General features: G+C 35.3%; 57 protein-coding genes and 1 pseudogene (1 of these 58 running past the window's edge). 7 read left to right on the top strand and 51 right to left on the bottom strand.

Annotated features, from left to right (window positions below; translation table 11 throughout):
* The 17 genes from C240_RS05125 to C240_RS05045 form a co-directional block, all read right to left on the bottom strand.
* Positions 1 to 723 carry the 5' portion of a F0F1 ATP synthase subunit gamma gene (locus C240_RS05125; RefSeq protein WP_271491884.1) on the bottom strand. 198 nt of this gene lie to the left of the window's left edge, so 723 of the gene's 921 nt are visible here — the first part of the coding sequence; its start codon is at positions 721 to 723; the stop codon falls past the left edge of the window.
* A gap of 15 nt (positions 724 to 738) precedes the next feature.
* Positions 739 to 2,295, bottom strand: coding sequence for a F0F1 ATP synthase subunit alpha (atpA, locus tag C240_RS05120; protein WP_271491882.1), 1,557 nt, complete (start codon positions 2,293 to 2,295; stop codon positions 739 to 741).
* Between the two features lie 28 nt (positions 2,296 to 2,323).
* Entirely contained in the window at positions 2,324 to 2,866 is a 543-nt protein-coding gene (gene atpH / locus C240_RS05115; protein ID WP_271491880.1) for an ATP synthase F1 subunit delta, read from the bottom strand.
* On the bottom strand, positions 2,853 to 3,383 hold the full coding sequence (gene atpF / locus C240_RS05110) for a F0F1 ATP synthase subunit B (RefSeq protein ID WP_271491878.1): 531 nt from the start codon (positions 3,381 to 3,383) through the stop codon (positions 2,853 to 2,855). Before atpF ends, atpH begins: the two co-directional genes overlap by 14 nt.
* Positions 3,384 to 3,709: 326 nt before the next feature.
* Positions 3,710 to 3,931: a F0F1 ATP synthase subunit C gene (gene atpE, locus C240_RS05105; protein WP_086331600.1), complete on the bottom strand. Its 222-nt coding sequence runs from the start codon at positions 3,929 to 3,931 to the stop codon at positions 3,710 to 3,712.
* Positions 3,932 to 3,974: 43 nt separating this feature from the next.
* Positions 3,975 to 4,691 carry a F0F1 ATP synthase subunit A gene (atpB, locus tag C240_RS05100; protein ID WP_271491873.1) on the bottom strand — a complete coding sequence of 239 codons (717 nt, stop codon included), beginning with the start codon at positions 4,689 to 4,691 and terminating at the stop codon, positions 3,975 to 3,977.
* 338 nt (positions 4,692 to 5,029) lie between these two features.
* Positions 5,030 to 5,494 (bottom strand): SsrA-binding protein SmpB, encoded by a 465-nt coding sequence (gene smpB / locus C240_RS05095; RefSeq protein ID WP_271491870.1) that lies wholly within the window; start codon positions 5,492 to 5,494, stop codon positions 5,030 to 5,032.
* Positions 5,495 to 5,515: 21 nt separating this feature from the next.
* Complete coding sequence (gene rnr, locus C240_RS05090; protein WP_271491867.1) at positions 5,516 to 7,861, bottom strand: ribonuclease R; 2,346 nt, start codon at positions 7,859 to 7,861, stop codon at positions 5,516 to 5,518.
* The gene (locus C240_RS05085) at positions 7,858 to 8,622 is read right to left on the bottom strand and encodes an alpha/beta hydrolase (protein ID WP_271491865.1); all 765 of its coding nucleotides are present in this window, start codon (positions 8,620 to 8,622) and stop codon (positions 7,858 to 7,860) included. The genes rnr and C240_RS05085 overlap by 4 nt, the downstream gene beginning before the upstream one ends.
* Before the next feature lie 140 nt (positions 8,623 to 8,762).
* A complete protein-coding gene (gene secG, locus C240_RS05080; RefSeq protein ID WP_271491863.1) occupies positions 8,763 to 8,999 on the bottom strand; it encodes a preprotein translocase subunit SecG in 237 nt (78 codons plus the stop codon).
* A gap of 147 nt (positions 9,000 to 9,146) precedes the next feature.
* Positions 9,147 to 9,422, bottom strand: a complete 276-nt coding sequence (locus C240_RS05075) for a GNAT family N-acetyltransferase (protein WP_271491861.1) — start codon at positions 9,420 to 9,422, stop codon at positions 9,147 to 9,149.
* Between the two features lie 9 nt (positions 9,423 to 9,431).
* Entirely contained in the window at positions 9,432 to 9,698 is a 267-nt protein-coding gene (locus C240_RS05070) for a (4Fe-4S)-binding protein (RefSeq protein ID WP_271491859.1), read from the bottom strand.
* Positions 9,699 to 10,231: 533 nt separating this feature from the next.
* Complete coding sequence (locus tag C240_RS05065; RefSeq protein ID WP_271491857.1) at positions 10,232 to 12,691, bottom strand: cation-translocating P-type ATPase; 2,460 nt, start codon at positions 12,689 to 12,691, stop codon at positions 10,232 to 10,234.
* Positions 12,692 to 13,168: 477 nt separating this feature from the next.
* Positions 13,169 to 13,996, bottom strand: a complete 828-nt coding sequence (gene nadE, locus C240_RS05060; protein WP_271491855.1) for an ammonia-dependent NAD(+) synthetase — start codon at positions 13,994 to 13,996, stop codon at positions 13,169 to 13,171.
* Positions 13,997 to 14,013: 17 nt separating this feature from the next.
* Complete coding sequence (locus tag C240_RS05055; protein WP_271491853.1) at positions 14,014 to 15,486, bottom strand: nicotinate phosphoribosyltransferase; 1,473 nt, start codon at positions 15,484 to 15,486, stop codon at positions 14,014 to 14,016.
* An 86-nt stretch (positions 15,487 to 15,572) separates the two neighbouring features.
* Entirely contained in the window at positions 15,573 to 15,983 is a 411-nt protein-coding gene (locus tag C240_RS05050) for a GtrA family protein (protein ID WP_271491851.1), read from the bottom strand.
* 196 nt (positions 15,984 to 16,179) lie between these two features.
* Complete coding sequence (locus C240_RS05045) at positions 16,180 to 16,530, bottom strand: DUF1827 family protein (protein ID WP_271491849.1); 351 nt, start codon at positions 16,528 to 16,530, stop codon at positions 16,180 to 16,182.
* Between the two features lie 173 nt (positions 16,531 to 16,703).
* Here C240_RS05045 and C240_RS05040 point away from each other — a divergent pair, with 173 nt between their 5' ends.
* Positions 16,704 to 17,465, top strand: coding sequence for a MerR family transcriptional regulator (locus C240_RS05040; RefSeq protein WP_271491847.1), 762 nt, complete (start codon positions 16,704 to 16,706; stop codon positions 17,463 to 17,465).
* Between the two features lie 56 nt (positions 17,466 to 17,521).
* Here C240_RS05040 and ccpA read toward each other — a convergent pair whose 3' ends face one another.
* A complete protein-coding gene (ccpA, locus tag C240_RS05035) occupies positions 17,522 to 18,523 on the bottom strand; it encodes a catabolite control protein A (RefSeq protein ID WP_271491845.1) in 1,002 nt (333 codons plus the stop codon).
* Positions 18,524 to 18,738: 215 nt separating this feature from the next.
* Between ccpA and C240_RS05030 the strand changes: the two genes are divergently transcribed.
* Positions 18,739 to 19,839 (top strand): aminopeptidase P family protein, encoded by a 1,101-nt coding sequence (locus C240_RS05030; protein ID WP_271491843.1) that lies wholly within the window; start codon positions 18,739 to 18,741, stop codon positions 19,837 to 19,839.
* 59 nt (positions 19,840 to 19,898) lie between these two features.
* On the opposite strand, the gene C240_RS05025 is transcribed toward C240_RS05030, so the two are convergent.
* The 6 genes from C240_RS05025 to hprK form a co-directional block, all read right to left on the bottom strand.
* Positions 19,899 to 20,489, bottom strand: coding sequence for a YtxH domain-containing protein (locus C240_RS05025; protein WP_271491841.1), 591 nt, complete (start codon positions 20,487 to 20,489; stop codon positions 19,899 to 19,901).
* 23 nt (positions 20,490 to 20,512) lie between these two features.
* Entirely contained in the window at positions 20,513 to 20,956 is a 444-nt protein-coding gene (locus C240_RS05020) for a DUF948 domain-containing protein (protein ID WP_271491840.1), read from the bottom strand.
* A 202-nt stretch (positions 20,957 to 21,158) separates the two neighbouring features.
* The gene (gene galU, locus C240_RS05015; protein WP_271491838.1) at positions 21,159 to 22,043 is read right to left on the bottom strand and encodes a UTP--glucose-1-phosphate uridylyltransferase GalU; all 885 of its coding nucleotides are present in this window, start codon (positions 22,041 to 22,043) and stop codon (positions 21,159 to 21,161) included.
* Positions 22,044 to 22,064: 21 nt separating this feature from the next.
* Positions 22,065 to 23,081: an NAD(P)H-dependent glycerol-3-phosphate dehydrogenase gene (locus C240_RS05010; RefSeq protein WP_271491836.1), complete on the bottom strand. Its 1,017-nt coding sequence runs from the start codon at positions 23,079 to 23,081 to the stop codon at positions 22,065 to 22,067.
* A gap of 206 nt (positions 23,082 to 23,287) precedes the next feature.
* Entirely contained in the window at positions 23,288 to 24,118 is an 831-nt protein-coding gene (gene lgt / locus C240_RS05005; RefSeq protein ID WP_271491834.1) for a prolipoprotein diacylglyceryl transferase, read from the bottom strand.
* A 12-nt stretch (positions 24,119 to 24,130) separates the two neighbouring features.
* Positions 24,131 to 25,066: an HPr(Ser) kinase/phosphatase gene (gene hprK, locus C240_RS05000; protein WP_271491832.1), complete on the bottom strand. Its 936-nt coding sequence runs from the start codon at positions 25,064 to 25,066 to the stop codon at positions 24,131 to 24,133.
* Between the two features lie 226 nt (positions 25,067 to 25,292).
* Between hprK and C240_RS04995 the strand changes: the two genes are divergently transcribed.
* Positions 25,293 to 26,264 (top strand): GIY-YIG nuclease family protein, encoded by a 972-nt coding sequence (locus C240_RS04995; protein WP_271491831.1) that lies wholly within the window; start codon positions 25,293 to 25,295, stop codon positions 26,262 to 26,264.
* 71 nt (positions 26,265 to 26,335) lie between these two features.
* Here C240_RS04995 and C240_RS04990 read toward each other — a convergent pair whose 3' ends face one another.
* From C240_RS04990 to C240_RS04865, 26 genes are all read right to left on the bottom strand, one after another.
* Positions 26,336 to 26,695, bottom strand: a complete 360-nt coding sequence (locus C240_RS04990; RefSeq protein WP_271491829.1) for a phage holin family protein — start codon at positions 26,693 to 26,695, stop codon at positions 26,336 to 26,338.
* Entirely contained in the window at positions 26,695 to 27,015 is a 321-nt protein-coding gene (locus tag C240_RS04985) for a PspC domain-containing protein (RefSeq protein WP_271491827.1), read from the bottom strand. Before C240_RS04985 ends, C240_RS04990 begins: the two co-directional genes overlap by 1 nt.
* Before the next feature lie 143 nt (positions 27,016 to 27,158).
* Positions 27,159 to 28,757: a daptomycin-sensing surface protein LiaX gene (gene liaX, locus C240_RS04980; RefSeq protein WP_271491825.1), complete on the bottom strand. Its 1,599-nt coding sequence runs from the start codon at positions 28,755 to 28,757 to the stop codon at positions 27,159 to 27,161.
* Positions 28,758 to 29,084: 327 nt separating this feature from the next.
* Entirely contained in the window at positions 29,085 to 30,383 is a 1,299-nt protein-coding gene (locus tag C240_RS04975) for a pyrimidine-nucleoside phosphorylase (protein ID WP_271491823.1), read from the bottom strand.
* A gap of 20 nt (positions 30,384 to 30,403) precedes the next feature.
* Positions 30,404 to 31,585: a phosphopentomutase gene (gene deoB, locus C240_RS04970; RefSeq protein WP_271491821.1), complete on the bottom strand. Its 1,182-nt coding sequence runs from the start codon at positions 31,583 to 31,585 to the stop codon at positions 30,404 to 30,406.
* A gap of 30 nt (positions 31,586 to 31,615) precedes the next feature.
* Positions 31,616 to 32,797: a NupC/NupG family nucleoside CNT transporter gene (locus tag C240_RS04965; RefSeq protein ID WP_271491819.1), complete on the bottom strand. Its 1,182-nt coding sequence runs from the start codon at positions 32,795 to 32,797 to the stop codon at positions 31,616 to 31,618.
* A gap of 103 nt (positions 32,798 to 32,900) precedes the next feature.
* On the bottom strand, positions 32,901 to 33,569 hold the full coding sequence (gene deoC / locus C240_RS04960; RefSeq protein WP_271491817.1) for a deoxyribose-phosphate aldolase: 669 nt from the start codon (positions 33,567 to 33,569) through the stop codon (positions 32,901 to 32,903).
* A 174-nt stretch (positions 33,570 to 33,743) separates the two neighbouring features.
* Positions 33,744 to 34,682 (bottom strand): sugar-binding transcriptional regulator, encoded by a 939-nt coding sequence (locus C240_RS04955; RefSeq protein ID WP_271491815.1) that lies wholly within the window; start codon positions 34,680 to 34,682, stop codon positions 33,744 to 33,746.
* Positions 34,683 to 34,752: 70 nt separating this feature from the next.
* Entirely contained in the window at positions 34,753 to 35,514 is a 762-nt protein-coding gene (locus C240_RS04950) for a tyrosine-protein phosphatase (RefSeq protein WP_271491813.1), read from the bottom strand.
* Between the two features lie 15 nt (positions 35,515 to 35,529).
* On the bottom strand, positions 35,530 to 36,912 hold the full coding sequence (gene uhpT, locus C240_RS04945; RefSeq protein WP_271491811.1) for a hexose-6-phosphate:phosphate antiporter: 1,383 nt from the start codon (positions 36,910 to 36,912) through the stop codon (positions 35,530 to 35,532).
* Between the two features lie 187 nt (positions 36,913 to 37,099).
* Entirely contained in the window at positions 37,100 to 37,771 is a 672-nt protein-coding gene (gene phoU / locus C240_RS04940) for a phosphate signaling complex protein PhoU (protein WP_271491810.1), read from the bottom strand.
* Positions 37,772 to 37,789: 18 nt separating this feature from the next.
* The gene (gene pstB / locus C240_RS04935; RefSeq protein WP_271491809.1) at positions 37,790 to 38,548 is read right to left on the bottom strand and encodes a phosphate ABC transporter ATP-binding protein PstB; all 759 of its coding nucleotides are present in this window, start codon (positions 38,546 to 38,548) and stop codon (positions 37,790 to 37,792) included.
* 10 nt (positions 38,549 to 38,558) lie between these two features.
* Positions 38,559 to 39,359: a phosphate ABC transporter ATP-binding protein PstB gene (pstB, locus tag C240_RS04930; protein ID WP_271491807.1), complete on the bottom strand. Its 801-nt coding sequence runs from the start codon at positions 39,357 to 39,359 to the stop codon at positions 38,559 to 38,561.
* Between the two features lie 16 nt (positions 39,360 to 39,375).
* Positions 39,376 to 40,260: a phosphate ABC transporter permease PstA gene (gene pstA, locus C240_RS04925; protein ID WP_271491805.1), complete on the bottom strand. Its 885-nt coding sequence runs from the start codon at positions 40,258 to 40,260 to the stop codon at positions 39,376 to 39,378.
* On the bottom strand, positions 40,260 to 41,180 hold the full coding sequence (gene pstC, locus C240_RS04920; RefSeq protein WP_271491803.1) for a phosphate ABC transporter permease subunit PstC: 921 nt from the start codon (positions 41,178 to 41,180) through the stop codon (positions 40,260 to 40,262). Before pstC ends, pstA begins: the two co-directional genes overlap by 1 nt.
* A gap of 170 nt (positions 41,181 to 41,350) precedes the next feature.
* Entirely contained in the window at positions 41,351 to 42,208 is an 858-nt protein-coding gene (locus tag C240_RS04915) for a phosphate ABC transporter substrate-binding protein PstS (protein WP_271491801.1), read from the bottom strand.
* Positions 42,209 to 42,378: 170 nt separating this feature from the next.
* Positions 42,379 to 43,827 carry a cardiolipin synthase gene (cls, locus tag C240_RS04910; protein WP_271491800.1) on the bottom strand — a complete coding sequence of 483 codons (1,449 nt, stop codon included), beginning with the start codon at positions 43,825 to 43,827 and terminating at the stop codon, positions 42,379 to 42,381.
* Between the two features lie 156 nt (positions 43,828 to 43,983).
* Positions 43,984 to 44,868: a permease-like cell division protein FtsX gene (gene ftsX, locus C240_RS04905; RefSeq protein ID WP_271491798.1), complete on the bottom strand. Its 885-nt coding sequence runs from the start codon at positions 44,866 to 44,868 to the stop codon at positions 43,984 to 43,986.
* Complete coding sequence (gene ftsE / locus C240_RS04900; protein WP_271491797.1) at positions 44,861 to 45,547, bottom strand: cell division ATP-binding protein FtsE; 687 nt, start codon at positions 45,545 to 45,547, stop codon at positions 44,861 to 44,863. Before ftsE ends, ftsX begins: the two co-directional genes overlap by 8 nt.
* A 107-nt stretch (positions 45,548 to 45,654) precedes the next feature.
* Positions 45,655 to 46,756 (bottom strand): peptide chain release factor 2 gene (gene prfB, locus C240_RS04895; RefSeq protein ID WP_271491796.1). Its coding sequence is split into 2 segments (ribosomal slippage): positions 45,655 to 46,683 and positions 46,685 to 46,756, totalling 1,101 coding nucleotides; the frame shifts between segments, so codons are not numbered across the junction.
* Positions 46,757 to 46,833: 77 nt separating this feature from the next.
* A complete protein-coding gene (gene secA / locus C240_RS04890) occupies positions 46,834 to 49,365 on the bottom strand; it encodes a preprotein translocase subunit SecA (protein ID WP_271491794.1) in 2,532 nt (843 codons plus the stop codon).
* Positions 49,366 to 49,656: 291 nt separating this feature from the next.
* Positions 49,657 to 50,208, bottom strand: coding sequence for a ribosome hibernation-promoting factor, HPF/YfiA family (gene hpf, locus C240_RS04885; RefSeq protein ID WP_010760772.1), 552 nt, complete (start codon positions 50,206 to 50,208; stop codon positions 49,657 to 49,659).
* 137 nt (positions 50,209 to 50,345) lie between these two features.
* Complete coding sequence (locus C240_RS04880; protein ID WP_271491786.1) at positions 50,346 to 51,032, bottom strand: ComF family protein; 687 nt, start codon at positions 51,030 to 51,032, stop codon at positions 50,346 to 50,348.
* A complete protein-coding gene (locus tag C240_RS04875; RefSeq protein ID WP_271491783.1) occupies positions 51,022 to 52,350 on the bottom strand; it encodes a DEAD/DEAH box helicase in 1,329 nt (442 codons plus the stop codon). Before C240_RS04875 ends, C240_RS04880 begins: the two co-directional genes overlap by 11 nt.
* Before the next feature lie 488 nt (positions 52,351 to 52,838).
* On the bottom strand, positions 52,839 to 53,162 hold the full coding sequence (locus C240_RS04870) for a PTS sugar transporter subunit IIB (RefSeq protein ID WP_271491780.1): 324 nt from the start codon (positions 53,160 to 53,162) through the stop codon (positions 52,839 to 52,841).
* A 123-nt stretch (positions 53,163 to 53,285) separates the two neighbouring features.
* Positions 53,286 to 53,573, bottom strand: coding sequence for a DUF7662 domain-containing protein (locus C240_RS04865; RefSeq protein ID WP_271491777.1), 288 nt, complete (start codon positions 53,571 to 53,573; stop codon positions 53,286 to 53,288).
* A 151-nt stretch (positions 53,574 to 53,724) separates the two neighbouring features.
* Here C240_RS04865 and C240_RS04860 point away from each other — a divergent pair, with 151 nt between their 5' ends.
* From C240_RS04860 to C240_RS04845, 4 genes are all read left to right on the top strand, one after another.
* Positions 53,725 to 54,384 (top strand): YigZ family protein, encoded by a 660-nt coding sequence (locus C240_RS04860; RefSeq protein ID WP_271491775.1) that lies wholly within the window; start codon positions 53,725 to 53,727, stop codon positions 54,382 to 54,384.
* Positions 54,374 to 54,604, top strand: a complete 231-nt coding sequence (locus C240_RS04855; protein ID WP_271491772.1) for a DUF2829 domain-containing protein — start codon at positions 54,374 to 54,376, stop codon at positions 54,602 to 54,604. The genes C240_RS04860 and C240_RS04855 overlap by 11 nt, the downstream gene beginning before the upstream one ends.
* Positions 54,605 to 54,678: 74 nt before the next feature.
* Positions 54,679 to 55,443: a 3-oxoacyl-ACP reductase gene (locus tag C240_RS04850; RefSeq protein WP_271491770.1), complete on the top strand. Its 765-nt coding sequence runs from the start codon at positions 54,679 to 54,681 to the stop codon at positions 55,441 to 55,443.
* A 166-nt stretch (positions 55,444 to 55,609) separates the two neighbouring features.
* Complete coding sequence (locus tag C240_RS04845) at positions 55,610 to 56,116, top strand: QueT transporter family protein (protein ID WP_271491768.1); 507 nt, start codon at positions 55,610 to 55,612, stop codon at positions 56,114 to 56,116.
* A 92-nt stretch (positions 56,117 to 56,208) separates the two neighbouring features.
* Here C240_RS04845 and C240_RS04840 read toward each other — a convergent pair.
* Positions 56,209 to 57,614 (bottom strand): annotated as a pseudogene (locus C240_RS04840) (IS3 family transposase).
* Positions 57,615 to 57,671: the final 57 nt, after the last annotated feature.

Raw genomic sequence — 57,671 nt, 5'->3', positions numbered from 1 at the left:
ATATTGAGGTAATAAATTATCTAAAATTGCTTCTTCTGAAGGTTCTAAAATATATTCTTGTTCATAAGTTGTTGCTTCTTCCGGATCTAAATCAGAAATTGGCAACATTTTTTCAACACGAAATTGGCTAGTTAACGAATTGATATGGTGATTGTAACAAACATATAATTCATCAAAGACTTCGTTTTCATACATTGTTGTCGCAGCCGATACAATTTTTCTCACTTCATCAAAACTTGGTTGATCGCTCAGTCCTCTAAGTTCGTATGCTACGTTGATGCCACGTGCTTTAAAGAAATCTGCACCAGTTCCACCAATAGCAATTAACACAAATTCTTCTTGAGAAGCATGATCGTCTCCCATCATTTTCATTGTTTGTTTTAAAATGGAACTATTATATCCGCCAACCAATCCTTTATCAGAAGTAATTACCACATACCCAGTTTTTTTAACTGGACGTGAGGTCAACATCGCATGATAATTCCCCGTAGCAGATGCCTCTTCACTATCGTAAGAATCCAATTCTTCCAAATCATTTAACTGTGATGCAACGAGATGGGTAACAATCGAACGGATTTTTGATGCATATTCTTGAAAGCTTCTGGAAGCTGCTTCTGATTTTGTCAGTTTAGCTCCTGAAACCATCTGCATCGCATTAGTAATTTGACTTGTTTTTTTCGTTGACGCAATGCGTTGTTTGATTTCGTTTAATGAAGCACCCAATTCTTGTCACCTCTCTTACGCATTTTGAATAGATTCAAGTGTTGCTTTGGCAGCTGATCCTTCCGAATTAGATGCACTGAAAATTTCTTTATATTCGCTAATTGCTGCATCTAAATCTTCTGATTTTGGTAAGTCTTTTGTTGTACGGATTGTTTCAAATAATTCAGGATGTTTACCATCAATATAATCAAACAATTCTGACTCAAACTCTAAGATTTTCGCTACACTGATACTGTCCAAGAAGCCATGAGTCAACGCATATAAAATCACAACTTGTTTTTCAACAGCTAATGGCGCATGTAATTTTTGTTTTAAGATTTCAACTGTTCGACGTCCACGATTTAATTTTGCTTGTGTTGCAGCATCTAAATCAGAGCCAAACTGTGTGAAAGCTTCTAATTCACGATAGCTAGCTAAATCTAAACGGAGAGTTCCAGCAACTTTTTTCATTGCTTTGATTTGAGCAGAACCACCAACCCGTGATACAGAAAGTCCCGCATCAACGGCCGGACGTGTTCCAGCATAAAACAAATCACTTTCTAAGAAAATCTGGCCATCAGTAATTGAAATGACGTTTGTTGGAATATAAGCAGAGATATCTCCAGCTTGGGTTTCAACAAATGGTAAAGCAGTCATTGAACCGCCACCTAGCTCATCACTCAATTTTGCTGCCCGTTCTAATAAACGTGAATGTAGGTAGAAAACATCACCTGGATACGCTTCACGACCTGGAGGACGACGTAATAATAATGAAAGTTCACGATAAGCGACTGCTTGTTTTGATAAATCATCAAAAATAATCAAAACATGTTTGCCGTTATACATAAATTCTTCGCCCATTGCTGCTCCAGCATAAGGTGCAATGTACAGTAATGGTGCTGGTTGCGATGCTCCAGCTGTTACAACAATTGTATAATCAAGCGCGCCATATTGTCTCAACGTTTCAACTTGATTACGAACTGTAGATTCTTTTTGCCCGATAGCGACATAAATACAAATCACATCTTGCCCTTTTTGGTTAATGATTGTATCAATAGCGATCGATGTTTTACCTGTTTTACGGTCACCGATAACTAATTCACGCTGACCACGACCAATTGGTACAAGAGCATCAATTGCTTTTAGTCCAGTTTGCATTGGTTCGTCAACAGATTTTCTTTGCATAACACCAGGGGCTGCTGCTTCAACTGGACGTGTTTTATCTGTTTTGATTTCGCCTAATCCATCGACTGGCAGACCTAACGGATTTACAACACGACCGATCATTGCTTCGCCGACAGGTACTTCCATGATTTTGCCAGTACGTTTGACTTTATCGCCTTCTCGAATGGTTTCAAAATCACCTAAAATGATAATACCGACGTCATTCGTTTCCAAGTTTTGCGCCATTCCGTATGAGCCATTAGAAAATTCAACAAGCTCTCCACTCATTGCATTTTCCAATCCATGAGCGCGGGCAATCCCGTCACCAACGTATGTTACAGTTCCTATTTCTTCAACCGCTAATTCTTGTTGATAGTTTTCAATTTGTTCCTTAATCAAGGCACTGATTTCTTCCGCTTTGATAGCCATTCAATTCACCTCTTTATTGTGCTGAACGTTATTTTAATAACATTTCTTGAATTTGTTCTAATTGCTTATGGATACTTCCATCAATTACTTTATAATTTGCTTCTATCACGACGCCACCGACGATACTTGGATCGATCAGATTTACTAAACTTGCTTTTTCATAACCTAAAAGCTTAGCTGCTTTTTCTTCCATTAATTGATGTTGTTCTTTTGTTAATGGTACAGCAGTTAAAGCTGTGCCTAACAGTAAACTCTTGTGTTCATCATATCTTCTTTCATATTCATCAATCATTAATAACAGATCATTCATACGAGTATAGTTATAAACCACAAATAGAAAGTTTTTTACTGTTCCTTCGAAACCACTAACTAGTTGTTTCATGATCTCGTCTTTTTCATAGGGTTCCAAACGAACATCACTTAAGATATCTCCTAATTCTGGAACTTCTTGATATACTTCTCTAAGTTTGAGTAACTCTTGATAAATGCTATCGGCTTCTTGCTTTTCAATCGCCAATTCAAACAAAGCTTTACCGTAGCGTTTACCTACCGTATATTTATCTAACTTCATTTGATTTACCCAAACCTTCAATATAAGAATTAATCAGCGCCTCATGTGCGTCTGGTGTTAATTCTTTATTTAAAATTTTCTCTGCAATTTGTAAAGATAAACTCGCTACTTCATCTTTAACAGAAGCTAGTGCTTCTTCATGTTCTTGAGAAATATCCTGACGGGCTTTTTCTCTTAAACGTGAAACTTCATCATTTGTTTCTGTTAAGATTTTTTGACGGTTTTGATCTCCGCTCTCTTTCGCATCTTTAATAATATCTGCAGCTTCTGATTTAGAAGAAAGCAATTTATTTTGACGTTCTTCTTCTAACTTAGCTGCTGCGATTCGAGATTTCTCTGCAGAATCTAAATCATTGGCAATTTTATTTTCACGTTTCTGTAAAAGATCAGTGATTGCTCCCCATGCGAATTTTTTGATTAGAAGCATCAAAATTAGAAACGCACCACTGACAACAATCATTGTGCCTATTGTTGTGCTAGGGGTTGCTGCTTCACCGACTACTAATTGATCTAGCATGAAGTCTCAACTTCCTTTCTCTGCCATTCTCGGTAGTTTTTACTGTGTTTTAATTGAAATTTCGCTCCCTTTGGTCGCCAAGTACTGCTCAACATCTACTCTGCCAGTGGCAATCGCAGGTTCTAAACGCTTTGAGCTTTGCTTTCTACACTCTATCCAACTGAGTTGTTAGGTAGTAACACAAAATAGATCATGGTTACTTCGCTCCCTTTGGTCGCCAAGTACTGCTCAACATCTACTCTGCCAGAGGCAATCGCAGTGTTTCGCAGCAAAGAAAGCAGCGACGTAGTGTTTTCAAAAAACTCAGCGTCCTGCCTTCTAAGAGATTATTTAAACACTAATAACAATGCAATAACTACACCTAGAATAGGAACCGCTTCGATCAAGGCTACCCCGATAAACATTGTTGTTCTTAATTGTCCAGCCATTTCTGGTTGGCGAGTCATTGATTCAAGTGTTTTAGAGATAACTTTTCCGTTACCATAAGCCGCTCCGATTGCTGCTCCGAAAACTGCGATTGCTGCTGCGATATAATTTAATCCGTCCATTTTTGTTTTCCTCCTAAGAAAAAAGTGTTTTTTTATTAATTATTTATTCTTCGACTTCAATTTTATGAGCCATGTAAACCATTGATAATGTTACAAAAATAAATGCTTGGATTGCACCGATGAATATTGAAAAAGCTAACCAGATCATCTCTAGTGGTATTGCTAAAGGTATTGCCCAAAGTCCGGTGCTGGATACAATACTTGCAATTAGTCCTAACAATACTTCTCCAGCGAAAATATTTCCGTACAAACGCAATGCTAGAGTAAGCAAATTCGTAAATTCTTCCATGATCTTAATCGGCATTAAAAAGGACACGGGACTTAAAAAGCTAACTTTAAAATAGCCTTTCAGACCGAACCGGCTAACACTGAAGAAATGTGTTAAAACGATCATAATTAATGCTAATGTCAAGGTAACGAATGGATCAGCCGTTGGACTTTTCCAGTACGAGTAATCACCAATTACAACCTTTGTTACTAGACCAATGATGTTGGCAACTAAAACAAACATAAACATTGTAAATGATAGCAGGTGAAAATTGGTTACTTCTTTACTTGGCATATTGTCGGAGATGATACTCCGAACAAAATCAATGAGATACTCAATGACATTTTGCTTGCCTTTAGGTTTCATTTGTAGATTTCTTGTGCAGAAATATACTAATCCAAAGACAATGACACATGTTAACAGCACCATTATACAAATGGTTCCGTCAAACCAAATTGGCCCAATCCTGAAGAGCAGTGTCTTCTCTTCCAAATTATTTCACCTCTTTTCCAACAAACTTACGGGAAGCTTAAAAGAGCTTCAATTTCTTAACCACACGTATCATACCACCAACGTTGAATAATTTCAAAACAATTTCATGAAAATAAGACACTTCTTTTAATCTGACTGACTATTAGAAAAACAGGGTCCTGTTGGTACTTTGTCGTATGACAGCCGGTTACTGAAAAAACGATGAAAACACATCAGTTTTCTTACACTTTATCAAACTTTTCACTTAAGATAAAGCAAAGAAATGAAATATGCGAAAAAGAATATAATCACACTTCAAAAGAATTATTTTCTTTCGAATAGAACAAATAGCTTACCACTTAGCGAGAATTGCTTTTTAACGTCCGGCTAATTTGACGATCAATTTCTTTGCGTTTCAAATCTTCTCGTTTATCATATTGTTTCTTACCCTTAGCCAGTCCGATTAGAACTTTTGCATAACCATTTTTTATATAGACTTTTAAGGGAATAATCGTGATCCCTGTATTTTTTGTTTCTGCTACTAATTTCGCTATTTGTTTTTTGTGTAATAACAATTTTCTAGTCCGCAATGGATCGTGATTGAAAATATTTCCTTGTTCATAAGGACTGATATGAACATTCATCAGGTAAGCTTCGCCATTTCTAATACGGGCAAAGCCATCTTTTAAATTGATTCGTCCATTTCGAATAGATTTAATCTCAGTTCCTTGTAAAACAATTCCTGCTTCCATTGTGTCAACAACTGTATAGTCATGTCTAGCCTTACGATTTTGGGCAATTAACTTGCCTTCTCCTTTTGGCATACACATTCCTCCATTTTCTACTTATTTCTTCTTGTTCTTACCTTTTTTCTTTTTCGCCACTTCTTTATAAAATGGTTTTTTGCCTTTTTTCTTGTTTTTCTTTTGAGTAAAAGGCTTTTTGTTTTTTTCTTTTCGATCAGTTGGTCGATTTTTTCGCGGATCTTGGCGTTTCTTTTGTTTTGGTGTTTCTAGTCGTTCCACTTCTTCTGCTTCAAGAAATTCAAAATCAATCTCTTTTGTTTCAGGATCAGCCTTTTCTACTCTAATTTTGACTTTTTGCCCAATTTTCAGTGTCATACCTGTCCGTTCACCAACAAGTGCCATATGATTTTCAATAAAATGGAAATAATCTTGTTTCAAGCTGTTTACATGGATTAACCCTTCGATTGTGTTCGGCAATTCAATAAAAATCCCAAAACGAGTAACTGAACTGATAATCCCTTCGTACTCTTCACCAATTTTGTCTGCCATAAACTCAGCTTTCTTCATCGAGTCAACTTCACGCTCTGCTTCCACTGCCCGGCGTTCCATCTTGGAACTATGATCAGCAATATCAGGAAGGGCTTGATCCCATTTTTCCTTTAATGCCTCTGAAATAGTCCCACTATAGCTTCGGATCAAACGATGAACAATTAAGTCCGGATAGCGACGAATAGGCGATGTAAAATGTGTATAGTCATCTGCTGCTAGTCCATAATGACCATAATTATCTTCCGAATAACGTGCTTGCTGCATACTTCGTAATAACATTGTATTAATCACAGCTTCTTCTGGTTTATCACTAACTTGTTCTAAAACATTTTGTAAATCTTTCGGCGTAATATCTGCTTTAGTTCCTTTAACCAAAATACCTAAAACTGCTGCAAAATCAAAGAAACGCTGCATTTTTTCTTCTTTAGGTTGTTCATGGATTCGATAGATAAATGGTAATTTTAAGTCATTAAAGTGTTTGGCAATCGTTTCATTAGCCGCTAGCATAAACGACTCAATCAAGCGTTCACCCACACCACGTGTTCGTAATAAAATATCTTGTGGGTGACCGTTAGAATCAACCAACACTTTTGCTTCTCGATCTTCAAATGAAATTGCACCACGGCGTTCTCTCATCTGTTCGAGAATATGATGTAGCTCGCCCATTTCCTTAAACATTGGGACTAAATTTTTATAACGATCCATCGTTTCTGGATTTTGCTCTTCTAAAATTTCATTCACTGCAGTATAAGTCATTCGTTCAGTTGTCTGAATCACGCTTTGGAAAATATCATGATTGACAACATTTCCTTCTGGTGTAATCTCCATCTCACAACTCATTGTTAAACGAGGGACATGAGGATTCAGTGAACAAATACCATTGGAAAGTCGCTGAGGAATCATTGGAACTACGCGATCTGTTAAATAAACACTGGTGCCGCGCTCATAAGCTTCTTGATCCAGCTGACTCCCCTCAGTCACATAATAAGAAACATCTGCAATATGGACACCTAAGAAATAATTGCCATTTTCCAACTTGCGAACTGTTACCGCATCATCTAAATCTTTCGCATCTTCACCATCAATCGTGACAATCACTTGGTCACGTAAATCTCTACGTCCTTTTAAATCACTTTCTGAAATTGAATCCGGCACTTTATCGGCTTCTGCAACAACTTCATCAGGAAAACTAGTTGGGATTCCGTGAGCTACAACGATTGATAAAATATCCATGCCAGGATCATTTTTATGACCAATAACTTTTTTTACCAATCCTTCTAAACTTCTGGGATATTCTTTTTCAGGATAGTGAGTCACTTCGACTATAACGATGCTACCGTCTACGGGCTTAATGCCTTGCGCTGCAATATTGAAAGTCAAACCAGTCATTTTTTTATCTTTTGGGACAGCATAACCGTAAAGATCTGTTTCACTAACTTCTTTTTCATCATATGCGATAAATTCTCCGACAACTTGGGTAATCGCACGCTCTTTAATTTCTATAACTTTTCCTTCTGCTCCGCGATCTGAAAACGGATCTGCCGGTTGAACAATATCTATGGCTACCTTATCACCGTCCATCGCAAAATTAACAGCTTCTTTAGGAATATAAACATCCGGCTCTTCCGGATCAATTGTCACAAAACCAAAGCCACGTTCATTTGCTCGAAATGTCCCTTCAATAGCAATATTTTTTTGAGGTAGACGAATCTTACCTTTTTTTGTAAATTCAACTAATTTTTCGCGTTCCATCATCGCAATTGTTTGAACAAGTAATTTGAAATCATTACTTTTTTGTAATTGCAATCCTTCAGCGATTTCTTCCATGGAAAAACTTTTTTTAGTGTGGCTTTCCATGAAAAATAAGATTTTCTCTTTGATTGTTTCTTTAGTCATTCTTTCACCTCGTTCCAAGACAATGTATTTAAAAAGCTTACGACGTCTTGTTCTAATTGTTTTCGGTCTGGTCCTACGGTGATAACGTGACCACTGTTCGGGTACCAGTTTAATGTATTGCGGGTTTGAGTTAACGCTTGCGCTGTTTTAAAGACACCCATAGCATCAACCATTTCATCATTGCCTGCTTGAGCCATAAAAACTGGAACCGTTACTTGTCCTAATTTTGCAGCTGTTTGCGTAGAAAATGACTCAATATCTTTTAATTGAACCAATGACGCTTCTTTAATTTTGGCTAGCCTTTCCTTTTGTTCCGGCTCAGAAACTTCAGCTCTTTTTAAAACCCCTTCAGAATAAAGTACGAAATTTTCCGGCACATTATTTTTTACGGGAAAAATTGGTGAACAAAAAAATCCTCCACCAACAATTCCGTCGATTTGCTCAGTTAATGCGTTCATTGTAAAAATGCCACCCATTGAAAGTCCAAATACAGCAATTTGCCGATAGCCTTTTTCTTTTAGAAACTGGATTGCATCTAGTGTATCCTGCCACCAATCTGAAGTTGACTTTTCTAAAATATTTTCTGGAGAAAAAGTTGCATGCCCTGAAAAATTCGGCGAATATACGGTATAATTTTCTTTCTCTAAGTAACGGCTCAACATTCTAACATCGTTACTACTTCCTGAATAAGCGTGTAAAAGTAACACAGCACGAGTACCATTTTCTGTAAATAATGGCTTAGGTAGATTTATTATTTTCACTTTCAATTCACCTCATTCTTATTCTATCATATTCCCTTCGGAAAACCTTATGAAAAGAAAGCTAATCAATGATTTTTGGCTTCTTGTTTTTTCATTTATTTATAGAAAAAAGCCCCTCACTAACGAGGGACTTCAAAGGCTTACTTTGATGATAAAAGTACTAAAATAAATAACAATAACATCCATACAGCACCAATAATCGCTGTTGCACGTTGCATAACAGCTTCAAATCCACGTGCTTTTTGTTTACCGAAAAGTTTGTCTGCGCCTCCTGTAAATGCGCTAGCAGCACTATTTTGTTTACTTGGCTGCATCATAACGGCAATAACCAACACTACTGATAGGATGATTACAAGTGTTAAAATAAAATTATACATAGTCTAATTCTCCCTTACTCACAAAATACATCTACTATACTTTAGCATATTTCATTATTAAATACCAGTTTAATTTGATAAACATTAGTCAATTCGGACATAAAGGTAGATTTTATTATTTATTGAACAAGTAAGTTTTTTTCACTTTTAACCTCTTAATACATCGGAATATTCAGGTTTTGTATCAAATTCTTTTTTTGCAAAGGGACATAGCGGAATGATCTTTTTCCCATCGTGACGTGCTTTTTCTACGCCTTTTAAAACTAATTTTTCTGCTAATTTTTGTCCACGATATGCTGGATCAACATAGGTATGATCAATAATCATTATTTCTTCACCAGCATCCGACCAAGTCATTTCACCAATTTCTTGATTTTCATCATTAAATAAAACAAAACGATTTCTTTCTTCTTTGATTTCCATAATTGTGTTTTATCCCTTCTTAATATATTTCAATGCACCGCTTGGACAAGTATTAATCACTCGAATATCATCATCTACACTACCGTTATCAGCAATAATCCATGGTCTGCGACCTACTTCAAAAACATCTGAATTACCACGAACACAGTTGCCGATATGTTCACAAATATCCTTGCTATAATAAATATCCAATTTCTCGCCTGAATACTTGCGATAGCCTTCTTCTATAAGCTGTTCTTCTGTGACATCTTTCCCATTAATTTTGCTACCATCCATCGATCTTTCCTCCTATAGCTAACTTACACATACAAGTTTTTAATACAAAAAATCTACATTTTTTTCAATTTAAGTTTAACAAGATAAAATTTTCATTGCAACTAATCGTTCTTGTAATCAATTAAACGTAAAAAATAGTGAGTGGGGCAAAACTAAAGATCAGTTTTGTTTCACTCACTAGATCCAAATAAATGGCGAAAAAAAAGCAGCTACTCCACTTCGTTCCGATCACAACAATTTCTAAGAGCTAAAGCTCTAAGAATTGAAGGCTTCGGAAATAAGCCGAAATTGCTATGAAACACAGTGAGGTACGAACTGATGTAGAATAGTACCTACTTGGTTCAAAAATTTGAAGAGCACCGAGTAGGTACCAATTATCATCCATTCGCAAGCTCATGGTGATTCTTGGCAATTTTCGTGAATCCCTTCTTATTGCTGTAAAACACAACGAGAACCGAGTTGATGTTGCACAGTACCTACCCGGTTCTCGGAGCTAAACGCTTTTGTCTCAGCCTCTAAGTCCCTTGAAATAATTAAATCACACGTTTTCTCTTTTTAGTCTTTCTTTTCTCTTGTCTCTTTTCAATTTCATAAACAGCTCTTGTCATAAACAATGACATATAGTTAAAGATCGAACGACTACCAAGAATTAATGGTAAGTAGAATAAAACATTTCTTGTAAACAACGACGTCAACATAAAGAAATCGCCAAAGAATAAGAAACAAACAAGAAAGGCCGCTAATAATAAGCCGATCATAACTTTTTTCTTTAAATCTAATGGTCGAGCAACTCGTAACAATACTTGGAAACCAACACAACCAGTAAGTAATACGCTCATTGTTGATACATCCTGATGCGTTAAATCAAACCAAGCACCTGCCAATTGTAAGACAAGTATGTTAAACACGACCGTCAATGCTCCCGGAACAGAAATCCTCAAAATATTCGTTAGAAAATGTCCTTTAATCCGCTGATAATTTGGCTCCAACGCTAAAATAAACGAAGGTATACCAACCGTTAATGTATTGATTGGAGTCAATTGCAATGGTGCAAAAGGATAAGGTAAAAATAGAAAAATAAAGGTTACAGCTAAAATCGCTGAATAAATTGTTTTTACCATATACATAGAAGCCACTCGCTCAATATTATTAATCACGCGACGACCTTCATTTAAAACTTGAATCATTGAACTAAAATCCGAATTTAATAAAACAACATCGGACACAGCACGCGCAGCATCACTTCCGCTTGCCATCGCTACACTAACATCTGCTTCTCGTAAAGATAAAATATCGTTAACGCCGTCCCCCGTCATACAAGTTGTATGACCATTTTCTTTTAGCGCCTGAATCAATTCTCTCTTTTGATAGGGAGTTACGCGACCAAAAACCGTCGTCTTTTCAACTAAATCATTAAAATTATCTGTATCTTTAATCTTGCTCATATCAACAAAATTTTCAGCACCTTCAATACCAGCCTGTTTTGCAATCTGAGAAACAGTGATTGGATTATCACCGGAAATAACTTTTAATGTGACATCTTGCTTTACAAAGTATGAAAAAGTATCGATAGCATTCTCACGAATCGTATCTGCAATAATAAAAATCCCAACCGTCTCTTTCGCTTGAGGTAAACCAGAACTTGTTAGTTCGTCATTAAAATGAACTAAAATCAGCACACGATCACCTTGTTCATTGTAAGGTGCTAATTTCTCTTTTAAATCTTCTGGAACATCTGAATAAATGAACTCTGGAGCTCCCATAACAAATGATCCTTTTTCTTCAAATGAAACCCCACTCCATTTTCGTTCAGAAGAAAATGGAACAGCATCTTTTACTTTCCAAGTTGCCTGCTGCAATGGAAATTGACTTCGTAATACTTTAGCTGTTGCATTTTGATCTGATAACCCAATCATCATCTCTCCTACTGCATGTTCAATCTCACTAGCAGGAAAACCAGCTTGGGGAATTAATTCTTTAAACGTCAAAGTTCCGTCTGTAATCGTCCCTGTTTTATCCAAACAAATTGTATCAACACGAGCCAATGTTTCAATACATGATAAACGTTGAATTAGGGTTTGTTTTCTAGCTAAGTTCGCAGCTCCTACGGCGAAAGCCACACTAGTTAAAAGCATTAAACCTTCAGGAATCATACTAATCAATGCACCTGAGACGCCTAAAACGGTTTTTGGAAACGACTGTGTTGATTGATATTGCGACCAAAATAAAAGTAGTCCGATCGGTACAATGGCAAAAGTCAAACCTTTAATCAATAAATTTAGCGAATTCATTAATTCTGATGTTGATTTTTTCTCTGTTTTAGCTTCTTTAGATAGTTTTGAAACAAAATTATCTTCACCGACTGCAGTAATTTGTACATAGCCTAATCCAGAAGTAATAAAACTACCACTCATAATCTTATCGCCATTTTGCTTAGTGATTTTATCAGATTCTCCAGTTAATAAAGATTCATCAACTTCTAAACTCTCCGAATGAATCACTATTCCATCAGAAGGAACCTGATTACCCAATGCTAAGACTAAAACATCATCCAATACTATCTCGTCTTGTAAAACAGTAACTAAGCGGTTTTCTCTCAACACAGTTACTTCTGTTTTATTTACAAGAGAAAGCTTATCAATCGTTTTTTTAGCGTGAATTTCTTGAATAACCCCAATTGCTGTATTAACAATAATAATCCAGAAAAATAAAGCATTCTTAGGATAACCCACTAAGAAAACAGATACCGCTAAAAATAAGTTAATAAAATTAAATAACGTTAATGAATTGTCTAAAATAATTTGTTTTGTTGTTCGTGATAAATCTTCAGTCTCTTTATTAACTTTTCCTTCCGCATAGCGTTGCTGTACTTCTTGATCTGATAAACCTTTTATATTATCTGGAATACGTAAATCGCTAGTTTGAGATTTCTTTTCAACCGGAGAGAAAACCTCATTATCAATATCTCTTTTTTTCCTAAACAACTTTTTCATATTTTCATTCTCTTTCTTTTCATAATAGATAATCTAATTGTAGAATATTTTAACATTCTTTTCTCATAAGTATAACAATTTTACACTTTTTTTAATGATTTGAAAAAAAAAGGGGAATAAATTTTTGAATTGGATGGTTATATAAAAAATAAAGGCTTATACAAGCCTTTATGATAACTTTTTTAGGTAAAATAGTTTTGTTTGCTTAATACTTAGATGAACTAAGCATAATGAAATCATGTGTTATTTTAGTCTCACTCAATAAAGAGTGAGACTGTGAAAAACGAGCATTTTAAGCAATAATTGCTTAAAAAAACTTTTTTTCACACAAAACTTTTGTAATGATTAAAGAAAAATGAGAGAAAGACCGTAAAAACAACTTTTTTCTCTATAAATTTGGTGCGAATTCCCTAGTGTTTCTATGTGCAATAGGGATTCGCACCTAATAATTTCACACTATTTTGTCTTAAGTATAATTCACTTCCAAAAATCGTCAAAAATCGTAATCGGCATATGACGTTTATGCTGTGTTTTTTTATACCAATTTTCAATTGTTTCTTTCGCTTTATCTGAAACAAGTTTACCTTCAACATAATCATCAATATCATCATATGTCACACCAAGCGCTACTTCATCCGCAACTAAAGGTTTGTCATCTTCTAAATCAGCTGTCGGAACCTTAAGATAAAGTTCAGCAGGCGCACCTAATTCTTTTAATAAGGCTTTTCCTTGTCGTTTATTTAAACGAAATAGAGGTAAAATATCCGCTCCGCCATCACCATATTTCGTATAAAAACCAGTAATATTTTCAGCTGCGTGATCGGTCCCAATAACAGCACCAGCGTGTTCACCAGCAATTGCATATTGAACAATCATTCGTTGACGAGCTTTCATATTTCCTTTATTAAAATCACTAATTGAAACAGTCGCTTCTGCAAGTGAATCGGTACATGCATCAATTGCCGGTTTAATATTTACTCGTAAAGAAACATCTGGTTGAATGAAGTCTAGAGCTTTTTTTGCATCCGCTTCATCAGCCTGTTCACCATAAGGCAAACGGACGGCAACAAATTGATATGCTTCGTTTTTTGTTTCTTGGCGCATTTCTTCCATTGTCAATTGTGCCAAACGTCCTGCTAAACTTGAATCTTGACCACCGCTAATTCCTAATACAAACGTTTTTAAAAATGGATATTTATATAAGTATTCTTTCAAAAAATTGATACTGTTTCGAATTTCTTCTTGTGGATCAATTTCTGGTTTCACACCTAATTCTTTAATAATTGATTGTTGTAACGTCTCCATTAAAAATCCCTCCAAGTTTATTTATCTTCTGTTAGGGCCTTTACATCTACTCGAACTTTTTCTAGTAACCGCATTTTATGATTCCAACATTCTGTAGATAAATCAACAGGATACTTTTGCGGGTTCAAATCACGTTTGTATTCTTCCCAGAGTGAATCAAGATTTTCTTTTGCATAATGTTTAATTTCTTCCAATGTCGGCATTTCATAAACCCGTTTACCTTCAATAAAAATATCTTGTAAAACAGCTCTGGCTTCAAAATTTCGAACAGTTTTATTGATAAAGGTATGCACTGGATGGAACATATAAATCTCTTCTTGTTCACGAGGATCTTCATCCCATAATGTAACATAATCTCCTTCAGATTTTTTATCTGATTTGCGTGTAATGCGCCATACTTGCTTTTTCCCTGGAGTAGTCACTTTTTCTGCATTACTTGAAAGCTTAATAGTATCTTTCATCACGCCATTTTCATCTTCTATAGAAACTAATTTAAAGACTGCACCTAAAGCAGGCTGGTCATAAGCCGTGATTAATTTCGTGCCTACTCCCCAAACATCAATCTTCGCTTTTTGCATTTTTAAACTTAAAATTGTATTTTCATCTAAATCATTTGAGGCATAGATTTTTGCTTCAGGATATCCAGCTTCATCCAGCTGTTCACGTACTCGTTTAGAGATATAGGCCATATCACCACTGTCCAAGCGTACGCCCAAGAAATTAATCTTATTTCCCATTTCCTTAGCCACTCGAATCGCGCTAGGAACTCCTGATTTCAGCGTATCATAAGTATCTACTAAGAAAACACAATCTTGATGAGTTTCGGCATAGGCTTTAAAAGAGTCATAATCATTACCATATGATTGAACTAAAGAATGTGCATGCGTTCCGCTAACTGGGATACCAAAAATTTTTCCGGCACGGACATTACTAGTTGCATCTGCGCCTCCAATAAATGCTGCACGCGTTCCCCAGACAGCTGCATCTAATTCTTGAGCGCGGCGAGTACCAAATTCCATCAAGGGATCTTCTCCAATAACTGATTTAATTCGTGCTGCTTTTGTTGCAATTAGCGTTTGAAAATTAACCATATTTAACAAAGCTGTCTCGATCAACTGACATTGTGCCAAAGGACCTTCCACCTGTATTAATGGTTCATTATTAAAAACTAAATCTCCTTCTAATGCCGAGCGTACTGTACATTTAAATTCAAAATTCTTTAAATATGCCAAGAATTCTTCAGGGTAGTTCTCAACTTCTCTAAGATAAGCAATATCACTTTCTGTAAAAGTTAAGTTCTCTAAATAATCAACTAAACGTTCTAAACCAGCAAAAATAGCATATCCGTGTTTAAACGGCATCTCACGAAAATAACATTCAAAAACAGAATGAAGATCCGCCCGTCCTAACTGCCAGTATGTCTGCATCATATTGATTTGATATAAATCGGTATGTAATGTTAAACTGTCATCACTGTAAACTCTGTTCATGTCCTTAAGCCACCCTTTACTATTTATAAATTCGCTACTTCAATGTAACTAAACTCTAAATCTTTTAACAGATCAATCCTATTTCTCTACGAAACTTTTTTCTTAAAAATAAGAAACTTACTAAAGAAATAATTCAGTACAATAACAGCCACCTGCGTCACCATTTTTGCCCAAAAATCTGAGATATGCATCATTTCAATCATCAACATCATCAAACCCATATCAACGACAAAAGAAAGCACACGATACCAATAAAATAAAAACATTTCCACCATAAAAGAACGGAAATCCTCATGTTTACTAGAAAAAACAAAGTACTTATTTGTAAAGAATGCGAATAGGACCGACAAAAACCAGCCAATCGCATTGCTTATTTTATAATCAATTCCCAGAACGTCCTTACACACAAAGAAAATTACAATATTGACGATTGTCGTAGCGACTCCGAAAATCAGATAAGAAATTACTTCCTTATATTTATGAAATAGTTCTTTCAACTTTCACTCTTCCTTTCATTGCATACCCTCATTTTATCAAAGAACGAAGAGAAAGCCTACTATTTTTATGGTTTTTACTATTAATAAAGCTCTCTCTTATCATAAAACTATTATTTTTTGTTTCAAAAAATTCTATATAAGGAAAAGAAGAGAACACATCTAATCATTGATGCTAGATTTCCCTTCTGCTTTTAGATTATTCAATTGTTTTTTGGATTAAAATAATATCTTTTCTAGGTGCACTAAATGAATAACCTTTTTGAAGCATCTCATTCTTAATACCAACGTGTACTTCCACTTCTTCTCTTGCTGTGTTTAAAAGTCGCTTAATCACGTAATCTACTTCTTGTTTCGTAATTTTCTTTTTAGTGTTAATCATGATTATATCAATTTTATCGTACGCATCGGCGTATACAATTTGAGTGCGATCTAATGCGTATAATTTAAAAAATTTAATCGCTTTAGCCCCAAAAATAAATCTTGTAATATTTGGATAAAAATATTCTAAATCTAAATTTTTCTTAATTGGTGTCTCAATCAGCTTCATCTACACAACAACCCCTTTTATTTTTAACTTTATTTAAAAATTTTACTCTTTCCTAAAGCATTTGTAAATCCTAGATTCTCATTTAAACATAATATTCAAATATGTTATTCTAATAAAAGGCTTGACCTTGACGTTAAGTAAAGGTTTATACTCAAGATACAGGAGGGGAAAAGATGGAATATACAATCAAAAAAGTTGCTGAATTATCTGGAATTAGTACACGTACTTTACGCTACTATGATGAAATTAATTTATTAAAACCCGCGCGGATAAACTCTTCTGGCTATCGTATTTATGGTACAAAGGAAATCGATCGACTGCAGCAGATCCTTTTTTACCGTTCATTAGATATGAAATTAGAAGAAATTCTAAAATTATTGGAAACACCTAACTATGATCCTAAAGAGGCCTTACAAAATCACTACCAGCAACTATTAGAAAAAAGAAACCAAATCGATCATCTAATCCTGACTGTCGAAAAAACATTACGTTACCAAAAAGGAGAAATAACTATGACGGATAAAGAAAAATTTGCAGGTTTTAAACAATCAAAATTAGAAGAAAATGAAAAAAAATACGGCAAAGAAATTCGTGAAAAATATGGTGAAAAAACCATAGAAGATTCTAATCAGAAATGGCTTAATCTTAGTGAAGAAGATTTTACTAAGATGGAAAATACTGAAAAAGAAATGCTTGCAGCATTGAAATTAGTGATAGTGAGTCAGGATTTCAAATCAGATGAGGCAAAAACGGTTTTCTTAAAACATAAAGAATGGTTAAACTACACGTCACTTGACTACTCAACTGAACTACATGCAAACCTAGGTCTAATGTATGCCGCAGATGAACGTTTTGCTGCTTACTACAATGAGCGAGCCGGTGAAAATGCAGCTGAAACGCTGAATCAAATTATTCAACACTTTACTAACATCTAAATCAAATCATTTTGAACAAAAAAGCAGAGCGGATTGTGTCCACTCTGCTTTTTACTTTATTTAGTTGAACCCTTTTCGTCGATACCATATGGTAAAACAACTGTTTTATCTTCGATTTCTTCTTTATTCATTAATTTTGTTAGTAAACGCATTGCTACCGCACCGATATCATATAAAGGTTGAGTAACACTTGAAAGACGAGGACGAGAAACTTCTGTTAATAATGAATTATTACTTGTAATGATTTCAAATTCTTCTGGTACTTTCACACCAGCATCAATCATTCCATCCAATAAGCCAATAGCTAACTCATCATCAGTAACATAAGCAGCTGTTGCCCCACTATTACGCACACGTTCAGCTAAACTTATACCATCTTTAAATTTATATTCAGATTCAAAAATTAAGCCTTCGTTATAAGTTAATCCATTATCCGCTAAAGCAGTTTTGTAGCCTTTAATACGGTTTTGTCCATTAATAGGATCAATTAATGCGCCGCTGACAAAAGCAATTTTTTTGTTGCCATTTTTAGCTAAGATACTCGTCGCATCTTTTGTAGCCTCAGCGTAATCAATATTAACACTGCCAACTTGTTCATCTGGATCAATTGATCCTGCTAAAACAACCGGTGTTTTCGAACGAGAAAACTCACCGCGAATTTCATCTGTAATATGATGACCCATAAAAATAATGCCATCAACTTGTTTAGCTAAAAGATTATTTAACACATTCACTTCTTTTTGGTCATTACCATCTGAATTAGCTAGAATAATATTGTATTTGTACATAGTAGCAACATCATCAATACCGCGAGCTAATGAAGCAAAAAAGATATTACTAACGTCAGGAATGATAACTCCTACAGTTGTTGTCTTTTTACTTGCTAACCCACGAGCTACAGCATTTGGACGATAATCTAAGCGGTCAATTACTTCTAAAACTTTTTTTCGAGTTGCTGGTTTTACGTTGGGGTTACCGTTTACTACACGAGAGACAGTCGCCATCGATACATTCGCTTCACGAGCAACATCATAAATTGTAATTGTTTGTTTTTCCATGTTTATTCTCCTAAATATCTATATTTATTTCTATTTTCTGAAAACGCTGTTTACATTTCTAAATAAGAATATCAGACTTTTTTTGTTTTTGCAACCGTTTTAATCCTATTTTCATGAAAATTTACTATTAATTTCAAAAAGCGCTTTAAGTTATTTCGTGGTATGATAAAGGTAAGTTTTTCAAGCAATTAGATAGAGAAGAAAGAAGGATATTTATGAATCAAGAAAAAATCAATGAACTAAAAAAATGGATGGCTAGTGAAAATATCGATCTTACTTATATTAGTGATCCAGGGCATATTGCTTATTTTTCAGGTTATAAAAGTGATCCTCATGAACGAGTACTGGCTTTATTTATTTCATTAAACCATGATCCTTTTTTATTTACTCCAGCGTTAGAAGTTGAAGATGCAGAAAAAAGCTCTTGGATTTATCCAGTTTATGGGTATCTTGACAGCGAGAACCCTTGGGAAAAAATTGCCCAATTAATTAAACAAAATGGCTTACCCAATAAAATTGCTACTGAAAAAGATGCTTTATCTGTAGCACGTTTTGATATTTTAAATCATTACTTCCCAGCTTGTGATTTTTCACCGAATGTCACACCAAAAATCGAAAAGCTTCAACTACTTAAAACACCAGATGAAATTAGTAAGTTAATGGATGCTGGCAGCTGGGCTGATGTCGCTTTAGAAATTGGTTTTAAAGCTATCAAAGAAGGCGCAAAAGAACAAGAAATCCTCGCTGAAATTGAGTACCAATTAAAACGGCAAGGAATTTCTCAAATGAGTTTTGATACGCTTGTTTTAACTGGAAAAAATGCTGCTAGCCCACATGGCAATCCTGGCAGTACAGCTGTCGCAAAACACGATCTAGTTCTATTTGATTTAGGGGTAGTTTATAACGGTTATTGTAGCGATGTTACTCGAACTGTAGCTTACAAGCAGCCAAGCGATTTCCAAAATGAGATTTACTCAATTGTTTTAGAAGCACAACTAAAAGCAATGGATGCTGTGAAACCAGGTATTACTGCTGGAGAACTGGATGAGATTGCTCGAGGTGTTATTAGCGGCTATGGTTATGGCGAATATTTTAACCATCGTTTAGGACATGGTATTGGGACAACCGTCCATGAATTTCCATCTTTAGTAACGGGAAACGATTTAGTTATTGAAGAAGGTATGTGTTTTTCTATTGAGCCTGGTATCTACATTCCAGAAAAAGTCGGAGTTAGGATTGAGGATTGTTTACACGTAACGAAAAATGGTTGTGAAGCTTTTACAAAAACACCAAAAGAATTAACGATTATCGATTAATAAAAAAGCATGATTCCATACTTTTGATAGCTATGGAATCATGCTTTTTTAGTTTTTGTTTATTTACCTTTTACATCGTCAACTGTATCTTTAACAGCTTTTTTTGTATCTTCTTTTGCTTCTTTCGCTTTTTCAGGTACATCTTTTGTTGCTTCTTTTGCTTCAGCCACACCTTCAGAGACAGTGTCTTTCGCTTTTTTTGCTGATTCTTTGACATCAATGAAAATGTCATCTGATGCGTCTTCAGCAATGTTACCTAATTCATCTACTTGATCATTAACATCTTTAGCAGATTTTTTAAAACGTTCTGATAAATCACCTGTTTGTTTTTTGAAAGATTCTAAAACTGTATCAGAAACATCTTGAGCTTTATCTAAAGAATCTTTTGTTTTGTCTTTTACATTATCAGCTAAATCGCCTGCTTGTTCACCTAGCGCACTAGCTTTATCTTTTGCGATTGAAGATAACTCAGAACTTTTTTGCATTGCATAGTCTGTATAGTCCCCTGCTTTATCTTTGAAATCATCTGCTTGATTCGCTAAATCTTCACGTAATTCTTTACCAGATTTTGGTGCAAATAAAAGTGCTGCTACTGCTGCTGCAGTTCCCCCAATAATTGCTCCTAAGAAAAATCCGCCTTTTTTTGCCATAGTTATTCCCTCACTATCTTTTTTTATTTTGTAGATTCATTTGTTTTTGGTGTTTTCTTTGTTCTAAATGCGCGAAATGCTGCTCCACCGACTTTACTCACAACACCTGCTTTGGCTGTTGTTTTACCCATAGAGCCAACTTTTCCAATTAAGTTTTTACTAGAATAGTTCAACTCAGAAACACTTTCACTTAAATCTGCTACCGCTTCGAATAAAGGATCGATTGTAGCTACTTTTTTATTCACATCATCCAGCAATTCGTTACTTTTCACTAAAAGTCCCTCAACTTGCCTAGATAAAATATCGACATCTTGCGTTACAACCTCAATTGTTTTATTTGCTTCATCAACTGTGGTCATAACTTTTTCTACAGTTTTACCAATCTTGATTAAGACTAAGATTAAAAATACTACTAATACAGCAAATGCTACGGCTGCAATAATCGCTGCAACTCCTCCACCTGTCATACGCTTACTCCTCCCATCAATTATTTCATGTTCTTAGAATAACACCAACTAGTGTTTTTCACAAATTATTCAGTTAATTTTTGTTATCTTAATTTTAACATATTATAAAAAAGAAGACAGAACAATTCTAGCGTTTACTCATACAAAATCAAAAACGTGCCAAAACCGATTTCAGCTCAGCTTTGACACGACTTGTTTTATTTTATTCTTCTTCCTCAGCAAGTTGAGCACCTAGCTCAATAATATACTCGCGTAGATTATCTTTAACCTCTGGATGAATCAGACCATATTCAATACTAGTTTTCATAAAGCCAAACTTATCTCCAACATCATAACGTTTGCCTTTAAATTCTCTAGCAAATACGCGTTGCGTTTTATTTAACGTGTCTATCGCATCTGTTAATTGAATCTCTCCACCAGCACCTGGCTCTTGTGATTCTAGCACATGAAAAATTTCAGGTGTTAACAAGTAACGACCTATAATTGCCAAATCACTTGGCGCTTCTTCTGGTTTTGGTTTTTCAACAAAATTATTTACATTGTATAATCCGTCAGATACTTCTGCTTCTGGATTAATAATTCCATATTTTGATGTTTCTTCATGCGGTACTTTCATCACCGCAATCGTTGATGCATGCGTATCATCATAATCATTCATCAATTGTTTTGATAGTGGAATTTCGTCTTCCATAATATCATCACCTAGCATAACAACGAATGGTTCATTACCAACAAAAGCTTTTGCTTGTAAAACTGCATGCCCTAAGCCTTTTGGGTGAGATTGACGGATAAAATGAAGATTGACATCTGTCGTTTCTTCAACTAATTTTAATAGATCCGTTTTATTTTTTTCACGAAGATTACTTTCTAATTCAAAGTTTGCGTCAAAATGGTCTTCGATTGGACGTTTTGCTTTTCCTGTAACAATTAAAATATCTTCGATACCAGAAGCTAAAGCTTCTTCTACAATAAATTGAATTGTTGGTTTATCAACGATTGGCAGCATTTCTTTGGCCATCGCTTTAGTCGCTGGTAAAAATCTTGTACCTAACCCAGCTGCTGGAATTACCGCTTTTTTTACTTTCATGCCTTTTGGCCTCCTAATTTATTAGATAGAAAATTCATTTTCTGTTTTACCGTCACGTAACATAATTTCTTTTGCCGCTTGTTTTACATCTTGACCTTCGTATAATACTTTATAAATTGCTTCAGTAATTGGCATATCCACGTTTAATTGTTGGGAAAGCTCATACGCAGCTTTGGTTGTAGATACCCCTTCAACTATCATGCCCATATTTTCAAGGACTTCATCCAAACTATGCCCTTTTCCAAGTAAATTGCCTGCGCGCCAATTACGAGAGTGAACACTAGTACAAGTAACAATCAGATCGCCAACTCCGCTCAGACCAATAAAAGTTAAGGGATTTGCGCCCATCGCGACACCTAAACGGCTAATTTCAGCAAGCCCGCGAGTCATAATTGCAGCTTTTGCATCATCACCAAACCCTAGTCCATGAATTGCGCCTGCTCCTAAAGCAATAATATTTTTCAAAGCAGCACCAGTTTCTACGCCTATAACATCATCATTTGTATAAATTCTAAAATAATCATTCATAAACAACGACTGAACATAAGTTGCATCAGCTAAATCTTCGCTAGCGGCTGTGATAGTAGTAATATCATGAACAGCTACTTCTTCCGCGTGACTTGGTCCAGACAAAACAACGACACCTTTTCTTTTTTCCTGAGGAATTTCTTCCATCAGTACTTCAGATATGCGTTTGTGACTGCCTTGCTCTAAGCCTTTGCTTGCGTGAATGATTAATGGTTGATTTTTACATTTTTCAGTAAATTCTTGCGCGACTGTTCGGATTGCCTTTGTTGGAACAACAAATAAAACTGCATCAACATCCGCAATACATTCTTCTAAAGATTCATTAGCTTTAATTGATTCTGGAATGACTAAATCTGGAAGATAATGTCGATTCGTATGATACGTATTGATTTCATCAATTTGTGCTTTATTATTTCCCCAGATCCGAACGTCATGACCATTCTCTGCTAACACTTGGGCCAATGCCGTTCCCCATGAACCGGGACCTAAAACAGCAACTTTTTGTTTCATTGGTGAAAATCTCCTTTCAAAATAAGAAAAGCTGAGCAATTTGGTTAGCTTAAAATTACTTTTACTAGTAGCCAACTCAGTTTGCTCAGTTTGTTTTAGAGTAAGACCATTATTAAGCTGTTCTTTTAAAGCAATCATGTTTGCTAGTAAAATTCCCCTACATGCTCAACTTCTATTTTACCATAGCTTAACTGGAATAGGCAGTTCTAAATGGTCTTTTTTAATGTTCCTTTGTCCCGATCATAGAATTTTAAATTTCCTTTTTTCCTACGAATAACTAGTAGAATAATCGCTCCAAAAAATAGTACTAATGAAAATATTTGTGACACCCGAATACTACCAAAAGCATACAAACTGTCCGTCCGCATTCCTTCAATGAAGAATCTGCCGAATGAGTACCAAATAACGTAACTCAATGCGACTTCACCTTCTTTTAAGAAATTCTTTTTCCGTCTTAATAAGATCAAGACAATAAATCCTACGACGTTCCAGACAGATTCATATAAAAAGGTAGGCTGATGATAGGTTCCATCAATATTCATGTTATCAATAATAAATTTAGGTAAGTGCAAACTTTCTAAAAATGAACGTGTTGTTGCTGGGCCATATGCTTCATGATTCATGAAATTTCCCCAACGACCAATGGCTTGAGCTATAATTACACTCGGTGCTGCTATATCAAGAAAAGTCCAAGTGGAAATAAAACGATGTCTTGTAAAGAAGAATAATGCCAAGCCACCACCGATTAGACCACCATAAATTGCCAACCCGCCATTTCTTGTCAAAATGATTTCTATGGGATTATCTACATAATCTTGCCATTGAAAAATTACATAATACAAACGTGCGCCAATGATCGCACTGGGCAGTCCCCACAGCATAAAATCAACAACGTCATCTGACTTTAGTCCTACTCGAACAGCTTCTCTACTACTTAACCAAACGGCTAGCACGATTCCAGAGACGATAATAATCGCATACCAGTACACTGCAATACCAAAAAGGTTAAATGCAACTGGATTTACTTGTCCTAACATTTGGTTCCCTCCCTAATTTCCAGAATTTTCCTCGATTAAACGTGTTAAGCGATCTTCAAAAGATTTTGTTGCATCATAACCCATTGTTTTCGCACGAAAATTCATTGCTGCTACTTCAATAATGATTGCTACATTTCGACCAGTTTTTACTGGAATTCTAATTTGAGGCACATCTACATTGGCAATCTCGACCATCGTATCATCAGAACCTAGACGATCATATTTTTTATCTTTTTCCCATGCTTCTAGGTAAACAACTAATTGAACCTGCATAAAACCGCGAACAGCACTTGCACCGAATAAGTTCATTACATCAATAATTCCAATACCGCGGATTTCAATTAGATGTTGTAAAATTTTAGGCGGTTCACCCACGACAGTTAGTTCATCTTGTTGATAAACATCAACCCGATCATCAGCAATTAAACGGTGCCCTCTTTTAATCAATTCAAGTGCAGTTTCACTTTTACCGATGCCGCTGTCACCTTGAATCAAAACACCAAGTCCGTAAACATCAACTAAAACGCCATGGACACTTGTTCTTGTTGCTAAGCGGCTATCTAAATAGCTGGATAATTCGCCCAATAGTCTAGACGTTGAAATAGGTGAGCGTAAAACAGCCAAACCTTTTTCTTTCGCTGCTTGAACCATTTCTGCTGGTGCTTCTAATCCTCTAGAGATGATAAAAGCCGGAGTATCTTTTTCACATAACCGACGCATAACCATTAAACGTTCTTCCTGAATCATGCGTTCAGAAAACGTAATTTCTTTACTACCAAATAACTGTAAGCGATTATGCGGATAATAATTAAAATAACCTGTTAATTCTAAACCGGGACGTGAAATATCGCCAGTTGTAATTTCTCTATTTAAACTTTCCTCATCACCATAGACAACTTCTAAAGAAAGCTTTTTTACCAGTTGATGTATTTTGACAACTTCTTCCATGTTTATCGACCTTCCCTTTCTTCTACTCGTTTTATTTTATCATTTCAGCTAAGAAGTTACTAGCCATTAAACTAATTGTTATTCTTTCGTGTAAATAATCAGCCGTATATTTACATAAATCTTTCATCTCAGTTGGTCTCTTTGAGTTGGCATAACCAGCAATTAATTTGTATACTTAGGTTATGTAATGGCGTTCATAAAAAAACAGTCTATTGGATGTGTTTCCATGAAAAAAAATTTAAAAGAACAAGCAAAAAAATTACCATTATCTCCAGGCGTATATTTAATGAGAGATCTGCATGGGTCGATTATTTATGTTGGTAAAGCCAAAAAATTGCGTGAACGAGTTAGTAGTTATTTTATCAAGAATAAAAGTCATTCTCGCAAAACACTACGGTTAATCCAGCAACTTGCTGATTTTGATATAATTGAAGTCGATACCGAACTTGATGCTCTTTTACTGGAATGCCAGCTAATACAAACTTATCGTCCAATCTACAATCGTCAGATGAATGCTTTTGAAAAATATAGATATATTGAGATTGCTAGCGAAAATGGTGAAATTAAGCTGAATATCATAACAACACCCAAAAATCAAAATTGCTTTGGCCCTTTTTCTACAAATCGAAGACTAGCTGAGTTAAAACGGATTTTAGAAGAATTATACAACTTAAATCCACAAAATTACTGGCAACAAAATTTTACTTCTGAACAACAAAAACCAGTTGCGCAAAACATAATCACAACTGAATTACTGAACGCATTTAACTTTAAAGGACAACAACCGCAAAAACGTTTAGAAGAAAAAATGATCTCAGCATCTGATAATTATTCGTTTGAAAAAGCCTTAAAATTTCGCGAAGATTGGCAATTTATTACTCGCTTTTTTAAACAAAATCAAAAACTTGTTTTAGCTAGTCAAAATGATTGGCAACTACTTGTCCTCCCTTTTGGTAAGAAAATAAAATATTATTTAATTTATCAAGGGCGCGTACTAAGTAGCCGTATACTCACTAAGCAAACTTTTGCTAAATATACACCAGATGAATTAGCCAATAAAATTCTGCCCAAAGAACGACCAGAAAGAATTACGCACTTTACAAAAGAACAAGTTGATTTTATTAATATCTTATATGGCTATATTAACCAGCATAAAGAATGTCATGTATTTGATTTGACTGATTTGTTCACTAAATAAAATGAGTCATGCCGCACCCGAAAGTGTAGCATGACTCATTTCTTGAGAATAATCAGCATTGAGCTGTTTTTTTATCCTTGATATTTATTCATATTCCGTTCACTAACGATCATGTTAACTAAAGACATGACTACTGCCATCAAAATAGCTGCTCCAAAGCTAGAAAAACCAAAGTTCATTTCTCCAACAAAAGAAGAAGTCATTTTCAAAATCGCAGCATTCACAATAAAACTAAACAATCCAAATGTAAGTAGTGTAAGTGGAAGTGACAAAATCGTCAACACTGGCTTCACCAACATATTCAAAATTGAGAGAACAAATGCGGCAATGATTGCCATCCAAATACTACTCACAAAAATCATATTAGGAAAAATTACTGCGAGTGAAACAAACGTCAACGTATTAACGATCAAACGTTGAAAGTATGTCATTAAAAGTCACTCCAGTCATCATCATTCACTTTTTCAGCTTGTTTTCTTTGTTTTTGATCTTTTGCATAAGGATTTGGATTGCGGGTATTTCTGTTATATTGATTTTGATGTCCGTAGCCGGTATTATTTCGACTTCTACCTGAAGGGATTAATACAGCTAAAACAATGTATAAGATAATTGGACTGCCGATAAAGATAAAGCTAGCTACCACATAAATTACACGTACAATTGTTGGATCGATCCCTAACCATTCTGCAATCCCTGCTAAGGTTCCTGTTAATACCACATTATTAGGAGATTTCGTCAATCGTTTTCTCATTTTTTTCACCTCTCATCACATAGATTTTACAATAGAATGGATGAAGAATCATCCTTTTTTTTATTTTCCATTGAACAATAGTTAAACATTTTAACTATTGTTCAACGAGTTGACACGTGTTACTGAATCATCGTTCTACACATTTATTTATCTGTGTCTTTTAAATAAATGTTTCCTGTTGTTGTAGATGCGTTGATTTGCGCCATATCATCATCATTTACTCGTCTAAATTGTAGTAATTGATTGGTTCTTTCTTTTTTCTCACGAATCACTTCGTACTCACTCAAGCGACTGTTAATACTGCCTAGGCTTGTCTTCACAGTTCCTTCAATTCCTAGTTCACTCGGTAATGCAATTTTCACATTTCCATTTACAGAACTTGCTTCAACTTTACGTAGACCTTTTTCTTTAGTTGTAATTCGTACATCACCATTGATTAGTGATACAGCAATTGTTTGCGGAGTTGCAGCAACTGTTACTGTACCGTTTACTGTTTCAATGATATTGTCTAAAATTTCACCATCTAGTACTTTGATATCACCATTTACACCTTCAACTTCGAGCATAGTAGCATCAATTTTATTGAATGTGATTGACCCATTTGTTGATTTAGTATAAACATCTTTAGCTTTCAATGATTCTACTGTGACGTTGCCATTAAGCAATTTAATCGCAACATGGTCATACGTACGTTCCGGCAAATAGAAGATTAGATCCGCACGGACACGTTTATTAGGAATTTGGAATGAGATTACTTCATCATCCACATCGATTTGGCTTCTTTCTAAGAAAGCCTCAAGTGGTGTTTCGGCATCCATTTTACCATAAAGCTTGATTTTTCCTTCTACTTTAAGGTCTGGTTGATCCCAAGTTTTGAAAACAATATTTCCATTAGCAACTTTAACATCAATCAAACTTGCTTGAGGAGTTGGATAATTGAATTCGTGATCGAATTTCGTTGTTGCCACACCAGGAACTTTAAAGCTAACGTCTTTCCATTCCATATTATCATTCATTGTTTCAGTAAATGAATTGAATGTTTTCTTAAGGAATGAACCTAATTGAGAACCAGCTTCGCTCATTTTTTCGCCAACTTGGTTAATTGTATCTGTTGCTTGATCTTTCCAATCATCAGGAATGTCAAATTTTGAAGCAACCCGATCTTTAGTTCCAGACCATTGTTCTTTACGAATATTTTTTAGTTCCGCTTCTAATGCAATTTTTTCTTGCATTCTTTCATCTAATGAATCTTCTAATGTTTTGACCTCTTCTTCTAAAGAAGCTCTTTGGGCTAAATCTTGGTCTGTTAAAGTGTCTAATTCTTCTTTAGTGTTTAATTCCATCAATTGTTCTTGCGCTTCTTTGATTTCTTCTTTAACACCAGCGATTTCAGCATTAATTTCATCAAGTTCAACAGAAGCACGATTGGCTTCAGTTGCTAAGTCATCTAGAATTTTTTCTAAACGTTCGTGATCTTCTTGCTCTTTGGCTTTAACATCTTCGTCAGAAATCTCAGGTTCTACAACTTCTTCTTTTGGATTTTCTAACTTATTTAATAAATCTACAACTTTATCATTTTCTTTTGTGTCAGCAGTTGGGTTTGTTACATTTACTTGGTCTGCAACTTTTTTGATTTGTTTTTCATCTTTTTCAGTTGCCATGTTTTCTAATAAGACTAAAGCTTCCTCTGAAGATAGGATACCTTTTTTAACTAAGTCTAATACGCGTTCTCTTTCTTTCATGGAAATTGCCTCCTTAGCAAATTTTTCACCCGAGGGTGTTTTCCTTATGTACCTATTATGCCTTCTTTTTTATTGTTTGTCATAGGACTTAAGAATGAATTTTATCTTGTACTTCCGTACAATAATGATCTCAGCCTGACAATCACGTAAAAAATCATTGTTTGTTATCACATATCTATTGTACAATTTCTAGAATAGAACTTCAAAATCATTGTTTCTTTATATATAGGAAGAAAGAACCCGATAATCCGATGATACTCGAATCTGTCAGGTTCTTCCTTAACTATGTTGCATGCGCGTTTTTATTATCAACAATTCTCAACTATTTTATGAGATTTGCTTATAAACTAAGGTTGGTGCTTTACCGGCTGTACCGATTTTGATATTCTCTTTAATCATCGCTTCAACTTCTGAAACATCTGTTTTGTTGGCATGAATAGTTACAAGTGACTCACCAGCTTTTACAGAATCACCGATTTTTTTGTTTAATACTAAACCAACAGCTAAATCAATTTCATCTTCTTTGGTTGCACGACCTGCACCAAGTTTCATTGCTGCAACACCAATTGCATCTGCCACGATTTCAGAGACGACTCCGTCTTTATCCGCAGTCACTTCAAACGTATATTCAGCTTGTGGCAATAAATCTGGATTTTTTACCCATTCTGGATTTCCACCTTGATTCTTAACAAACACAGCAAACTTATCTAAGGCTGAACCATCTGCAATTACACCAAGTAACATTTGACGTGCTTCGTCTAGAGAATCTGTTTTACCAGCTAAAACGACCATTTGGCTACCTAACGTTAACACAAGTTCATTTAAATCTTCTGGTCCATTGCCTTTCAATGTATCAATTGCTTCTTTGATTTCTAGTGAATTCCCAATAGCTCTGCCAAGTGGTTGTGACATATCAGAAATAATCGCCATCGTTTTACGCCCCACTAGATTACCAATACGAACCATTGCTTCTGCTAATTTCTCAGCATCTTCTTCTGTTTTCATAAATGCTCCAGCACCTGTTTTAACATCTAAAACAATAGCATCTGCACCAGCAGCGATCTTCTTGCTCATGATAGAACCAGCAATTAGCGGGATTGAACTTACAGTCCCCGTCACATCACGCAATGCATAAAGCTTTTTATCAGCTGGGGTTAGATTACCAGATTGACCAATAACAGCAATTTTATCTTTGTTGACAATGTTAATAAACTCTTCATCGCTAATTTCAATATGGAAACCGTCAAATGATTCTAATTTATCTAAGGTTCCACCTGTATGACCTAAACCGCGTCCCGACATTTTAGCAAACGGAATATCCAATGCTGCAATAAGCGGAGCTAACACTAAGGTAGTTGTATCGCCCACACCACCAGTTGAATGTTTATCAACTTTGACACCTTCAATTCCAGATAAATCGATTACATCACCAGAATCAACCATAGCAAGAGTTAAGTTGGCACGCTCCTCATCTGTCATATCTTGGAAAAAAATCGCCATTAATAAAGCACTTGCTTGGTAATCAGGAATTTTCCCATCTGTATAACCATCAACAAAAAATTGGATTTCTTCTTTTGTTAATTCTAAACCATTTCGTTTCTTTTCAATTACATCAACCATTCTCATTTTTATCACCGTTCCTTTTTTTATTTTAGTTCTCCTAAAAAGCTCGTACCATATTTTGGCATTGGCAGCTCAAAATTATCTGCCACTGTCGCCCCTATATCTGAAAATGTTTCACGTAAATCTAATTCACAGCCTTGGGTAAAACGTTTGGAGTAAACGAGCAATGGAACATATTCTCTTGTATGATCTGTTCCTTTATATGTCGGATCATTTCCGTGATCGGCTGTGATTATTAACAAATCATCTTCTTGTAACTTTTCAAAAACCTCTGGCAATCGTCCGTCAAATTCTTGTAACGCCTGGCCATATCCTAAAGGATCACGTCGATGACCAAATGCAGCATCAAAATCAACTAGATTTAGAAAACTCATTCCACGGAAATCTTTATCAAGTAATTCGATAAATTTGTCCATACCATCCATATTTGAAACTGTTCGAATTGCTTCAGTAACTCCTTCACCATCAAAAATATCTGAGATCTTTCCTAAAGCAATTGAATCCAAACCATTTTCTTTCAATGTATCCATTACTGTTTTATCAAATGGTTTTAAAGCATAATCATGGCGGTTTGCAGTCCTTTTGAAGGTTTCCTTAGAGGTTCCAACAAACGGTCGAGCAATGATCCTACCTAGCATATAAGGTTCATCTCTAGTAATTTCTCTGGCATATTCGCAAATACGATACAATTCTTCTATTGGGATAATTTCTTCATTTGCTGCAATTTGCAAAACAGAATCTGCCGACGTATATACAATTAACGCACCTGTTTTCAACTGCTCTTCACCAAGCTCATCTAAAATTTCTGTCCCGCTTGCTGCTTTATTCCCAATAATTTTTCGACCAGAAAAATCTTCAATCTTTTGTAACAACTCTTCTGGAAATCCGTCAGGAAAAACTCGGAATGGTTTATCAATAAACAATCCCATAATCTCCCAATGCCCCGTCATTGTATCTTTACCTGCAGATGTCTCCTGCATTTTTGTAAAATAGCCGATTGGTTTGACTGCTTTTTCTACGCCAGCGATTTCTCTGATATTAGATAAACCTAAATTTCCCATATTCGGAAGAGCTAAACCATTCATTTCTCTTGCAATATGTCCAAGTGTATCTACATCAAAATCGTCAAATTCGTTAGCATCAGGCGCTTCACCAATACCTACTGAATCCATTACCACAACATGTATCCGTTTAAATTTTTTCATTTTCCATTCACCTCTTACTTTAGCTATCGATCAATAAAGTATGCCTACAATTGTTCCTGTCAAACAGCTGACAAGTGTTGCACCAAACAATAATTTCAATCCAAAACGAGCGACAACATTTCCTTGTTCTTCATTTAAACTCTTCACAGCACCAGAAATAATTCCCATTGATGAAAAATTTGCAAAAGAAACAAGAAAAACAGAAATAATAGCGGTCGTTCTTCCAGTTAATTCTACGGTACTTGCTTTTAAATTAGTCATAGCAACAAATTCATTCGATACCAATTTCGTCGCCATAATACTTCCAGCCTCTACCATTTCATTAGCTGATACTCCCATCAAAAAGGCAAACGGTGCAACTAAATAGCCAATAATATCTTGGAAGGAAATTCCTAAAACACTTTCGAAAATAGCGTTAATCATCGTGATAACAGCAACAAAACCAATTAACATTGCTGCAACCGTAATCGCTACGTGGAATCCATCCATAATATACTCTCCAAGCATTTCAAAGAATGATTGTTTTTTCTCGTCTTTGACTTCCAAAACATCTTCTTCTGCTGTTACATCATATGGATTAATCACAGATGTAATGATAAACCCACCAAATAAATTCAATACAAGTGCGGTTACAACATATTGCGGTTTCAATAGAAACATATATGATCCAATAATTGCCATTGAAACAGTTGACATTGCGGAAGCACATAAAGTGTATAAACGATGTTCAGGTAATAACCCCAGCTGTTTCTTTACCGAAATAAATACTTCTGATTGCCCTAAAATAGCCGATGCTACCGCATTATAGGATTCTAATTTTCCCATACCATTGACTTTACTTAATGCAAGTCCAACATATTTTACGATAAATGGCAGGATTTTAAAGTATTGCAAAATACCGATTAAAGCGGAGATAAAAATAATAGGTAATAAAACCCCAATAAAGAATGAAGTTTCATTCTTGTTAATCAAACCGCCAAAAACAAAGTCTACTCCCTCGCCAGCATATACTAACAAGTTATTAAATATTTTAGCAATCCCTTCAACCACTAAATTCCCTGCGCTTGTATTCATTAAAATAAAACCAAATAAAAACTGTAAAACCAATAAAATGACAATTGGTCTGAATTTCACCTTTTTTCGATCATTACTCGTTAACCATGCAATTCCAATAAAAAATACCAAACCTAGACAACCAATTAAATACTTCATTACTTCCTCCAACTTGAACTCGGTTACATTCATCTCTAAAGTCAATTGGGAAGGGCTTTTCAACCAACTCCCAAAAGCTTTTACTCGAACTTTCTATCTTTTGTTAATAGCCGTTTCCTTGTTCATCATTATTACCAGAAACAATAGAAACTCCTGCGCTTGCACCAATTCTTGATGCCCCCGCCTCAATCATGACCATCACATCTTCGTTTGTACGAACACCGCCAGATGCTTTCACACCAATATCTGGTCCAACTGTTTTTCTCATCAAAGCAATATCTTCTGCTGTTGCTCCACCTGTTGAAAAACCTGTTGAAGTCTTAACAAAATCTGCACCAGCTTTAACTGATAGTTCAGAAACTTTCACAATTTCCTCTTTTGTTAGTAAGCAAGTTTCAAGAATTACTTTTACTAAAACATCGCCAGACGCTTCTACGACTGCACGAATATCTGCTTCTACAGTGTCTAAATCTCCAGATTTTAAGGCGCCTACATTAATTACCATATCAACTTCTGTTGCACCATTTGCAATCGCATTTTTCGTTTCAAAAGCTTTTGTTTCAGAAGTATTCGCACCTAAAGGAAAACCAATTACTGTACATACATCAATTCCAGTACCTTTAAGCTCATTACTTGATAATTGTACCCAGTATGGATTTACACAAACTGAAGCAAATTGATATTCTTTAGCTTCCTGACAAAGTTTCACAATCATTTCTTTTGTTGTTTCAGGCTTTAAAGCCGTATGGTCGATCATTTTAGCGATATTCATCTCGACACTCCTTCGTTTTTGATAGATTTATTATACATCTGCAAAGAACAATTGTAAACACCTCTATGAAATTATGTTCAAATGTTTAGAAAAAGAAAAACGGTACACATAAATTCTCAATAAGATATTCTTTGAGCATTTATTGATTTTCCGTTCTTCTTGATCTTTGGATTACTATAATTTTAGCAATTCTTCAGCTGCACTTTGATCCACGATTAATACATTGGCATATTTACCTGCTAAGGCACCGTCAATAGCTTTAACTTTTCTTGATCCTCCAGCAACTAAAATCGCTTTCTCTTTTTTTCGTAAATCAGATAACTCAATCCCAATTGTGCGTTCATTAATTTTATCACTGCAAATTTCACCTTGACTGTCAAAAAAACGTGAACAAATATCGCCAACCGCTTGATCTTTAAGAAGCTGCTGTTCTTCTTCGCTAAAATACCCCAGACGAAATAATAGAGCTTCATCACGAACCGTTCCCACAGTAAACAAGGCAACATTAGCTTGTTTTCCTTTAGAGATAATCTTTTGAATATGGCGATCTTGTTCAACCATTCTTTTTACTTCAGCATTATCAAAAATAACTGGCAGCGGTAATTGGACAGCCACCGTTTGGAAAGCTTTTTCAAAAAGTGTTAGAGTTTCATTCGCGTAAGTATTGACATTAGAATGACTGATTCCGCCTTTTAATTGGACAATTTCCACGCCTACTCTTTCTTGTGAGTTGAGTTTTCGAGCAATTTCATACATCGTTGTCCCCCAACTAACGCCTAAAATATCCCCGTTTTTGATGGTTTCCTCTAAATATTCTGCAGCATAAGAAGTCAGATATTCAGTAATAACTTGATAGTTAGTTTCTGGAGAAAATACAACGTGTACTTCAAGCAAACCGTACTTTTCCTTAAGCTGTTGTTCAAGTTCAAATAATGCTGAAAAAGGATCAGAAATTGTAATTTGTACAAAACCTTTTTCTTTTGCATAATTCAATAATCTTGAAATAGTCGGTCGGGATACATCTAATTTTTCAGCAATTTCTTGCTGCCCTAAACCAGATTGATAATACAATCTTGCAACTTCAATACTAAGCTGTTGTTTTTGTTTATCCATATTTAATGTCCGTTCTTTTTATTTTTCTCAATTATAGCAAGAAAAAATAAGTAAAACAAACGACACTCTGCTAATCCGTTAAATAGATATTTCTAAATTCTGCCAATTTTTCTTTGTCAAAGTTCAAACATTCTGCTGCATAATTTTCTGCTGTACCGAAATTTTTCTCAATCAAATGAAACGCGTGATCCAGATAGTCCTCTTTTACATACAAGGCAGTTGCTAAAGATTCGAGTTGTTCTTCGCTAAACCCTTGTTCTCTAAATTGCTGAACTAACTCATCATTTGCCTGTTTTCTTTCGGTATTTGTAATTAAAAAATCTTTGTAAATTTCTTCTTTTTCCACATCTAGCAGCAATAATAATAATGCTGAAGCATAACCCGTCCGATCTTTTCCAGCAAAACAATGAAAAATCGTTGAGCCGTTTTTATTTTCTAAAATGTACTCCATGAATTCTATAAAACCTTCTTGAGCACCTTGATTCAGAATTAAATCTTCGTAAACACCTAACATATGCTTATCAACAGCTGCTATCGATTTTAATTTTGCAAAATCTGCTAGACTTGAATTTTTAGCGTTCATTTTCCCAAGTAAATCTAAATTAACATATTCTACATCTTCAATTGGTGTATCTGGTGATTCACTAATCTCAAAACCACGTCTAAAATCAATAATCCTTGTCAGATCATATGAATCTACTAAAGCTGTTTGCGTTTGTTTATCTAAATTTACTAAATGACCTGAGCGTAATAATTTTTTATTTTTGACTGTTTTGCCATTCTTAGTTTTAATACCGCCAAGATCTCTAAAGTTTGTAATTTGTACATTCATCTTTTTATTCTCCTTTTATACTGCTGCTTTCTTTCTTTTTTCTTCCGCTAAAGCCACGATTCCTAAAAGTATAACAATAATTACAATCGAAATATAGAAAATAATAAACGTATCGTTCCAACCATGTAATACATGTCCAAAGAAATTTACCCCTTCTTTTGTAGGATCAGAAATTTTAGCTAACAGAATTTTTGCCATTGAATCACCAAATAAATATGCAAAAGCTCCTAATAGTCCGCCTGAAACCACTGTTGCTTTTTTAGGAACAAATCCCAACATAGATAAATTAATCAACAATTGTGGACCAAAAACCATCATTCCAAGTAAAAATAGTGATGCATTTATCACAAACTCTGTTGTTCCTAGTTGATAGCCAATAATACCGATTGGCAATAGAATCGTACTAATCGTCGCAACTAAAGCAGGGCGACCTTTTAGTAAATCGGAAATATAGCCCCATGCTAAACAGCCAATTAATGCACCCATTTCAAAATAAAAAATAGTCTGTGCTGCTGCTTCAGGTGTAAAATTCAAATGTTCAGTAACATATAGCGGTGCCCAATTATCAATCCCTATCCGAACAATATAGACAAATACATTGGCTACACATAATACCCAAATATATGGATTAGTTAGTAAATATTTCTTGAAAATTTGCCATTTCGTCAGATTCTCAGCATCCACATTAGCTTGTTCTACCGGTTCACCAAAAATTTCTTCACTTGAGTTCCAGCCTAAATCTTCAGGACGATTTTTCCCAATAAAGAACGTTACTACAGCGACAATTGCTGCAACAATCGCAGGAATAATAAACATTCCGGCAACTTGACCTTTGAAGAAAGTTGTTGCACACCAAATTGCAAAAATCCCGGCAAGTCCGCCACCAATATTATGAGAAGCATTCCATAAACCAATATATCGACCACGATTACTACGAGTCGTCCATTGCGTAATTACAGATGCACAACTAGGACCACCAACACATTGAAACAAGCCATTCAGTGACCAAAATACAACTACCCAGCCAATTGGCACATTATTCATTGTAAATAAGATCCCTAAACATAGCACAGTAATTGAAGATAATAATAGCAAAATAGACAAAATTTTCTTCGTATTTTTCCCATCTACGATATAGCCCACAATAAATTTACCAAATCCATAAACAATAGAAAAAACAAAACCAATATAACCTAAATCCGTTGTGGTCATTCCTAACTGACTTTTCAGTAACGGCTGTGCTGCTTTAAAGTTATTTCGAATCATGTACATTGTAATATAAATGACCACAACCACTAAAAACGGTTTCATAAATTCCTTGAACCATTGTTTTCTTTGCTCAGCTATTGTTAGCTGACTTACTCCAACTTTACCAACTACTGCCTTTGTATCTTCCAAACTACTTCACCTCAAAAAATTAATTATAATGGTCTGCGCGTTCCAATATACTTTTTATAATACAACTTGTTTGAAATAATGTAAACAATATATTGAAATTACGTTCAAAATAGTTAATTTAAATTTTTCCGTTCTTGATTGATCACAAAAAAAGACCTAGACAAAATTGTCTAGGCTAAGATTTAAATTATTCATCATGATTGCTATTTAACTCAGTAATTTTACCGGTTGCTAAGTAGACAATCCACTCGCAGATGTTTGTAACATAATCTCCGATACGCTCTAAATAAGTTGCAACATGGAGATAATCCGTTCCACTAACAACAGTTTCTGGATTGGATTGCATCGCTTTAATCGAGTGGCTATAGATGCTATCGAAATATTCATTTACTCGTGTATCCATTTTTGCAATCAAACGAGCATCTTTCTGATCTGTTTTTACATAAGCGATTAACACATTATCAACCATTTTTTTCACATAATCAGACATATCGGAAATTTCTTTTTCGATTTCAGGAATTCTTGTTTCTCCTTTTAGACGAATCGTTGATTTAGCAATTGATACCGCATGATCCGCCATTCTTTCTAAATCAGAGCTAGCTTTCATCACAGTGATAATCATTCGTAAATCAGTTGTTACCGGTTGCTGCAAAGCGATCATTTCGAAACTTTTCTTTTCTAATTTTACTTCCATATCATTGATATCGACATCATAATCAATCACTTCTTGAGCGATTTTTTTATCATGGTTGATGTAAGCACGAACTGATTTATGAACAGCATTACTTACCATCATACCCATTTCATAAAACTGGTTATGCAAATTTAACAGTTCTTCTTCAAATTGACTACGCAACATGTGTATTCCTCCTTTTATTTAACCGAATTTTCCAGAAATATAATCTTCTGTTTGTTTTTCTTTTGGATTTAAGAATATTTTCTTCGTGTCATTAAATTCTATCAATTCTCCCTGTAAAAAGAAAGCTGTCTTATCCGAAATACGTGACGCTTGAGACATATTGTGGGTCACCATAATCATCGTATATTTTTCTTTTAACGTTAGCAACATGTTTTCAATTTTACCACTGGATACTGGGTCTAGTGCGCTTGTTGGTTCATCAAGCAAAATAATTTCAGGATCCACAGCTAAAACCCGCGCGATACACACACGTTGTTGCTGACCGCCAGACAATGATAAGGCACTTTTATGCAGTTTATCTTTCACATCATCCCAAACAGAGGCTGCTTTTAAGCTGCTTTCCACCGCTGCATCTAATACTTGTTTATCTTTTTCGCCTTTTAAACGTAAGCCGTAGATCACATTTTCATAGACAGAAAACGGGAAAGGATTAGGTTGTTGGAAAACCATTCCGATTTCTTTACGAAGTTCTACAGTATCTGTTTTAGGACCATAGATATCTTTACCTTTGTAAAGGACACTTCCTGTAATTGTCACGCCGGGAATCAAATCGTTCATTCGGTTCAATGAGCGTAAATAAGTTGATTTCCCACAACCAGAAGGGCCGATCATTGCCGTTATTTCGCCTTGATTGATGCTTAAATCAATCCCTTTTAAAGCTTCTTTTTTCCCATAATATAAATGCAAATCTTTGGATGAAATAATTTCTTTTGTCATCTTGCTCCTCCTAACCAAAATGTCCAGACACGTAGTCTTCTGTTGCTTGAATTTTTGGTCGTGTAAAAATTTTTCTTGTTTCATCATACTCAATGACTTTACCTAGATAGAAAAAGGCAGTGTAATCACTAATTCGAGCAGCTTGCTGCATGTTATGCGTTACGATAATAATCGTATAATCATCTTTTAAGTTAACTAATGTCTCTTCCACTTTACCTGTCGAGATTGGATCCAAGGCACTAGCAGGCTCATCAAGTAATAGAATATCTGGTTTCATCGCAATTGCTCTAGCGATACAGAGACGTTGTTGTTGACCACCAGATAATGCTAATGCACTTTTATCCAAACTATCTTTGACTTGATCCCAAAGAGCAGCTTGTTTTAAGCTAGTTTCAACAATTTCATCTAGTTTCTTTTTATTTTTTTCACCATGCTGTTTTAAGGCAAACGTGATATTATCATAGATTGATTTGCTGAAAGGATTTGGTCGTTGGAACACCATACCAATCCGTTTACGCATTTCATAGACATCAACCTCTTTGGTATTTACATTTACATTTTTGTACATAATATCGCCGGTTACTCGTGTATTTGCAATCCCATCATTCATTCGATTTAACGAACGTAGATAAGTTGATTTTCCACAACCGGACGGACCGATTAATGCCGTAATTTTATTTTTTTCAAACGCTAGATCCACACCCTTAATTGCTTCATTATCACCATACCAGACATGTAAATCATCTGTATACAATGCTATTGGATCTGGCACTTTAATAATATTTGTTTCATTCAAATTATATTCTTTCATTCCGATTCCCCTAACATTAGGCTGATGTCATTTTTTTATGCAGTCTGCTACCGATAAAACGAGCGCCAAAATTAAATAATAGGACGACTAAAATCAGAACAGCTGATGCTCCTGCAGAAACTGCTGCACCATCCGGCATTGTACCTTCAGTATTTACTTTCCATATGTGAACAGCTAATGTTTCCGCTTGACGGAAAATACTGATCGGACTTGAAACACTTAATGGATTCCAGTTACTAAAATCTAGCGCTGGAGCACTTTGTCCAGCTGTATAAATCAATGCAGCGGCTTCACCAAAAATTCTTCCTGAACTTAAAATGACCCCTGTTAAGATTCCCGGCAATGCTTCTGGAACAACAACTTTTGTTACTGTTTCCCAGCGAGATAAACCGAGTGATAATCCCGCCTCACGCTGTGTATAATGAACCGATTTTAATGATTCTTCAACATTTCTTGTTAAAAGCGGCAAATTGAAAAATGTTAATGCCAACGCCCCTGAAATAATAGAAAAGCCATAACCCATTTGTACAACAAAGATTAGAAAACCAAAAAGACCAACAACTACTGAAGGTAACGAACTTAAAATTTCGATAGAGGTACGAATCACATCTGTTACCCAATTTTTCTTCGCATATTCTGATAAATAAATTCCTGCTCCCAGTGAGATAGGAAAACTAATCAGCATGGTAATAAATAAAAGATAAATCGAGTTAAACAATTGAATACCAATACCACCGCCAGCTTGATAAGCTTTCGAAGGTTTAGTCAAGAAGTCCCAAGAAATATGCGGAATACCTCGAACAAGGATATAAAGAAGTAATGCTGCTAAAATCAGAACAATCACTCCTGAAATCGCATATAAGACACCTGTTGCGAATTTATCTGCTTTTTTTGCATTCATTATTTCAAGGCTCCTTTCCTACCGATAATTCGAATAACAATATTAAATAATAATGACATTAATAATAGGATCAAAGCAAGTGACCAAAGAACATTGTTTTCTACTGTTCCCATAATCGTATTACCAATTCCCATCGTTAAAATACTAGTCAATGTTGACGCTGGAGTCGTTAAGCTTGTTGGCATAACTGCAGCATTCCCGATAACCATTTGTATTGCTAAAGCTTCACCAAAAGCGCGGGCCATGCCAAAAACCACAGCAGTTAAAATACCAGGTACAGCTGCTCGTAAAACAACTTTATAAATCGTTTGCCAACGTGTTGCACCTAAGGCTAATGAAGCTTCCCGATAGTGTCTAGGTACTGATTTTAAGGCATCAACTGTCATTGTCGTAACAGTTGGTAAAATCATAACAAATAAGACAAAGGTTCCAGCTAAAATACCAAAACCTGTTCCACCAAAGATAGAGCGGATAAACGGAACGATTACAGATAATCCAATAAATCCATAAACAACCGATGGAATCCCAACTAATAACTCAATAACTGGTTGTAAAATTTTAGACCCTTTTTTCGGCGAGATTTCTGTCATGAAAACAGCTGCACCAATCGCAAAAGGTGTCGCGATAATTGCTGATAAAAAAGTAACAATAAAGGAACCTGCAATCATTGGCAGTGCACCAACCATCGGTTTTCCATCAGTTCCTGTTTCACTAGGATTCCAATTACTCCCAAACAAAAAATCAGAAACTTTAATTTCATTGGTGAAGAAGGTCGCCAAACCTTTACTTGCGACAAAATAGAAAATCGATAATACAACTAGAACAATCAGTGCTATACAAAGAAAGCTAATAAATTTTCCTCGTTGCTCCATTCTTGCACGCTTTGATTTTGTTAATAATTTTTTCTGCACATCTTCCAAAGCAATTCCTCCTCAAACAATCGAAAAGTTGATTTCGTACTTTTAACGTCAGCTAAAATAGCTTTGTTTCACACAACTTTCCATAATAACGTAAGTGTATCTTTTGAATATCAATTTGTGTTTAATAACATGTAAATCTTGTGTTAAGTTTGTAAATTTTGTGTAAAGGTCTAATCTTTGATAATGTTTCCTTGCCAATCACGTTCAACTTCCATTTTAGAAACAGGAATATAGCCTAACTGACCAATAATTCCATTTTGAACTTCATCTGATAACATAAACGCTAGAAATTCTTTTGTTAACTCTTTCGGCGTTCCTAAAGTGTACATATGCTCATAAGACCAAATAGTCCATTTATTTGTCATAACATTCTCATCTGTCGGTTTTACCCCTTCAATACTTAAGGTAGCCACTTCATCTGTCACATATGAGAAAGCCGTGTAACTGATTGCTCCTGGAGTGTCCGCCACAATAGACCGGACCATTCCACTTGAATCTTGTTCTTGGGCTTGAATAGCTGTTTTTCCATCCAGAACCCATTTTTCAAACGTTGCTCTTGTTCCACTTCCTGATGCACGGTTCAATAGAACGATAGGGATATCTTTACCGCCTAATTCTTTCCAATTTTTGATTTCACCTAAGAAAATTTTTCTCAGATTTTCTATGGAAATATCATTTACACCCACACCCTTGTTGACGATTGGTGTAATACCGACTACAGCAACTCGGTGATCGGTTAGTTTACTTGCATCAATTCCATTCTTTTCTTCAGCGAATAAATCAGAATTACCAATATCAACTGCACCTGATTGAACCTGGCTTAAACCTGTTCCGCTACCTCCACCTTGAACATTAATAAAACGTCCCGGATTTTGATTTTGGAACTCTTCTGCTGCAGTCTCAACCAAAGGCTGTAACGCTGATGAACCAACCGCCGTAATCGATTCACCTCGATCAATCCATTTAGCACATCCTGATAAAGTAAGCATTCCGATTAGAGTAAAAAATAATAGCATCTTCTTTTTCATTTATCTGATAATCCTCCAAATTCAATTCTGTCAATTCATTTTAACATTAACTTTTTCTCTTGAAAATTATAAGTTTCGAATCGCAGTCATTTTTTGTAATAAAATAACAAAAAACTTATAAAAGCACTTCCTCAAGTACTATTATAAGTTAGCTTTTTTTACCTGTTAGCTTACAATAATGGTGAAATTAAACGAGCTAATCCTTCTTTTAGCTTAATCATCACACCACGATTACGATATTTTTCTTCTGTTAGTAACTCGGAAACTTTGGAATCTTCATAAAACGCATTTCTAACTTCTTCTGAAAAAGCTTGATCGTAAATAATAGTGTTTACTTCAAAATCCAGTCGGAAAGAACGCACATCAATATTAGCTGAGCCAACTGACACAATGCCGCCATCAATAATCATCGTTTTAGCATGAATAAATCCATGTTCATAGGTTTCAATAATCGCACCGTATTCAAGTAGTTCTGCTGAAAAAGAATAGGTCGCCCAATAAACCAAGATATGGTCTGGTTTATTAGGGATTTGCATCCGAACTTTAACACCGGATAACAACGCTAATTTTAGTGCTTCGTGAATAGAAGCATCCGGTATATAATATGGCGTTTGAATTAAAATTTCCTTTTTAGCAATTGAAATCATTTTTAAATAGGTCATTTTAATTTGTTCATGCTCTGAATCTGGGCCGCTAGTCACCACTTGAACGGCTTTTTTCCCTTCAGATGATATTTTAGGAAAATAGGCTGCATCATAACTTAATTCGTTTCGATGCTGAGAATTCCAATCCATCAGGAAGCGATTCTGCAAACTATAAACAGCCTCACCATGAATTCGCAAATGATTATCTCGCCAGTACCCAAATTTTTCAACCCCGCCTAAATACTCATCACCAACATTAAATCCGCCAGTATAGCCAATTTTGCCATCAATCACCACTATTTTCCGATGATTGCGATAATTAATTCTAGGGTTTAAATAAGGGACAAATAATGGGAAGAAAAAAGCAATTTCTCCGCCGAATCTTTTCAATTCTTCAAAAAATTTCATATTTACTTGAGTTGAACCCCAAGCATCTAAGAGAAGACGTACTCTAACGCCACGCTTAACTGCATTAATAAGTTCTTGACGAATTTCTTTACCTAATGTATCCCCACGATAAATGTAATATTCCATATGAACATGATCCTCAGCTTGGCGAATATCTTCGATTAAGCCGTCAAATTTTTCTCGCCCATCAGTATATAAAAGAACTTCATTATTGGTAGTATACAACGAACTTTCAAAAACTGTCAGCATATAGATTAGCTGTTTAGGATCAACTTCTCCTGTTGGCGGATGCGGAAATAACCCTCTCAATAACGATTGTTTTTCTGATTCTATTTCAGCATTCATCCCAATTTTAGCTTGCATTTTCATATCAAAAATCTTATCTTTAGAAATACCCCGTCCTAAGAAAATGTAAAGAATAAATCCTAAAACTGGTATAAACATCAAGACCAGCAACCACGACCATGTTTGTGCCGTTTGTTTGCGTTCTCGAAAGACAATAATCAAGGATAATAGCATATTAGCTATAAAAATAATGACAAATACATTTTCATATAAAAATTTCATTCGTTCACCCCAATCACTTCATTCACCTATCCCTTGTAAAGCATAACCAACTTACGAAAATATGTAAAGAAAATAGGGAGATAAAACTATTTTTAGTTTTACCTCCCTATTGTAATTTAGACAAACGCTCGTATAAAACAGCACTTGTATTTAAACTTAAATTTTTAAGAAACGTCTCATTGAAATAACCGAACCTAAAGAACCGATTGTCATTCCAATAACAACCATTAAGATATCCATTTGCCAAATAAATGAATCAGGTTTCAGCAATGAATAATTTGAACGTAGTAACTGTGGGTTAAATAAACTATAGAATTTTTGATACCCAAATGTTAGCAGCAAAATAGGTATAATCGATCCAATCAAGCCAATCCAAGCACCTTCAATAAAGAAAGGCCAACGGATATAACCATTTTTAGCACCAACTAATCGCATAATTTGAATTTCTCTTTGGCGTGAAAGGATTGTAATACGAATTGTGTTGGAAATCAAGAAGACTGCCACAAACAATAGTAAGATCGCTGCTCCTAATCCCCAAGTTCTAACTTTTGCTGCAATACTGAAAATTTTATCTGAGGATACACCACCGTAATCTGCTTTAAACACATTCGGTAATTTCCCAGCTTTTTCAGAGATTTCTTTCGTATCTGAAGGTTCTTTTGCACTTACATAATATACATCATACAATGGGTTGCTGTCACCTTCAAACAGATTCCATGCTTCACCCATTTGTTTTTGGATTTTCTTTAATTGTTGATCTTTATTTGAATAAGAAATTGTTTCTACATTATCAAGTTTGTTTAGTTCTTTTTCTAAAGTTTGCATTTCTTCTGGCGTAGTACCAATATCTACAAAGACTGACACAGTAACATTTTCTTCAATATCTTGTGCTAATTTTGTTGCATTGAAAATTACCGCCATAAAGATCCCAACAAGGACTAAAGTAATTGTAACCGCACTGGCTGACGCAACTGTCATCCATCCGTTACGCTTTAAACTTTTAATACTTTCTAGGACGTGAGTAAAAAACGTTCTAATCATCGTAGCCGTATTCCCCTTCCGCTTGGTCTCGAATAATCCGACCATTTTCGATGGCAATTACACGATGACGAATCGTGTTTACAATCGTACTATTATGTGTTGCCATTACAACTGTTGTTCCTTGCGCATTAATACGGTCCAGAAGTTTCATGATTTCCCATGAGTTTTCCGGGTCAAGGTTTCCAGTCGGTTCATCTGCGATCAGAACTTTTGGTGTATTTACAATTGCACGAGCAATTGATACACGTTGTTGTTCCCCACCAGATAATTCACTTGGAAAAACACGGACTTTATGTTTTAAACCAACTAAATCAAGAACTTCCATTACTCTTTTTTTAATATCTCTTGGCTTACGGCCAATAACTTGCATGGCATAAGCAACATTTTCATAAACCGTTTTTTTCGTCAATAATTTATAATCCTGAAAGACGATTCCAATTTCTCTTCTTAAGTAAGGTACTTCAGAATTCTTTATTTTTATCAAATCATGACTTGCAACTTTCAAACGACCTTTAGTTGCTTTTTCTTCTCTGTACATTAATTTAATGAATGTCGATTTTCCGGCACCTGAAGGTCCAACAACATAAACGAATTCACCTTGGTTTATTTCTACGGAAATATTCCGAATAGCAGTGGTGCCGTTCGAATATTTTTTCATTACATCTTTCATTTCAATCATGGCGCATTCTCTCCATCTCTGTTTTCTAGACTATCAATCATTATAACATGACTTTGTTTCAAGGCTCTTTCAACAGTTTACAATTTTGTTTCATTTATATGAATTGCTTATTTTAATTGTTTCTTTAAATAAGCATCAATAAATCCATCTAAATCTCCATCCATCACGGCTTGAACATTACCCGTTTCGTAATTCGTTCGATGATCTTTAACCATTGAATATGGATGAAATACGTAAGAACGAATTTGTGAACCCCAGCCAATTTCAAGCTGCTCACCACGTAACGATGCTGCTTCTTGGGCTTTTTTGTCCATTTCTAGCTGATAAAGTTTCGCCTTTAGCATACCCATGGCTTGTTCACGGTTTTTAAGTTGGGAACGTTGAGCTTGACTAGCAACGACAGTCCCTGTTGGTAAATGGGTAATTCGAACAGCTGATTCTGTTTTATTGATATGTTGCCCTCCAGCACCGCTTGCACGATAAGTATCGATTTTCAAATCATCCGTATTAATGTCAATCGCTACATTTTCATCTAATTCCGGCATAATATCAACAGAACAAAAAGATGTATGACGGCGTTTAGCTGAATCAAAAGGAGAAATTCGAACTAAACGGTGGACACCTTTTTCTGATTTTAAATAGCCATAAGCATTATAGCCTTTAATCAGCAAAGTTACACTTTTAATTCCAGCCTCATCACCTGCTTGATAATCTAGTGTTTCAACTTGAAACCCGTGCCCTTCAGCCCATCTTGTATACATACGCAGCAACATACTGCCCCAGTCTTGCGATTCTGTACCGCCAGCGCCTGGATGGAGTTCCATAATAACATTATTTTTATCGTATGGTTCATTCAACAATAATGAAAGCTCATAGATACTAAGCTTTTCTTTTAATGCTACCAATCGCTCCTCTAATTCAGTTTGCGTATCAGCATCATATTCTTCTTGCTGCATTTCATTCATAATTTCTAATTCTTCCAACTCATCTGAAAATTGATGAAATTGTTGATATTTTTCTTTATGAATATTCGTTTCATTAATTAATTGCTGGGCTGTTTCAGCATTATCCCAAAAGCCTGGTTCAGCCATTCTATTTTCAGCTTCCGCGATATCTTCTTCTAATTGGTCTAAGTCAAAGAGACCCCCTGAAACTTGTAATTGTTTGATTCATTTCATCCAGCATTGTTCGAATTTCAGCATTTTCCATGAATGTTCATCCTTTCAAATTGTTGCTTCATTGGACAACAAACGAAGGTGAGACGAGCGCCCCACCTTGATTTGTTATTACATATCTTTGCCGTGACAGTTTTTATATTTTTTACCACTGCCGCATGGACAAGGATCATTGCGTCCAACTTTATTGTCAACATGTACTGGTTTTTGTTTAGCAGTTGGATTACTTTGAGACTCATCTTCATCTGATGGATGACTCGCTTCACCTTGTGCTACTTGCTCGCGTTGAACATTTTGACGAATTTCCGATTTCATGAATAGACGTGTTACTTCATATTCAATTGCACCGACCATTTCCTCAAACATATTATAGCCTTCTGTTTGATACTCAACTAATGGATTATTTTGTCCATAAGCACGTAAGCCAACAGATTGACGTAATTGATCCATTGCATCAATGTGATCTGTCCATTTTGTATCAACCACACGTAAGATAACAACTTTTTGGAACTCAAGAATTTGTTCGGGTCCATTTAATTGCTCAACTTTTGCATCGTAAACTTCTTGTCCGCGTTTCATCAAATAATCTTTGATTTCTTCAGGTGTTTTACCTTCGATATCGGCTTTAGAAATTGAGTCTTCGTGAACTAAAGTTGAAGCAGCAAAATCAACAATTCCTTCAAGATTCCAGTTTTCTTTTTCTAATTGTGTATGGCTGTCAACTACACGTGAAATTGTGCGTTTTACCATATTTAGTAGTGTTTCTGATAATTCAGTTTCTTCCATGATTACTTCTTGACGTTGGGCATAAATAACTTCACGTTGTTCACGCATAACATCATCGTATTGTAATACGTTCTTACGTGTATCATAGTTATTTCCTTCAACACGTTTTTGAGCAGATTCAACTTGTTTAGTTAACATTTTGCTTTGAATTACAGCATCTGCTTCTTCAATATTCATACGATCCAAGAAAGCCTTGATTCGTTCAGATCCAAAACGTTTCATTAAGTCATCTTCAAGTGATAGATAGAATTGAGAAACCCCAGCATCACCTTGACGTCCAGCGCGTCCGCGCAACTGATTATCAATACGACGAGACTCATGACGTTCTGTACCAATAACAGCTAATCCACCAAGTTCAATAACACCAAGACCAAGCTTAATATCAGTACCACGACCGGCCATGTTGGTTGCAATTGTTACTGCGCCTTTTTGACCAGCATTCATGATAATTTCAGCCTCTTTAAAATGGTTTTTCGCATTTAAAACTTCATGTGGAACTTTTTCTTTATTTAGAAGTTCTGAAAGCAATTCAGATGTTTCAACTGCTACTGTACCAACAAGAACTGGCTGTCCATTATGATAGCGTTCTTTAATATCTTGAACTACAGCTTTAAATTTGCTTTGCAATGTTGGATAAAGCAAATCAGCACGGTCATCACGAATAATTGGACGGTTTGTTGGGATTTGGAACACTTGGATATTATAAATTTCACGAAATTCTTCTTCTTCGGTTTTAGCAGTACCAGTCATTCCGGCTAATTTTTTATACATACGGAAATAGTTCTGGAATGTGATAGTTGCCATTGTTTTAGTTTCATCTTCAATTTCAACGCCTTCTTTGGCTTCAATTGCTTGATGAAGTCCGTCTGAATAACGACGACCATCCATGATACGACCAGTAAATTGGTCTACAATCAGTACTTTACCTTCTTGAACCACATAGTCAATATCACGAATCATAATATAGTTCGCACGCAAAGCTTGATCCATATGGTGAGTCAATGCAGTATTTTCAATATCATAAAGATTTTCTAATCCAAAGTTTTCTTCTGCTTTTTCGATTCCAGCTTCAGTTAAACTAATTGTTTTAGATTGAACATCGATTTTATAGTCTTCTTCTTCTTTTAAGCGTTTAATAAAATTATCTGTACGTGTATATAGCGCTGTTGATTTTTCAGCTTGTCCAGAAATAATTAATGGTGTACGAGCTTCATCAATTAAGATTGAATCGACCTCATCCACAATTGCATAGTTCAATGGACGTTGCACCATTTGGTTACGGTAAACTACCATATTATCTCGTAAGTAGTCAAAACCTAATTCATTATTTGTACTATAAGTAATGTCGCAGTTATACGCTTCACGTTTTTCTTCTGATGTTTTTGAGTTAATATTTAGGCCAACAGTCAAGCCTAAGAAATTGTATAACTCACCCATTTCATTTGAGTCACGTGTTGCCAAATATTCATTAACCGTTACAACGTGAACACCTTCACCAGTCAAAGCATTTAAATAAACGGGCATTGTAGCCGTCAATGTTTTACCTTCACCTGTTCTCATTTCCGGAATGTTACCATCGTGTAAGACAATCCCACCCATTAATTGAACATGGTATGGGTACAAACCCAACACTCGTTTAGCAGCTTCACGAACAACTGCGAAAGCTTCCGGCAATAATTTATCCAGTGTTTCTCCTTTTTGGTAACGAGCTTTAAATTCTTCTGTTTTTCCTTGTAATTGCTCATCATTTAATTCAGCAATTGCTGAAGCATGACTTTCGACTTGAGTAGCAATGCCATCCAAGCGTTTTAATTCCTTTTTATCATTTTCGATCATCTTTTTTAAAAAATTCGCCATATTTTTATGTGTTCCTTTCAATTAAACTCTATTTATTTTTTTGTACCAAATGCACAATCATCCTTCTTATTTTATCACTAGTTGGGCAGAAATGAAATAACTTATCTTAATATTAACAATTTATTACGTATTTTTTATGTACATTCCCTATAGGAAGGGAAAGAGACTGCTTCAAAACGAATCCCGTCTTGCTACAGTCTCTTAAGCTTCGAATTTTTGAAGAAAAATAAATCCTGATAACAATTTGATGATTATTCATTTGAATCAAGAAATTTTTCTAAATTATTAGTTTTAGTCAGTCTCGATTAAACCATATTTACCATCTTTACGACGATAAACAATACTTGTTCCATTAGTTTCTGAATCTTCAAAGATAAAGAAGTTATGTCCTAACATGTTCATTTGTAAAACGGCCTCTTCACTGTCCATTGGTTTCAATGAAAGACGTTTTGTACGAACAATGTCTAATTCTGGCGTTTCATCAGGTGTTTCTTCACCATTTAAGAAAATAGCTGCTTTTGCTGTATTCATTCCCGTTTCACGAGATTTGCGATTGATTTTTGTTTTAAATTTACGAATTTGTCGTTCTAATTTGTCTACAACTAAATCAACACTTGCATATAAATCTGGTGATGTTTCTTCAGCCCGTAAAACTAAATATGGTAGTGGAATTGTAACCTCCACTTTGGCTGTTTTTTCAGTATAGACTTTTAGGTTTACGTGAACAGTTGCTTCTGGTGAATCACTGAAATAACGTTCTAATTTACCTACTTTTTTCTCAACATAGTCTCGGATAGCTTCAGTAACTTCGATATTTTCTCCACGCACATTATATCTAAACATAACGATTACCCCTTTCATCTGCCACTAAAGAAGGAATAAGAGGACCACTCTGTTATTCTTCTTCTTACATCTATTATAACGAACTATCTGACTTTTGCCAACAAAATTGCGGTTTAATTTTCATTTTATCTGTTCTTTTATCTTGCAAGGGAAAACGTATTCAGTTTTACTGGTGAATTCTCAAGGATAACTTGTGCTGCATGAAAAATTGTTCGACCCGTTGTATAAATATCATCCACTAAAAGAATCTCTTGTCCTTTGATTGCTTGTTGTCCAATCTCAGTTAAGCTAAATGGCTGAACCAAATTTAATCTTTCTTTTCTGGTTTTCTTAACTTGTGAGACACCGTCAGTGATTCGGATTAAATAAGGTTCATACGGAATTCCCGCTGCTTCCAGTAAACCTTCTACTTGATTAAATCCCCTAACTTTCATTCTTTCTTTAGAAATCGGCATTGGAATAATTAAATAGTGTTTTTTATTTTTAAAATACTGTTGTAAAGGTTCAACAAAACTAAACCTTAAGTTGTAATTTCCTTTAAATTTATATTCTTCAAACCATTCTTGCATCGCTTGATTGTAAGAAAACAGTGTTTCATGATGAAACAAATAATCTGGATAAGCTTTTTTCCAACTTAAGCAATCCTGACAATACGTTTCTTTTTCTGGTCGTTGACATCCGTAGCAACACTCTTTTTCAGACAATTTTTGAAATTTTTTTAAACATTGTAAGCAAAGTTGCTCATCTGAAATTCGTTTCGTTAGAAAAATTTCTTTTAGTGTTAAATTTTTAGTAATTATTTGACTGCAGTAGTTACATTTCATCGATTAAGCCTCGTTCTTTCCCTAAAAGATTCATTTGTTTAATCTGACTTATAGCTTCTCTCATAGCAACTGTGTGCCCATCATGTAAAAACCAAACTTCACCAGCTGTATAATCTTTTCTTCTGTCTACTCGACCAGAAATTTGTACTAGAGCAGATGTCATAAAAACATTATGGTTCGCACCCAAAACAATAACTGAAACACCGTCAAAAGTAACTCCTCTTTCTAAGATAGTAGAAGTAATAAGAATTCGATATTCTTTTTTCCGCATATTCATTACTTTTTCTAAACGTTCTGCATCTTGAGAGTGAACACATGTTAAAGGCATTTGTGGAAATTTCTTTGAAAGAGCTTCTTTTAGTTGCTCCATTAATAAAATACTTGGACAAAAAATCAGTACATCATTTTTCGAAAGTAGTGATTGCAACGTTACAATTAAAGCATTCGGACATTGTCCATTCTTAACTTTTTGATACCATTGATAGCACCATTTTGTTTTTGGAACTGGCAATTGCCTTCGATGGTAACGAGCTGGTAAAATACTAGCTTCCAGCTCCTTAAACTTAACCTTTTTTGTCAGTTCTTTAGTCGGCGTAGCAGTTAAATAAATCAGGGAACTCTTTTCTTTAACTGCATTTTCTACCCCATATTGTAAAAGTGGATTGTTTACAAATGGAAATGCATCAACCTCATCGATAATCAATACATCAAAGGCTCGAAAAAAACGCAATAATTGATGTGTTGTACAAACTAACAGTTTCGTATAATAATATGTCTCTTCCATTTTTCCATGAAGCAAAATCATAGGTTCGTCTGGAAAAACCGCTTGAATTCTCGGATAAAGTTCCAAACAAACATCTACTCTGGGTGAAGAAATTGCTATCCGATAACCTAATTCCAGACAATAGTGAATTGTTTTAAACAACATTTCTGTCTTACCAGCTCCTGTAACTGCCCAAATCATTCTTGATTCTACACTTTTTACAGATGCTAACAGCTGATCTGAAACAGCTTTTTGTCCTTTTGTTAGACTGCCTTGCCAAGCAAAATGCACAGCTCTTTTAACTGGGGCTGGCTCAGCTAAATGATAAAAATATTGATCGGTATCCACTCTGCCTAATTGAATACATTCTGGACAAAAATAAGTGCCATTAACTAACCTGACGGCCTTTTTAATTTGGATCTGACCGCATCGCAAACATTGAATTTCATTTTCATTTAGTTCATGCATTGTAGCTAATTTTTCGCCCGTTATTTCTTCTGAATCTAAATTATTAAGTTCTTTCTTTAATACTTTTCTTCCCCATAATTCTTGCATTTATCCCCTCCACTATTAAACTACGCTTTTTTTAATAAATTTTTTTAGGAAAATAAAAAAGATTTATTCAGAAATTAAGAGCTTGAAACATAACTCAAAAAGTTATGTTTCAAGCTCTTAATTTCTGAATAAACGGTGGGCGCAGAAGCAACTCCTTCGGAAATAAGCTGAAATTCACGAAAATTCGAAGAGCAATTTCCGTGAATTCCTTCTTATTTCTCGGAGTTAAACACTTCTTATACGCAGGTTCTATGACCTAATGATTGGTGCAGATAAGTAGAATGATCTAGTTTGTCCCTCAAGGTTACTTGGAGCAGAACCTCAATAAGTGATCGACCTACAAGCCACTCCTGTCTATCTTATTATGACAGGAAATGACATGTAGGTCGATCACTTTTGTTTTCATTCTGTTTGGTGAGGGCTTTAGCCCTTATGGGTGTTTGTCCCAACCTCTAAATCTATAATCCATTATCAAATAATCGTCTTCGTTATTTGTCTCCGATTAACCCTAAAGCTTGCTCTAACACTTTCTCACCATTCATCATTCCGTAATCCGCCATGTTAATGACTTCCAGTGGAATGCCTTTTGGCGCTAAACGTTTTTCAAAGTCGCCTTTCATAAAGCGAACTTGCGGGCCTAACAATAATACATCAACAGGTTTGCTTTCTAAATTATTGTCCGCTTCAGAAGCGGATACAGCAAAAATGTCTGCCTCCAAACCTTGTGCATCTGCTGCTTTTTGCATTTTTGTTACTAATAAGCTTGTACTCATTCCTGCAGAACAAACAAGCATGATTGTTTTTTTAGCCATCTATTCCATCTCCTCTATGCTATTTTATAAGATAACATTTGATTGGTTTGTATTTAAGTCCTATTATAGTAAAAACTCGACTTTTGTCAACGCTTTCCCCTCACATTTGATAACTACCTATACTTAAAACAACCAGTTTGATTTTAATAATTTATTAAAAACCACATATTCTTTGTTAATATTTACTTGTACAACTTGATAACTAGCGTTTAACCAGCCATAAGCACCTTTTTCTGGATGTTTATGATCATTCGCCCACCAGTCAACCTCCGTCCGTGCTGTTTTCGGTAATCCAGAGCGCGGGAAAAGTAGTTCGTCAAATTGAGTAAAGGTCAGTGTAACCTGCGAGCCACCATTGGTCGTTAAATAGTGAGTAATACTGTCATATTTCTTTTGTCGCTCTTTTGCCATATTACCGACTCCTTTACTGATTTCAAACACTTTTAATCATTATCTCATAAATCATCAAAGAAGCAAACGACTCTACTTACTTTATAGAACAGTTGCACCAGCTTCATATTTTTTTTATACTTAAGATACTATTTAGAAAAGGAATGAGAAAATGCTTGAAAGTTATTTTACCATTCTATCTGATGGAGAAAGTGAAATCGAGATTAAGAAATCACGGTTCATTTGTTCTTTAAAACGAGTCTATTCAGAAGAAGAAGCTAAGGAGTTTATCAATCAAAAGAAAAAAGAACACTGGAAAGCTAACCATAATTGCAGTGCATTTGTGATTGGTGAAAAAAGCGAGATCCAACGTAGTAGTGATGATGGTGAACCAAGCGGAACCGCTGGTGTGCCTATGCTGGAAGTTTTAAAAAAACAAGAATTAATTAATGTTGTTGCAGTCGTAACACGTTATTTTGGCGGAACAAAATTAGGGGCTGGAGGATTGATTCGAGCTTACAGCCACTCTGTATCTCATGCACTAGCTGAAATCGGGCTAGTAGAGGGGAAACTACAACAGGAAATCCAACTCACAATCAGTTATCCAAATGTAGGCAAAATCCAAAATTTTATGGAAATCAACCCATACACGTTACAAGACACCATTTACGGAGAACAAGTGAACATTACTTGCCTTGTTGATGAAACAAAAACAGAACAATTTATGGCAGAAGTTGTCGAATTATTAAATGGACAAGTTTCGTTTGAAAAAGGCGAGTGTTCTTACCATGAGATACCTATTACAAAAAAGGAGCAGATAGATGACATTTGAAGAAGTATTACCTCAGATTAAAAAAGGTGCGAAGGCTGTTAGAAAAGGCTGGAGCGGGTTTGAATTATTTATTGAATTAAGAGATGAAATCGGCACCTCCGATGGTGAATTTCTTCAAGTTACGCCTTATTTTTTAATTAAAACTTCTGATGAAGGCTACAGTATGTTTTCACCAACGCCTTGTGACGTTTTAGCAGAAGATTGGGAAATTGTTAATTAAAATTAAATTCGAAAGCGGCTAGAAAACTTTATTAGTTGACTAGTCTTTTCTTTTAGGATGAAAAGAGGACGATTATGCATTTTGATGAATATAAAGGAAAAACCGTTTTTATTACTGGTGCCGCTTCAGGTATTGGTCAAGCGCAAGCTATAGCATTTGTAGAACAAGGTGCCAATGTTTTTGGTGTAGATATTAATCAAACGGGATTGAATGAGACAAAGAAAAAAACGCAGCAATTTTCTGGAAGTTTTTTTGGCTATACTGGTGATATTACGAAACAAGCTGATTTGAAAACTGCTGTTCAAAAAGCGAATAGCCTATTTGGACCAATTCAAATTTTACTGAATACAGCAGGTATTTTAGATGATTACGCACCTACCTTGGAAACTTCTGAAGAATTGTGGGATCAGATCTTAACTGTGAATTTGAAAGGAACTTATTTAGTAACGAATCAAGTTCTTCCTCAACTACTAGAACAAAAACATGGTGTTGTGATTAATATGGCCTCTATCGCAGGGAAAGTGGCTGGAGGCGGAGGAGCTGCTTATACAGCTTCAAAACATGCAATTATTGGCTATACGAAACAGTTGGATTATGACTATAGTAAACAAGGTATTCGGGCAAATGCTATTGCTCCTGGTGCAATTCAAACACCTATGAATGCTGCAGATTTTTCCGGTGATGCTAAGGTGGCACAATGGGTAGCAGCTGAAACCCCTGCCGGACGTTGGGCACAACCTGAAGAAGTCGCTTCCTTAACACTTTTTCTAGCGAGTGAACAAGCTGACTATATTCATGGAACAGTGATGACAATCGATGGTGGCTGGCTAGAAAAATAAAGATAACTATTTTTCAGTGTCCTTCTTTACAAATACGCTAATTTTCGGTACCATAAAAAACAGTGAAGTCATTCACACTATGACACTTCAGTTGGCATTTTCTGTCACGTCCTTTGGTCATAGTTATTACTAAAACAGAGAACCTGTTTTATAAAGGAGAATACAAATGAATAAGCAAACTTTGCAGACAAATACGTGGTCTGTCCAAACCTTGACGAAAATGGCGTTGATTACTGCGCTGTATATCGTTGTCACTATTTTTTTGGCACCTTTTAGTTTTGGTGCTATTCAGTTAAGATTTTCTGAGATGTTTAATTATTTGGCAATTTTCAATAAACGCTATATTGCCGCAGTAACTCTTGGAGTCGCTATTTCAAATTTCGCTTCACCTTTAGGTTTAGTGGATGTTGTTATTGGCAGTCTTTCAACATTCGTTGTATTAGTGATTTCCTATTACAGCACCAAGCGACTTAACAATAAAATTCAAAAAATGGTCATAACAGCTGTGATCTGTACAATTTCGATGTTTACAGTTGCTGGACAATTGACCTATTTTTATCAGCTACCTTTTTTCTATACTTGGCTGACTGTTGCTATTGGTGAACTACTTTCAATGTCAGTGGGTGGAATTATTATTTACTGGGTCAGTGAAAAAATTGATTTAACTAAATAAACAGATAAACGGCAAGAAAAGCTTTCATTAGCTTTCTGTAGTGACCCCAAGAAGTTAGACTTTTTGTAGAGTGGATTTCTCCACTCTATTTTTTATGCAGTTTTTTGATTGAAATGTCGAAATTCTACTGGGCTTTTCCAGTTAAGTTTTTCTTTGATTCTATAATGATTGTAATAATGAATATAGTTCTCAATGGCTTGTCGTAACTCATTTTGACTTTGATAAACTTTTCCATAATACAATTCTTGCTTTAGAATACTGAAGAAATTCTCCATAGGAGAATTATCTAAGCAGGTTCCTTTCCGAGACATACTTTGAAAGATACGATTATCCTTTAATGTTTGTATATAGGTGTTCATTTGATAAGCCCAGCCTTGATCAGAGTGGAAGGTGCGACGATAGGGACAATCATTTGTTTGAGAAATTGCTTCTTCTAGCCCTGCCATAACTGTTTTACCATTTGGTTGAGTAGAAAAGCTGTAACTTAGAATTTCACTGTTATACATATCCATAAACGGATCTAAATATAGTTTTTTCTGTCGAAGAATGCCCGCATCATCTGTTTCATAGTATTTAAATTCAGTTGTATCCGTCGTAATTTTTTGATGAGAGACCGAAGTTTTGAATCTTCGATGAATCAAGTTTTTAGCTACTTTCCCAACAGTTCCTTTATATGAATTATATTTCCTAGATTTCTTGGTAAATGCTTTGACTTGTAACTGTAGCTTTTGAATTAATCTCTGTACTTTCTTTTTATTTACTTGATATCCACGTCGTTTCAATTCCTGTGTCATTCTTCTATAGCCATAATGTTGATGTTCCTTACGAATCGCTTGAATTTCTTCTTCAATCATTTGTGTTGAAGTTGTTCTGTCGAAGCGTTTTTGCCAGTACATGTAAGTGGCTTTTGGAAACCTTAGGGTTTCCAAAATATCTTTTAATCGAAAGTGTCCTCGGAGGCTGTGAATGGTTCGCGCGATTCTTTCATTTTTTGTTCGTCCTCTAAACGCAGCCTCCTCAATTCTTTTAAATAGGCATTCTCAATTTTTAACATTCTATTTTCTTTTTCTAGTTTATCTAATTGAGATTGTTCACTGGGTAATAATGGCTGGGTTTCATTTCGTTTTTTCTTAGGCATTATAGGTGGACGTCCTTTCTGTTTGGAGAGTCCATCTATACCAAGATTCCGATATGTTTTAAGCCAATTCGCAATTAATGGTGGATTGTTCATTTTGAGAAGATTGGCCACTTCTTGATAGGAGAACTCTGTAGTTAAATACAACTCTATCGCATCTAACTTAAATTGAACAGAGTAATTCTTACTTTTTCGACTACGAAGTAGTCCTTCTTCACCAAGTTCTTTATAGGCATTAATCCATTTCCTTATTTGAGAACTATTTTTAAACCCATATTTTTTTGCGAGAAACCGTGTACCTCCTTGACCAGATAAATAGTCATGGACAACCTTAAGTTTAAATTCAAAACTGTATTTTGCCATACAAAAAAACCTCCAAAAGTTAGATTTCCAGGTCTAACTTTTGGGGGTCGGCTCATT

This window comes from Enterococcus sp. 5H (assembly GCF_028128615.1).
Taxonomy (GTDB): domain Bacteria; phylum Bacillota; class Bacilli; order Lactobacillales; family Enterococcaceae; genus Enterococcus_L.
The sequence above is the reverse complement of the archived record's forward strand: the minus strand, read 5'-3'. Positions and strand labels throughout refer to the sequence as shown.

Excerpts from the sequence above, each read along its gene's own strand:
- C240_RS04855 (WP_271491772.1), top strand. The coding sequence starts at position 54,374 with ATGACATTTGAAGAAGTATTACCTCAGATTAAAAAAGGTGCGAAGGCT.
- C240_RS05055 (WP_271491853.1), bottom strand. The coding sequence starts at position 15,486 with ATGAACAGAGTTTACAGTGATGACAGTTTAACATTACATACCGATTTA.
- C240_RS04860 (WP_271491775.1), top strand. The coding sequence starts at position 53,725 with ATGCTTGAAAGTTATTTTACCATTCTATCTGATGGAGAAAGTGAAATC.
- ccpA (WP_271491845.1), bottom strand. The coding sequence starts at position 18,523 with ATGGAAAAACAAACAATTACAATTTATGATGTTGCTCGTGAAGCGAAT.
- ftsX (WP_271491798.1), bottom strand. The coding sequence starts at position 44,868 with ATGATTAGAACGTTTTTTACTCACGTCCTAGAAAGTATTAAAAGTTTA.
- cls (WP_271491800.1), bottom strand. The coding sequence starts at position 43,827 with ATGAAATTTTTATATGAAAATGTATTTGTCATTATTTTTATAGCTAAT.
- pstB (WP_271491807.1), bottom strand. The coding sequence starts at position 39,359 with ATGAAAGAATATAATTTGAATGAAACAAATATTATTAAAGTGCCAGAT.
- C240_RS04985 (WP_271491827.1), bottom strand. The coding sequence starts at position 27,015 with ATGAGAAAACGATTGACGAAATCTCCTAATAATGTGGTATTAACAGGA.
- C240_RS04965 (WP_271491819.1), bottom strand. The coding sequence starts at position 32,797 with ATGAAGTATTTAATTGGTTGTCTAGGTTTGGTATTTTTTATTGGAATT.
- atpH (WP_271491880.1), bottom strand. The coding sequence starts at position 2,866 with ATGAAGTTAGATAAATATACGGTAGGTAAACGCTACGGTAAAGCTTTG.
- hprK (WP_271491832.1), bottom strand. The coding sequence starts at position 25,066 with ATGGAAGAAGTTGTCAAAATACATCAACTGGTAAAAAAGCTTTCTTTA.
- C240_RS04990 (WP_271491829.1), bottom strand. The coding sequence starts at position 26,695 with ATGACATACTTTCAACGTTTGATCGTTAATACGTTGACGTTTGTTTCA.
- galU (WP_271491838.1), bottom strand. The coding sequence starts at position 22,043 with ATGAAAGTAAAAAAAGCGGTAATTCCAGCAGCTGGGTTAGGTACAAGA.
- ftsE (WP_271491797.1), bottom strand. The coding sequence starts at position 45,547 with ATGATTGAAATGAAAGATGTAATGAAAAAATATTCGAACGGCACCACT.
- atpE (WP_086331600.1), bottom strand. The coding sequence starts at position 3,931 with ATGGACGGATTAAATTATATCGCAGCAGCAATCGCAGTTTTCGGAGCA.
- liaX (WP_271491825.1), bottom strand. The coding sequence starts at position 28,757 with ATGAAAGAAAGAGAACGCGTATTAGACTTAGTTAAAAAAGGTATCCTA.
- C240_RS05070 (WP_271491859.1), bottom strand. The coding sequence starts at position 9,698 with ATGGATGGTAGCAAAATTAATGGGAAAGATGTCACAGAAGAACAGCTT.
- C240_RS05030 (WP_271491843.1), top strand. The coding sequence starts at position 18,739 with ATGAATCAAGAAAAAATCAATGAACTAAAAAAATGGATGGCTAGTGAA.
- nadE (WP_271491855.1), bottom strand. The coding sequence starts at position 13,996 with ATGGAGACGTTACAACAATCAATTATTAAAGAATTAGGTGTGAAACCA.
- C240_RS04875 (WP_271491783.1), bottom strand. The coding sequence starts at position 52,350 with ATGCAAGAATTATGGGGAAGAAAAGTATTAAAGAAAGAACTTAATAAT.
- phoU (WP_271491810.1), bottom strand. The coding sequence starts at position 37,771 with ATGTTGCGTAGTCAATTTGAAGAAGAACTGTTAAATTTGCATAACCAG.
- C240_RS04870 (WP_271491780.1), bottom strand. The coding sequence starts at position 53,162 with ATGGCTAAAAAAACAATCATGCTTGTTTGTTCTGCAGGAATGAGTACA.
- secG (WP_271491863.1), bottom strand. The coding sequence starts at position 8,999 with ATGTATAATTTTATTTTAACACTTGTAATCATCCTATCAGTAGTGTTG.
- C240_RS05040 (WP_271491847.1), top strand. The coding sequence starts at position 16,704 with ATGGAATATACAATCAAAAAAGTTGCTGAATTATCTGGAATTAGTACA.
- C240_RS05075 (WP_271491861.1), bottom strand. The coding sequence starts at position 9,422 with ATGGAAATCAAAGAAGAAAGAAATCGTTTTGTTTTATTTAATGATGAA.
- lgt (WP_271491834.1), bottom strand. The coding sequence starts at position 24,118 with ATGTTAGGACAAGTAAATCCAGTTGCATTTAACCTTTTTGGTATTGCA.
- atpF (WP_271491878.1), bottom strand. The coding sequence starts at position 3,383 with ATGCTAGATCAATTAGTAGTCGGTGAAGCAGCAACCCCTAGCACAACA.
- deoC (WP_271491817.1), bottom strand. The coding sequence starts at position 33,569 with ATGAATATCGCTAAAATGATCGACCATACGGCTTTAAAGCCTGAAACA.
- C240_RS04880 (WP_271491786.1), bottom strand. The coding sequence starts at position 51,032 with ATGAAATGTAACTACTGCAGTCAAATAATTACTAAAAATTTAACACTA.
- C240_RS05025 (WP_271491841.1), bottom strand. The coding sequence starts at position 20,489 with ATGGCAAAAAAAGGCGGATTTTTCTTAGGAGCAATTATTGGGGGAACT.
- C240_RS05045 (WP_271491849.1), bottom strand. The coding sequence starts at position 16,530 with ATGAAGCTGATTGAGACACCAATTAAGAAAAATTTAGATTTAGAATAT.
- C240_RS04845 (WP_271491768.1), top strand. The coding sequence starts at position 55,610 with ATGAATAAGCAAACTTTGCAGACAAATACGTGGTCTGTCCAAACCTTG.
- C240_RS04850 (WP_271491770.1), top strand. The coding sequence starts at position 54,679 with ATGCATTTTGATGAATATAAAGGAAAAACCGTTTTTATTACTGGTGCC.
- pstA (WP_271491805.1), bottom strand. The coding sequence starts at position 40,260 with ATGAATGCAAAAAAAGCAGATAAATTCGCAACAGGTGTCTTATATGCG.
- secA (WP_271491794.1), bottom strand. The coding sequence starts at position 49,365 with ATGGCGAATTTTTTAAAAAAGATGATCGAAAATGATAAAAAGGAATTA.
- smpB (WP_271491870.1), bottom strand. The coding sequence starts at position 5,494 with ATGCCAAAAGGAGAAGGCAAGTTAATTGCCCAAAATCGTAAGGCTAGA.
- C240_RS04915 (WP_271491801.1), bottom strand. The coding sequence starts at position 42,208 with ATGAAAAAGAAGATGCTATTATTTTTTACTCTAATCGGAATGCTTACT.
- C240_RS05010 (WP_271491836.1), bottom strand. The coding sequence starts at position 23,081 with ATGAAACAAAAAGTTGCTGTTTTAGGTCCCGGTTCATGGGGAACGGCA.
- C240_RS04995 (WP_271491831.1), top strand. The coding sequence starts at position 25,293 with ATGAAAAAAAATTTAAAAGAACAAGCAAAAAAATTACCATTATCTCCA.
- C240_RS04975 (WP_271491823.1), bottom strand. The coding sequence starts at position 30,383 with ATGAGAATGGTTGATGTAATTGAAAAGAAACGAAATGGTTTAGAATTA.
- C240_RS05020 (WP_271491840.1), bottom strand. The coding sequence starts at position 20,956 with ATGACAGGTGGAGGAGTTGCAGCGATTATTGCAGCCGTAGCATTTGCT.
- atpA (WP_271491882.1), bottom strand. The coding sequence starts at position 2,295 with ATGGCTATCAAAGCGGAAGAAATCAGTGCCTTGATTAAGGAACAAATT.
- C240_RS04955 (WP_271491815.1), bottom strand. The coding sequence starts at position 34,682 with ATGGATAAACAAAAACAACAGCTTAGTATTGAAGTTGCAAGATTGTAT.
- C240_RS05065 (WP_271491857.1), bottom strand. The coding sequence starts at position 12,691 with ATGAAAAAGTTGTTTAGGAAAAAAAGAGATATTGATAATGAGGTTTTC.
- deoB (WP_271491821.1), bottom strand. The coding sequence starts at position 31,585 with ATGAAAAAATTTAAACGGATACATGTTGTGGTAATGGATTCAGTAGGT.
- rnr (WP_271491867.1), bottom strand. The coding sequence starts at position 7,861 with ATGACTAAAGAAACAATCAAAGAGAAAATCTTATTTTTCATGGAAAGC.
- C240_RS04865 (WP_271491777.1), bottom strand. The coding sequence starts at position 53,573 with ATGGCAAAAGAGCGACAAAAGAAATATGACAGTATTACTCACTATTTA.
- pstB (WP_271491809.1), bottom strand. The coding sequence starts at position 38,548 with ATGACAAAAGAAATTATTTCATCCAAAGATTTGCATTTATATTATGGG.
- hpf (WP_010760772.1), bottom strand. The coding sequence starts at position 50,208 with ATGTTTAGATATAATGTGCGTGGAGAAAATATCGAAGTTACTGAAGCT.
- C240_RS04950 (WP_271491813.1), bottom strand. The coding sequence starts at position 35,514 with ATGAATGTACAAATTACAAACTTTAGAGATCTTGGCGGTATTAAAACT.